General features: G+C 36.2%; 54 protein-coding genes and 1 tRNA gene. 17 read left to right on the top strand and 38 right to left on the bottom strand.

Annotated features, from left to right (window positions below):
• Positions 1-22 precede the first annotated feature (22 nt).
• Together AVJ19_RS12095 and AVJ19_RS12090 are read right to left on the bottom strand one after the other, a co-directional pair.
• Positions 23-98, bottom strand: a tRNA-Val gene (locus tag AVJ19_RS12095).
• A 358-nt stretch (positions 99-456) separates the two neighbouring features.
• Positions 457-831, bottom strand: coding sequence for a YbaN family protein (locus AVJ19_RS12090; protein WP_111859947.1), 375 nt, complete (start codon positions 829-831; stop codon positions 457-459).
• A gap of 92 nt (positions 832-923) precedes the next feature.
• Here AVJ19_RS12090 and AVJ19_RS12085 point away from each other — a divergent pair, with 92 nt between their 5' ends.
• The 3 genes from AVJ19_RS12085 to dapE all read left to right on the top strand — a co-directional run bounded on the left by AVJ19_RS12085 (position 924) and on the right by dapE (position 3,315).
• Positions 924-1,778 (top strand): DUF1853 family protein, encoded by an 855-nt coding sequence (locus tag AVJ19_RS12085; protein WP_111859952.1) that lies wholly within the window; start codon positions 924-926, stop codon positions 1,776-1,778.
• Between the two features lie 116 nt (positions 1,779-1,894).
• Positions 1,895-2,035 carry an entericidin A/B family lipoprotein gene (locus AVJ19_RS12080; protein ID WP_111859946.1) on the top strand — a complete coding sequence of 47 codons (141 nt, stop codon included), beginning with the start codon at positions 1,895-1,897 and terminating at the stop codon, positions 2,033-2,035.
• A gap of 146 nt (positions 2,036-2,181) precedes the next feature.
• Positions 2,182-3,315 carry a succinyl-diaminopimelate desuccinylase gene (gene dapE, locus AVJ19_RS12075; protein WP_111859945.1) on the top strand — a complete coding sequence of 378 codons (1,134 nt, stop codon included), beginning with the start codon at positions 2,182-2,184 and terminating at the stop codon, positions 3,313-3,315.
• A 36-nt stretch (positions 3,316-3,351) separates the two neighbouring features.
• Here dapE and AVJ19_RS12070 read toward each other — a convergent pair whose 3' ends face one another.
• The 6 genes from AVJ19_RS12070 to pilG all read right to left on the bottom strand — a co-directional run bounded on the left by AVJ19_RS12070 (position 3,352) and on the right by pilG (position 11,939).
• Positions 3,352-3,816 (bottom strand): hypothetical protein, encoded by a 465-nt coding sequence (locus tag AVJ19_RS12070; RefSeq protein ID WP_416240581.1) that lies wholly within the window; start codon positions 3,814-3,816, stop codon positions 3,352-3,354.
• A gap of 6 nt (positions 3,817-3,822) precedes the next feature.
• Entirely contained in the window at positions 3,823-8,373 is a 4,551-nt protein-coding gene (locus AVJ19_RS12065) for an Hpt domain-containing protein (RefSeq protein ID WP_111859943.1), read from the bottom strand.
• Between the two features lie 137 nt (positions 8,374-8,510).
• Entirely contained in the window at positions 8,511-10,583 is a 2,073-nt protein-coding gene (locus AVJ19_RS12060; protein WP_111859942.1) for a methyl-accepting chemotaxis protein, read from the bottom strand.
• A gap of 47 nt (positions 10,584-10,630) precedes the next feature.
• Positions 10,631-11,164 (bottom strand): chemotaxis protein CheW, encoded by a 534-nt coding sequence (locus AVJ19_RS12055; RefSeq protein WP_111859941.1) that lies wholly within the window; start codon positions 11,162-11,164, stop codon positions 10,631-10,633.
• Between the two features lie 2 nt (positions 11,165-11,166).
• Positions 11,167-11,535: a twitching motility response regulator PilH gene (gene pilH / locus AVJ19_RS12050; RefSeq protein ID WP_111859940.1), complete on the bottom strand. Its 369-nt coding sequence runs from the start codon at positions 11,533-11,535 to the stop codon at positions 11,167-11,169.
• Positions 11,536-11,561: 26 nt separating this feature from the next.
• Entirely contained in the window at positions 11,562-11,939 is a 378-nt protein-coding gene (pilG, locus tag AVJ19_RS12045; RefSeq protein ID WP_111859939.1) for a twitching motility response regulator PilG, read from the bottom strand.
• A gap of 370 nt (positions 11,940-12,309) precedes the next feature.
• Here pilG and AVJ19_RS12040 point away from each other — a divergent pair, with 370 nt between their 5' ends.
• Both AVJ19_RS12040 and AVJ19_RS12035 read left to right on the top strand, forming a co-directional pair.
• Complete coding sequence (locus tag AVJ19_RS12040) at positions 12,310-12,867, top strand: hypothetical protein (RefSeq protein ID WP_416240582.1); 558 nt, start codon at positions 12,310-12,312, stop codon at positions 12,865-12,867.
• 183 nt (positions 12,868-13,050) lie between these two features.
• Positions 13,051-14,766, top strand: a complete 1,716-nt coding sequence (locus tag AVJ19_RS12035; RefSeq protein WP_111859937.1) for a proline--tRNA ligase — start codon at positions 13,051-13,053, stop codon at positions 14,764-14,766.
• A 62-nt stretch (positions 14,767-14,828) separates the two neighbouring features.
• Here AVJ19_RS12035 and AVJ19_RS12030 read toward each other — a convergent pair whose 3' ends face one another.
• From AVJ19_RS12030 to AVJ19_RS11995, 8 genes are all read right to left on the bottom strand, one after another.
• Positions 14,829-15,935 carry a hypothetical protein gene (locus AVJ19_RS12030; protein WP_228203357.1) on the bottom strand — a complete coding sequence of 369 codons (1,107 nt, stop codon included), beginning with the start codon at positions 15,933-15,935 and terminating at the stop codon, positions 14,829-14,831.
• Between the two features lie 182 nt (positions 15,936-16,117).
• Entirely contained in the window at positions 16,118-17,503 is a 1,386-nt protein-coding gene (locus AVJ19_RS12025; protein ID WP_213067223.1) for a hypothetical protein, read from the bottom strand.
• A 214-nt stretch (positions 17,504-17,717) separates the two neighbouring features.
• Positions 17,718-19,097 carry a hypothetical protein gene (locus AVJ19_RS12020; protein WP_213067221.1) on the bottom strand — a complete coding sequence of 460 codons (1,380 nt, stop codon included), beginning with the start codon at positions 19,095-19,097 and terminating at the stop codon, positions 17,718-17,720.
• A 385-nt stretch (positions 19,098-19,482) separates the two neighbouring features.
• Positions 19,483-21,801: a DUF6160 family protein gene (locus tag AVJ19_RS12015; RefSeq protein ID WP_111859936.1), complete on the bottom strand. Its 2,319-nt coding sequence runs from the start codon at positions 21,799-21,801 to the stop codon at positions 19,483-19,485.
• 51 nt (positions 21,802-21,852) lie between these two features.
• Positions 21,853-22,515 (bottom strand): hypothetical protein, encoded by a 663-nt coding sequence (locus AVJ19_RS12010; protein ID WP_111859935.1) that lies wholly within the window; start codon positions 22,513-22,515, stop codon positions 21,853-21,855.
• Positions 22,516-22,526: 11 nt separating this feature from the next.
• Entirely contained in the window at positions 22,527-23,945 is a 1,419-nt protein-coding gene (locus AVJ19_RS12005) for a hypothetical protein (protein ID WP_111859934.1), read from the bottom strand.
• A 347-nt stretch (positions 23,946-24,292) separates the two neighbouring features.
• Complete coding sequence (gene dcd / locus AVJ19_RS12000; RefSeq protein ID WP_111859933.1) at positions 24,293-24,862, bottom strand: dCTP deaminase; 570 nt, start codon at positions 24,860-24,862, stop codon at positions 24,293-24,295.
• 114 nt (positions 24,863-24,976) lie between these two features.
• Positions 24,977-25,570, bottom strand: coding sequence for a LysE family translocator (locus AVJ19_RS11995; RefSeq protein ID WP_111859932.1), 594 nt, complete (start codon positions 25,568-25,570; stop codon positions 24,977-24,979).
• A 354-nt stretch (positions 25,571-25,924) separates the two neighbouring features.
• On the opposite strand from AVJ19_RS11995, the gene AVJ19_RS11990 reads away from it, so the two are divergent.
• Positions 25,925-26,464, top strand: coding sequence for a DUF2062 domain-containing protein (locus AVJ19_RS11990; protein ID WP_111859948.1), 540 nt, complete (start codon positions 25,925-25,927; stop codon positions 26,462-26,464).
• Between the two features lie 141 nt (positions 26,465-26,605).
• Here the strand turns inward: AVJ19_RS11990 and AVJ19_RS11985 are convergent, their stop codons facing one another.
• From AVJ19_RS11985 to AVJ19_RS11975, 3 genes are all read right to left on the bottom strand, one after another.
• Positions 26,606-26,962, bottom strand: coding sequence for a hypothetical protein (locus tag AVJ19_RS11985; RefSeq protein ID WP_111859931.1), 357 nt, complete (start codon positions 26,960-26,962; stop codon positions 26,606-26,608).
• Positions 26,963-27,031: 69 nt separating this feature from the next.
• Entirely contained in the window at positions 27,032-28,309 is a 1,278-nt protein-coding gene (gene apbC, locus AVJ19_RS11980; protein ID WP_111859930.1) for an iron-sulfur cluster carrier protein ApbC, read from the bottom strand.
• A 244-nt stretch (positions 28,310-28,553) separates the two neighbouring features.
• Positions 28,554-29,084, bottom strand: a complete 531-nt coding sequence (locus tag AVJ19_RS11975) for a hypothetical protein (protein WP_111859929.1) — start codon at positions 29,082-29,084, stop codon at positions 28,554-28,556.
• A 248-nt stretch (positions 29,085-29,332) separates the two neighbouring features.
• On the opposite strand from AVJ19_RS11975, the gene AVJ19_RS11970 reads away from it, so the two are divergent.
• Entirely contained in the window at positions 29,333-29,557 is a 225-nt protein-coding gene (locus tag AVJ19_RS11970; RefSeq protein ID WP_111859928.1) for a DUF6500 family protein, read from the top strand.
• A complete protein-coding gene (locus AVJ19_RS11965) occupies positions 29,547-29,885 on the top strand; it encodes a hypothetical protein (protein WP_111859927.1) in 339 nt (112 codons plus the stop codon). Before AVJ19_RS11970 ends, AVJ19_RS11965 begins: the two co-directional genes overlap by 11 nt.
• A 10-nt stretch (positions 29,886-29,895) precedes the next feature.
• Here AVJ19_RS11965 and AVJ19_RS11960 read toward each other — a convergent pair whose 3' ends face one another.
• The 5 genes from AVJ19_RS11960 to AVJ19_RS11935 all read right to left on the bottom strand — a co-directional run bounded on the left by AVJ19_RS11960 (position 29,896) and on the right by AVJ19_RS11935 (position 33,403).
• Entirely contained in the window at positions 29,896-30,195 is a 300-nt protein-coding gene (locus tag AVJ19_RS11960; RefSeq protein ID WP_111859926.1) for a putative quinol monooxygenase, read from the bottom strand.
• Positions 30,196-30,249: 54 nt separating this feature from the next.
• Positions 30,250-30,765 carry a hypothetical protein gene (locus AVJ19_RS11955; RefSeq protein ID WP_111859925.1) on the bottom strand — a complete coding sequence of 172 codons (516 nt, stop codon included), beginning with the start codon at positions 30,763-30,765 and terminating at the stop codon, positions 30,250-30,252.
• 546 nt (positions 30,766-31,311) lie between these two features.
• Positions 31,312-31,779, bottom strand: a complete 468-nt coding sequence (locus AVJ19_RS11945; RefSeq protein ID WP_111859923.1) for a hypothetical protein — start codon at positions 31,777-31,779, stop codon at positions 31,312-31,314.
• An 86-nt stretch (positions 31,780-31,865) separates the two neighbouring features.
• A complete protein-coding gene (locus tag AVJ19_RS11940; RefSeq protein WP_162626596.1) occupies positions 31,866-32,504 on the bottom strand; it encodes a hypothetical protein in 639 nt (212 codons plus the stop codon).
• 98 nt (positions 32,505-32,602) lie between these two features.
• The gene (locus AVJ19_RS11935; RefSeq protein ID WP_111859921.1) at positions 32,603-33,403 is read right to left on the bottom strand and encodes a hypothetical protein; all 801 of its coding nucleotides are present in this window, start codon (positions 33,401-33,403) and stop codon (positions 32,603-32,605) included.
• A gap of 336 nt (positions 33,404-33,739) precedes the next feature.
• Between AVJ19_RS11935 and AVJ19_RS22030 the strand changes: the two genes are divergently transcribed.
• From AVJ19_RS22030 to AVJ19_RS11915, 4 genes are all read left to right on the top strand, one after another.
• On the top strand, positions 33,740-33,961 hold the full coding sequence (locus AVJ19_RS22030) for a hypothetical protein (protein WP_162626595.1): 222 nt from the start codon (positions 33,740-33,742) through the stop codon (positions 33,959-33,961).
• 128 nt (positions 33,962-34,089) lie between these two features.
• Positions 34,090-36,147 (top strand): methionine--tRNA ligase, encoded by a 2,058-nt coding sequence (metG, locus tag AVJ19_RS11925; protein WP_111859919.1) that lies wholly within the window; start codon positions 34,090-34,092, stop codon positions 36,145-36,147.
• Between the two features lie 128 nt (positions 36,148-36,275).
• Positions 36,276-36,632: a hypothetical protein gene (locus tag AVJ19_RS11920; RefSeq protein WP_111859918.1), complete on the top strand. Its 357-nt coding sequence runs from the start codon at positions 36,276-36,278 to the stop codon at positions 36,630-36,632.
• Positions 36,633-36,741: 109 nt separating this feature from the next.
• Positions 36,742-37,719: an MBL fold metallo-hydrolase gene (locus AVJ19_RS11915; RefSeq protein WP_111859917.1), complete on the top strand. Its 978-nt coding sequence runs from the start codon at positions 36,742-36,744 to the stop codon at positions 37,717-37,719.
• 38 nt (positions 37,720-37,757) lie between these two features.
• Here AVJ19_RS11915 and AVJ19_RS11910 read toward each other — a convergent pair whose 3' ends face one another.
• Genes AVJ19_RS11910 through AVJ19_RS11900 form a run of 3 tightly spaced genes read right to left on the bottom strand, consistent with a single transcriptional unit; the run spans position 37,758 to position 39,432 of the window.
• Positions 37,758-38,486, bottom strand: coding sequence for a hypothetical protein (locus AVJ19_RS11910; protein WP_162626594.1), 729 nt, complete (start codon positions 38,484-38,486; stop codon positions 37,758-37,760).
• Entirely contained in the window at positions 38,458-38,811 is a 354-nt protein-coding gene (locus tag AVJ19_RS11905; RefSeq protein ID WP_111859915.1) for a hypothetical protein, read from the bottom strand. The genes AVJ19_RS11910 and AVJ19_RS11905 overlap by 29 nt, the downstream gene beginning before the upstream one ends.
• A 39-nt stretch (positions 38,812-38,850) precedes the next feature.
• Positions 38,851-39,432, bottom strand: coding sequence for a LysE family translocator (locus AVJ19_RS11900; protein ID WP_171334205.1), 582 nt, complete (start codon positions 39,430-39,432; stop codon positions 38,851-38,853).
• A gap of 156 nt (positions 39,433-39,588) precedes the next feature.
• Between AVJ19_RS11900 and AVJ19_RS11895 the strand changes: the two genes are divergently transcribed.
• Entirely contained in the window at positions 39,589-40,050 is a 462-nt protein-coding gene (locus AVJ19_RS11895; RefSeq protein ID WP_111859913.1) for a hypothetical protein, read from the top strand.
• Positions 40,051-40,071: 21 nt separating this feature from the next.
• Here AVJ19_RS11895 and AVJ19_RS22235 read toward each other — a convergent pair whose 3' ends face one another.
• From AVJ19_RS22235 to AVJ19_RS11880, 4 genes are all read right to left on the bottom strand, one after another.
• On the bottom strand, positions 40,072-40,236 hold the full coding sequence (locus AVJ19_RS22235; protein ID WP_171334204.1) for an NF038215 family lipoprotein: 165 nt from the start codon (positions 40,234-40,236) through the stop codon (positions 40,072-40,074).
• A 109-nt stretch (positions 40,237-40,345) separates the two neighbouring features.
• Entirely contained in the window at positions 40,346-40,993 is a 648-nt protein-coding gene (locus tag AVJ19_RS11890) for a hypothetical protein (protein ID WP_111859912.1), read from the bottom strand.
• A gap of 24 nt (positions 40,994-41,017) precedes the next feature.
• A complete protein-coding gene (locus tag AVJ19_RS11885) occupies positions 41,018-41,680 on the bottom strand; it encodes a D-Ala-D-Ala carboxypeptidase family metallohydrolase (RefSeq protein WP_171334203.1) in 663 nt (220 codons plus the stop codon).
• A gap of 12 nt (positions 41,681-41,692) precedes the next feature.
• The gene (locus AVJ19_RS11880; protein ID WP_111859910.1) at positions 41,693-42,175 is read right to left on the bottom strand and encodes a hypothetical protein; all 483 of its coding nucleotides are present in this window, start codon (positions 42,173-42,175) and stop codon (positions 41,693-41,695) included.
• Positions 42,176-42,214: 39 nt separating this feature from the next.
• Between AVJ19_RS11880 and AVJ19_RS11875 the strand changes: the two genes are divergently transcribed.
• The gene (locus AVJ19_RS11875; protein ID WP_111859909.1) at positions 42,215-43,117 is read left to right on the top strand and encodes a 1-aminocyclopropane-1-carboxylate deaminase/D-cysteine desulfhydrase; all 903 of its coding nucleotides are present in this window, start codon (positions 42,215-42,217) and stop codon (positions 43,115-43,117) included.
• A gap of 8 nt (positions 43,118-43,125) precedes the next feature.
• On the opposite strand, the gene AVJ19_RS11870 is transcribed toward AVJ19_RS11875, so the two are convergent.
• Positions 43,126-43,470 (bottom strand): DUF4870 family protein, encoded by a 345-nt coding sequence (locus tag AVJ19_RS11870; RefSeq protein ID WP_111859908.1) that lies wholly within the window; start codon positions 43,468-43,470, stop codon positions 43,126-43,128.
• A 192-nt stretch (positions 43,471-43,662) separates the two neighbouring features.
• Between AVJ19_RS11870 and AVJ19_RS11865 the strand changes: the two genes are divergently transcribed.
• Entirely contained in the window at positions 43,663-44,862 is a 1,200-nt protein-coding gene (locus tag AVJ19_RS11865) for an NAD(P)/FAD-dependent oxidoreductase (RefSeq protein WP_111859907.1), read from the top strand.
• Between the two features lie 113 nt (positions 44,863-44,975).
• Here AVJ19_RS11865 and AVJ19_RS22025 read toward each other — a convergent pair whose 3' ends face one another.
• The 4 genes from AVJ19_RS22025 to AVJ19_RS22225 form a co-directional block, all read right to left on the bottom strand.
• A complete protein-coding gene (locus tag AVJ19_RS22025) occupies positions 44,976-45,128 on the bottom strand; it encodes a hypothetical protein (RefSeq protein WP_162626593.1) in 153 nt (50 codons plus the stop codon).
• A 164-nt stretch (positions 45,129-45,292) separates the two neighbouring features.
• Positions 45,293-45,463 (bottom strand): hypothetical protein, encoded by a 171-nt coding sequence (locus AVJ19_RS22230; protein WP_171334202.1) that lies wholly within the window; start codon positions 45,461-45,463, stop codon positions 45,293-45,295.
• Between the two features lie 85 nt (positions 45,464-45,548).
• Complete coding sequence (locus tag AVJ19_RS11860; protein ID WP_111859906.1) at positions 45,549-47,180, bottom strand: mechanosensitive ion channel; 1,632 nt, start codon at positions 47,178-47,180, stop codon at positions 45,549-45,551.
• A gap of 247 nt (positions 47,181-47,427) precedes the next feature.
• Positions 47,428-47,571, bottom strand: coding sequence for a hypothetical protein (locus AVJ19_RS22225; RefSeq protein WP_171334201.1), 144 nt, complete (start codon positions 47,569-47,571; stop codon positions 47,428-47,430).
• A 155-nt stretch (positions 47,572-47,726) separates the two neighbouring features.
• Here AVJ19_RS22225 and AVJ19_RS11855 point away from each other — a divergent pair, with 155 nt between their 5' ends.
• On the top strand, positions 47,727-48,149 hold the full coding sequence (locus tag AVJ19_RS11855; protein WP_111859905.1) for a hypothetical protein: 423 nt from the start codon (positions 47,727-47,729) through the stop codon (positions 48,147-48,149).
• A gap of 74 nt (positions 48,150-48,223) precedes the next feature.
• Here AVJ19_RS11855 and AVJ19_RS11850 read toward each other — a convergent pair whose 3' ends face one another.
• The gene (locus AVJ19_RS11850; protein WP_111859904.1) at positions 48,224-48,985 is read right to left on the bottom strand and encodes a ferredoxin--NADP reductase; all 762 of its coding nucleotides are present in this window, start codon (positions 48,983-48,985) and stop codon (positions 48,224-48,226) included.
• Between the two features lie 163 nt (positions 48,986-49,148).
• On the opposite strand from AVJ19_RS11850, the gene gigC reads away from it, so the two are divergent.
• Positions 49,149-50,039 (top strand): LysR family transcriptional regulator GigC, encoded by an 891-nt coding sequence (gene gigC / locus AVJ19_RS11845; protein ID WP_111859903.1) that lies wholly within the window; start codon positions 49,149-49,151, stop codon positions 50,037-50,039.
• Between the two features lie 63 nt (positions 50,040-50,102).
• Here gigC and AVJ19_RS11840 read toward each other — a convergent pair.
• The coding region (locus AVJ19_RS11840; RefSeq protein WP_213067219.1) for a hypothetical protein at positions 50,103-51,399 on the bottom strand (1,297 nt) is incomplete at its 5' end.

Here is a 51,399-nt window from a genome sequence, read left to right as displayed (position 1 = left end):
CTCTAAATTCAACATTAAAGCTTGGTGGGCGCTGACGGGATCGAACCGCCGACATTCTGCTTGTAAGGCAGACGCTCTACCAACTGAGCTAAGCGCCCTAACGACTTCATCGTTTGTGAGGTGCATTATAGAGAAACTTCACAGCGTGTCAAACGCTTTTCTCAATGATTTTCACTTTTTGCGTTTGAGTGATTAAAAAATAGATCATTTTGATATATTTTAAGCTTTTTTGTTTATTATTTATCTATTTATCATCATTTAAAATAAATCTATTCGGAATTATTTTAGGGCTGTTTTTCATTTCTGCTGACTTTTCACTCACACTTTGTATTCAAATATGATTTAGATATTTTCTGAATCTTTATTTTTAACCTTACTTTTAAATCAATTGACTTTAATATTTGAAAAAGCTGTGGATATTTTACGCAAACTTACTTTGCTTTCTGCATTTATTTCTTAATTGTCTATTTTATTTTGAACTTCTGGTCGTGTCCAAAGCCAGATCGCAACAATAAACATGGTTAAATTCGTAAAAATTTTGACTGCTAATGGTGCATTGGTAAAAAGCATGAGTATCGCACTTCCTGTCATCATAATGCTTGCTAACCATTTTGCTTTACGAGGTACAGTTCCATTTTCACGCCATGCTCTCAGTGTTGCGCCATATTTAGGATGATTCAACAACCAATCATGGACTTGCGGCCAACCTTTCGATGCTGCCCACAAGGCTAAAATCAGAAAAACTGTTGTTGGCATACCTGGTAATATTGCCCCGATAAAACCCAGTACAATAAAAATCACCACAAGGCTACGCCAAAACAAAATTCGCATACATCAACTCAATTTTTCGAACTTCATTAGTATATATGTTTTATGATTGAACACCGTATTTTCTTTCTCATCGGATGATTACTTTGAATGCCATGAGTCATATTACTTATTTTGAACCTTGGTTAAATTTTAAAACCTCCATCGTTCGACAGCTCGCTTTTGTTGTGGCAAGTCCAAATATTATTGCGCAAGTCCCAACAGATTTAACAATCAAGCATGCTTTTCAATTACATCCTGATCATTTTTGGCAACAGCTATATCTGCAATATGAGCCACGCTTACAGCAATTAGATCAAGATCCAAGTGAACTCATTCATTTTCTTACTCAGCTTAAAAGTACACGTTTGGGTTTACGCTTTGAATATTTAATGTGGTTTTGGTTGAAAGATCATACATTTCATCATTTAAAATTACTGGGTCATAGTATTCAAATATTTCAAGGACAACAAACTTTAGGGGAAATAGATTTTCTTATTTTGAATCAGCACACCTCACAAATCGAGCATTGGGAAGTTGCTTTAAAGTATTATTTGGCTGAAGCTAATTTTCAACTACAACATTGGTATGGTTTAAACCGACAAGATACATTACTTAGAAAACTAACCCATTTCACAGAAAAACAATTTCAATTTAAATCTGTACAATCGCATGAAATTCAACAACGTTTTACTATCTTAAAAGGACAACTCTATTATCCTACTGCGCGCTTTCCAACTCAAACCCACTCTTGGGTCAACCATTTCCGCCGTCTTGGTCGGTGGGGACGAGTTATTCCACAACAAAATTATCATGCACTAACACGTCAAGAATGGATCTGTCCTGATCTTTTACAAAGCACATGTACGACAAAATGGTGGACAAATGGGCTGTATAAACAAGAAAATCAGCAAGAATTTTACATGTATCGTCAACCGAATATGCTCGATATTCCTGTGAGAAAAATGTAAAAATCAACCAAAAAATATACAAAATATAACCAAGCTCTCTTAAAATTCTTGTATTCAATAAGCAATAATCTTCTTACTCTATTTAAGCATGAAAAGAATTTTAATGGAGATAAACGATGAAAAAAGTTTTAGCTGCTTCACTACTATTAACATTTGTTTTAACGGGTTGTAACACGATTAAAGGTGCAGGTCAGGACGTATCTAAAGCAGGTGATGCTGTTACAAATACAGCTGAAAAAGTTGAAAATAAACTTTAAATTCTCACACTCAATTAAGCCTTATCTTTGATAAGGTTTTTTTGTAACTGTAATACGGCACTAAAGATAATTTGCACAGATTAGGTTTTCATTCAAAAACTTCTTCTCTATTATATTCTTCTCATTTCATATTTTATTTTACAGCCATGAACGCCTCAGAAACTTTAGATCTTAGCCTAACACTTTTACGTCAACCCTCCGTTACACCCGTCGATCATACATGCCAAAACATTATGGCGGAGCGTTTGGCTGCTGTTGGTTTTAACATTGAAAATATGCGCTTTGAAGATGTAGACAATCTGTGGGCACGTCGTGGTACAGAAGCACCTGTATTTTGTTTTGCAGGGCATACTGATGTCGTTCCAACAGGTCATTTAGATGCTTGGGAATCTGATCCATTTTTACCAGAAATCCGTGATGGTAAGCTATATGGTCGTGGCAGTGCTGACATGAAAACAGCATTAGCAGCAATGGTTGTAGCATCTGAGCGTTTTGTAAAAAAACATCCTGATCATAAAGGCTCAATTGCATTTTTAATCACTTCTGATGAAGAAGGCCCATCCGTTAATGGTACAGTAAAAGTGATTGAAACACTTGAGGCACGTCATGAGAAAATGACTTGGTGTTTGGTGGGTGAACCTTCAAGCACTTCAACATTAGGAGATATTATTAAAAATGGTCGTCGTGGCTCTTTAAACTGTGTACTCACTGTGAAAGGCAAACAAGGTCATGTCGCTTATCCACATTTAGCGGTTAATCCAATTCATACTGCATCAAAAGCATTAGCAGAAATGTGTGAAACAGTATGGGACAACGGTAATGAATACTTCCCAGCTACAACATTTCAAATCTCCAATATCCAAGCAGGTACAGGTGCAACCAATGTTGTTCCAGGTACAATGACAGTAACTTTTAATTTCCGTTATTCAACTGAAGTCACAGCAGAACAATTAAAAGTACGTGTTTTAGAGATTTTAGATCGCCACCAAGTTGATTATGACGCACAATGGACATTATCAGGTTTACCATTTTTAACGCCTGTGGGTGAATTAGTTAATGCAGCAACAACTGCTATTAAAAATGTTACAGGGACAGATGCTGAGCTTTCAACGAGTGGAGGCACTTCTGATGGACGTTTTATCGCACCAACAGGTGCACAAGTCCTTGAACTTGGAGTATTAAACGCAACAATTCATCAAATTAACGAACATGTAAACATCGAGGAATTAGATCCTTTAACCGATATTTATGAGCAAATTTTAGAGCAGTTATTGACCTAAAATATATTAAAAAGGAATGCAAATGCATTCCTTTTTTTAAGTAATTAAACCCAAATCTTTTTGGATCTTGGCTAAGTTAGGTATATGAAAATGTTCTTCTCCAACCTTAACCCAGTATAGAATCGTTTCATCTTTGGATTGCTGCTCTTCATCTACAACCTCCGAGATCCGTAGACGAATAGAACGTGGCATTTCATTACATAATAATGCAAAACGCTCTTCACTAGACTCACCCTCGATCACCAAAGCCACGCCCAATGTGGTTTGTGGATCACTCACACGAAATGCAGGTAACTTGCGCTCATGCCACTCTACTGTTTTCACTTGAGTTGGACTATCCAATGCTGAAATTACAATATTTTGTGGTAATAGCATTGCTGCTTTACCATAACAATCAATAATATAAGCATCAATAAAACCCGTTGACACCGTAATAAGATGCTGGAGCTCCTGTGTATTGGTTTGATCTAAAATCGATCCTTTGCCATTTTGCGACATCATCACTCCTTATTGTGCAACCAATAAATTCTGAATATTTTCCAATAACTCAGCTTCTTGGAATGGTTTACCCATATAGTTCGTCACACCTAAACTAAATGCACGTTCACGATGTTTCTCGCCCGTTCTTGAGGTAATCATAATGATTGGTAACTCATGATGAAGTTCATGATGACGAATCCAATTGGTCACCTCAAAACCATCCATGCGTGGCATTTCAATATCAAGTAACATTAAGTCTGGCTTAACATTTTCCAATTGCTCAATCGCATCAACACCGTCTTTAGCAGTAATGACATCAAAGTTATGACGCTCAAGTAAACGTGAAGTCACTTTACGTACTGTGACTGAGTCATCCACAATCATAATCAAATGACGCTGATCACGATTACGGCTTAATTCTCGTTGATCACTTGTGACTTGACGTTTATTACTCAGCGTTTGACGTGCAATATTTTGTGCATCTAAAATCAAACAGACTTGACCATCACCGAGAATTGTTGCTCCCGCCACAGCACCAATCGACATAAATTGCTTACCGATTGGTTTCACAACAATTTGTGAACGAGAACCAATGAGCTGATCTACCAATAATGCTGTATTTTTACCGCTATTATTTTTAATTAATAAGACCGGTAAAGAGTGTGCAATGCCTGTAAAACGAGGTATAGGTTGATGTGCTACAAACTCTGCCAAATAACGCAAGTTATAAGGTTGCTGATCAATCACAAAGTCTTGTTTCTTACTATGGAAATACTCTTCCAAGGTACTCGGTGCAATACGTACAATACGATCAATTTGTGATAAAGGTACAGCAAATTGCTGATCTCCCACTTTCACCATTAAGGCATCACTTACGGCTACAGTCGTTGGTACACGAATAGTAAATATCGAACCCTGACCAAGCGTCGAAGCTACTGTGACTTGCCCACCTAATAGTTTAATCTCACTCTGTACAACATCTAGCCCAACACCACGTCCAGAAATTTGCGTGACTTGCTGTGCAGTACTGAAACCATGATGGAAAATATATTGTAATATCTCTTCATCAGAAAGACTTTGATCCGCTTGAATCAAGCCATTTTGTAAGGCTTTGGCTCTGATAATCTTTGGATCAATACCTTTACCATCATCTTTAAACTCAACTAGAACATCTGTACCTTGACGACTAATATTTAGCTCAATTTGCCCAGTAGATGGTTTATTTAACCGTTCACGTACTGAAGTTTCTTCAATACCATGGTCAATCGCGTTACGTAGCATATGCTCTAATGGCGACATCAACTTTTCAAGAATATTCCGATCCAATTCACCTTCTGTATTATGTACAATCAGCTCAGTTGGTCGATTTAAAGTAGACGCTGTTTGACGTACCAAACGCTGCAATCGTGGTAATAAACGTGTAAATGGTACTAAACGAGTACGCATCAAACCTTCTTGAATTTCAGCTTGAATACGTGCTTGCTGTAACAGCAAACCCTCTGTATCTCGAATTTTTTCAGCCAAAGTACTCTTAAAATCCACCAAATCCGATGCAGACTCAGCGAGTGATTTCGATAACTGATTTAATGATGAATACTGATCCATCTCTAATGGGTCAAAATCTGCATAACGAGAGTTTGAATCACCATGTTTAGCAATAATTTGTGATTCTAATTCACCTTCCATTCGGCGTAACTGGTCAGCCAAACGCTGAATTGCCAATTCCATTTCCGATAATGTATTTCCAAATTGACCTAAGTCCATCTCGATACGTGAACGGTTAATTGAATTTTCACCCGACAAATCAATCATTTTCTCAATCAGATCTGCCGAGATACGAATCATCTCATTATTATTTTCAGCTTGCTCAACTTGCCCCCATTCACCCAACATTGATGGTGGTTCTGCACCATCACCTTGAATAAATTCAACAGCTTGATTATCCCAAAGCACATCACTACTGGTAATTTTTTCAGGAAGTTGCGCTGAAACATCTACATATTGAATATTTCTCAGACCATTTCGTATCGAATCAAAATGTTCATATTTATCCAATAAAATAGCATTTTTTAACCAATCAAATGCTTTACTCAGTAGATGATCATATGCATTTGAGTTAAAGCTATGCAAACCAAAACGTTCAAATGTATTTTCTAGCTCATATGCAATGTCAGAAACTTGTGAATTATTAACCATCTTCGCCCCACCTTTTAAGGTATGGGCTATACGTTGTAATTGTAATAACAAACTACGACTACTACGTTCTTCAAACCATTTTTCTAAAATATCATGCGCATTGAGTAATAATTCTTCCGATTCCTCAGCAAAAGCATCTTGAGCAATATTCTCAGTTAACTGTTCATCAGATACAGTGTCCGAGCCAACACTTTGCTCATCAGCAATAGCCTGTGCCTCAACGGCTTCAACTGTCGACACTTGCTCTTTTTCAACAAATGACTCGACAAGGTTTGACCCAACATTTGTTGTAGTAGAAAGTGGTATAGGCTGCTGCTTTTCAATAGCCTGTAAAATCTCTAAAAGGTTAATAGCAGGATAATCTATACCTTGTTCACGAATTACTTGAATACGTTCAGCAATCTCATCCTGAACCATACGAATTGTCTGCATCAAAGCTGTATTGACAGTAATTTGCTGCTTAATAATTCGCTCATAAATCGATTCTAAGTGATGGGCAATCAAACCAATATGTTCAGCTTGCACCATATTTGCACCACCCTTTAAGGTATGCAAATAACGCATTAGATTATTTAGAGAGGTTAGATTTTGTGGTTCTGCAAACCATACGGTTAAGTCCTCATCAATTCCCACTAAAAGCTCATCAGCTTCTTCAAGGAAAATATCCAAGACCTCTTCATCAAAATCTTTAAAACTATCTGCTGAATGTAGATATTGTTGATCTTTGGCAATTAAGTTAAAGAGTTGATTACTATTAAATTCAGACGATGAAACTGGTTCAGATACTGCAACTGCTTCAATCTGTTGAACAACAGGTTCATCTTCTAAAGTCGTAGGCTCAAGCTCAACACTAGATTCTGTTTCAACTTCAAGTTGCTCAATGTCTTGTGTTACATAATCATGTAACTGTTCTAAAACACTTTGACTACTTTCATTTAAAACAACACGTTGTCCTGATGCCAACGCATCAAATAAATGAATAAACTCTTGGTGAGCCTGATTAAACAGTTCAAAAGCATAATCAGTATTCAGCAAACTTTTTTCTGCTAAAACATGCTCATAAGCAACTTTTAACGCCAAACTAATATCATGAATACCTTGCGCTGCACGATTGTCTGTATGCTCAATCAATACATTCGCTTCATGCAGTAAGCTTTCAAAATATGTTGGATAATCTACTTTTGCCCTTTGATCAAAATCAAATTCAGCATCAAGTAAATGTTCAATATCCAACTCAACCAGTTGTGAAACTAAGTCTTGTTGATGCTCATTACTCTCAAAATATTCTGTTTGGAAATCATAGCGTTCCCAAGCTTCATTAAACTTTTGGTAAATAATACTCTGCTGTTCAGACGCATTATCTTGCCCTAATGTATGTAAATAATCTCGAACAAACTCAGTATAATGCGTTAATAATGCATTTTCGTTCGTACTATGCTGTGTATCATCCTTTAACAAGATTTTAAACAACTGTTCAACTTTACTACTGGCTTGAAATACATCATCCACATGCGCCATAGCGGAGCTACCACGCAAGGTATGTAGCGCACGAATTAGGCGGTTATAGTGATCTGAAGTATGTTTTTCTATGCTTAAGAACGTGTCAATTGACGCCAGATGTTCTTCAGACTCTTCAATAAAGATTGCAATAGTCTCGGCCAGAAATCGACGATCCTCAGCTTCGTCAACCCCCTCCTTGTGATTCTCAAGGGAAGCTGTTGCAGGTGCAATCACTTCAGGTTGAACTGGTGTAGTCACAGGGCTTTCTGTTACGACAGGTGCTGTAATCTCTTCTTCAGCTACTTGAACAACTGGTTCTTCTGCAACAACTACTGGTGCATCTTCAGTATCCACTGAATCCTCTAAACCTGTAAGTATGCTTGAACTGTTTAAACGTGCTGAAAGTGTCAGTAATTCTTCAAGTGCAGGTTCAATACTTGTATTTTGTTGAATTTGCTGCCCAAGTAAAACCAAAGGTCTTAAATCTAATTGGTGTGTTTGTGCTTTAGCAAAATCATCATACAATTTAAATTTGTAAATATTAAACACTGTACTTACATATTGTTGTACAGGTTCTGACAAACTGATTGTTTTTGCGATCACACGATTTAATGTATCTTCAACGGTCCAAGCCAACTCACCTGATGACTTTGCCCCAACCATACGACCAGACCCTTTCAGAGTATGGAAATTACGGCGAATCACAGTCAAAAGCTCAGCATTTGATGGGTCGCTTAACCATTGATCCAATAATGGTTGAACATTCTCGATGATCTCTTCGATTTCCTCCACAAAGATTTCTAAAATTTCTGGATCTTGATCCACAAACTCATCTTTGGGAAGATTTATATTTTCAACTAAATCTTTTAATATTTTTTTCATAGCTCAGGCTTCTATCATAGTTCCTTACAGGGACTAAAACCTATCAACACTTTAATTTTATTAAATCCAAATTAAGTGATCTAAGCGTGATTAATATTCCAAAAATGTTTCAATAAAACATTTTTGGAATTGCTAAATTATTGCTCTGGTAATTTAAAGTCAGATACAGATTGACGTAATGAGTCTGCCATACTTGCCAACTCAGAAACTGAACGTGCTGTATCAAATGTCGCTGTAGTCGTTTGCGAAGTAATTTCTTGTACAATATTCATTGTATTTGCAATATGACCTGCTGACGCTGACTGTAATTTCGCTGAATCAGAAATGTTTTCAATCAATTTCGCCAAGCTATTTGATACGCTTTGAATTTCATCCAAAGCAACCCCCGCATCTTTCGCCAAGTGAGCACCACGAACAACTTCCGATGTCGTTTGCTCCATTGAGATTACGGCTTCGTTGGTATCTGTTTGAATGGTTTTTACCAGTGTTTCAATCTGTTTTGTTGCAGATGCTGAACGTTCCGCAAGACGCTGTACCTCATCGGCTACGACCGCAAAGCCTCGACCAGCTTCACCTGCCATCGATGCTTGAATTGCAGCATTCAATGCCAAGATGTTCGTTTGATCGGCAATATCGTTAATCAACGAGACAATATTACCAATCTCTTGTGAAGACTCACCCAAACGTTTAATACGTTTAGAGGTTTCTTGAATCTGCTCACGGATCGTATCCATACCTTCAATTGAACGGTTTACCACTTCAGCACCATTTGATGCGATTTGTACTGAACGTTGTGCTACGTCTGCTGATTCGGTTGCGTTCGCAGATACGTGTTCAATAGATTGGGCAATTTCATTAATCGCTGTCGATGCACCCGCAATTTCTTGCGCCTGATGCTCAGATGCCTCAGCTAACTGGTTAGTAATCGACTGCGTATTTTGAGTATAAGTTGCAACTTCTTGTGAAGTTTCATTGATTCGAGATACAAGATCACGTAATTGGTCGATAGCGAAGTTAATCGAATCGGCAATTGCACCTGTAAAGTCCTCAGATACCGTTGCATACGAACTCAAGTCACCATCTGCTAAATCGGCAATCTCATCAAGTAAACGTAAAATTGCGTTTTGGTTACGGTCATATTCATCCTGTAAACGTGTTACACGAACCTTATCCGCATCTGTACGTAAAGTTAAAAGTTTAAATACCGCAAATAAGAAAATACCTAAAACTAAAACTAAAACTACACCTGGGACAACTGTCGTCAACCAAGAACTACTACTCAAATTATTCAAATCTTTTAATAATTGATCTGATTTGGCAAAAATATTGGTAGATGCTTGACGTACTTTTACAATTTTTGAAGAGTTATTCAAAATATTAGTCGAAGCTGTTTTTAGAACATCATTATAGTCTGCTTGAATACTTTGTAATGACTCACGCATAGATGGTTGGTCAATACGAACAACACCAAGCTCCGTACTTCCTTTTAATTGCGCATCAAGATAAGCACCAAAAGTTTCTGTATCTGCACTAAAATCATCTGCTGACGCACGAGCATTTTCAGATCCACTGAGTACAGATGAGATAGAACGTAAAATACGTTCAGCAATAAACACTTGGTTTTTCGCCAGTACAACCTGAGAACTTGGCATATTTTCACGTGCCATCTGGTTAACCATCAAGTTATATTCAGCCTGAATACCAGGAATAACATCACTCATTGTGACGTTAGTATCATAGAGTTGATTAATTACTTTTTGCTCAGACTCAATCAAACTAATATCTTTTGAGACCTCTGACCACAGCGTTTCAACTTTTTTCATTTCGGCATTTGATGAGTGAATATCTTTTACGATTTCTAAGTTTTCATCAAATTTCTTTTGTGAAGCAACCAGATCTTTGATCGCATCTTCTTTACCTGAAGCGGTTGCCTCTGTTGCCTGACGAGACATGGTTTGCGAAAGTAATTTTAATTCACCGATACTACGTGTTAAGTCATTGTTTCGTGGAACATTATACAATAATGCAAGCAAACAAATTACTGCAACAATGATGCTAGACAAAGCCATAATCAGATATGGTTTGGATTTACCACTGTCACCGAATAACTTTGAAAATTGATCCAATTGCGTTTGCAGTTTAGATGCAGCAACTGGATTATTTTTCTGCGTATTTTCAGATGTATTTTTCTTTTTTAGCTTAAAGCCCATTCAGCTTCTCCCCGAAACGCTTAACCTACTTGAGCGTAGAAGCTCGTTTATTTAAATTTTTCCGATGCATTCATGTATTTAGGATCACTCAGCAACTGGCTAAACAAAAATATATTCCACGCACGATTATGCTGTTGAAAATATCCTTGGCAGTATGTATTTAGCTTTTTTTCTAAATTTTTATTTTCCGAAAAAAAACTTTTTTTATTAAAATGCTGAATTCCTAAAACTTGATCTACAATCAAACCGACATAATGATCATTATGGCTGATGCATAAAACTTTTTGTGTGGGTGTAAACTGACTTCGTTGTCCAGAAATAAACTGTGTTAAATCTGATACTGACAGTAAACGTCCCCGAATATTGGCTAATCCTTTCACCCAGTTTTGTACATTTGGAACTGTTGTACATTTTGGTGGATAGATAACTTCGGTGACTTCACCTAATGGAGCAACAAAATATTGCCCCATCATTTCAAATGCAATGCCTGACCATCTATTTACTTCACTTTCTTTATCAACGTAGTTTTGGTTACCACGTTTTGACAGTCGAAGTAATTCGATAAATCCATTTGCTGCCATAATTATCCCGCAGTGAGATGTTGTTTAATCACATTGATTAAGACGTTCTCATCAATTGGTTTAGTTAAATAATCACATGCACCTTGGCGTTTTCCCCAAACACGATCGGTGTCTTGATCTTTTGTACTGACAATCACTACAGGGATATGCTTGGTTGTTGCACCACGTGCGATTTGGCGTGTTGCTTGAAAGCCATTCACACCGGGCATAACTACATCCATCAAAACCAAATCAGGCTGCTCAGCTTGTGCTAATGTGACCCCATCAGCACCATTGTTGGCTTCTAAAACGTCATAACCATGCTTACTTAAAATTTCTTTAAATCGATACATCTCTGTAGGAGAGTCATCAACTATTAAAATTCGCGCCATCTCATTCTCCCATTCAGAATTAAAAATTAAACATGCTTCCGAATAGCATTTAATAGTTCATCTTTACTAAATGGTTTGGTTAAATATTCATCAGAACCAACAACTTTTCCTTTCGCTTGATCAAACAAGCCATCTTTACTTGACAGCATGATCACAGGAATATTTTGATAATTCTGAGAGTTTTTAATGAGAGCACAAGTTTGGTAACCATCTAAGCGTGGCATCATAATATCAACAAAAACAATATCAGGATTTGCATCAGCAATTTTTGAAAGTGCTTCAAACCCATCTACAGCAGTGATGACCTCACATCCTTCACGTTGTAACAATGTTTCAGCCGTTCGACGAATCGTCTTAGAATCATCAATAACCATGACTTTTAAATTTTGGAATTTTTCTTCCATTTAATGCCCTTCCCCATAAATCCAGAATTTTGATGTTCTGAATACATTTATTTTTTGAAATTTATCAGCCTTATTTAACATGCATTTGCTCACTTTATCAATCAAGATTTCGAAGAAACTTGGGAATCGCGATTAAAAGCTCTATAAAACATCGTTAAATGTAGATTTACAGTTGATTAAGGAACTTATATATTCTTAAAATAGGTCACAATTTATAGTCTACTATTGACGTAATTAAAAATAATTATTGAGTCATGTTTTGCTTCAATTTGGGGAATTAACAATGCTACAGGCGGTTTCTTGGCATGTGTCGTATAAAAAGTACATCAAAGTACTTTCTTTCGCACTTGTTATAGGAGTTTTAAATATCATGATCCTTGTACAGTCTTTCGCTGCAGATGCGCAGCCTAAAGCTGTTTGGTATCGTTATTATGATAAAGGTGTCGCAAATATCAGCAGCACAGTCACGCCTGCGCATATTCGTCATGGCTATGAAGCACTTGATGCCAACATGCAAATCATTCGCCGTAATCGCCCATATAGTGCCGAAAAAGATGCACAACAGTCCACCGCTCGTGCAGCACAAGCAAAACAAAATGAACAGAATGCCCGCCTCAAGCGTGCTTATGGCAATAGTTCAGTTGCCATTAATAAGCGTAATGAGCAATTGGCGAGCATTAAAAAACAGATTTCTTTACAACAGACTCAAGTCAAACAGTTACAAAATGATCGTATCTTACTCAAAAGACAAGAAATGGAGCATTTTCGTAAGGGATCAACTGTACCTATTGAGCTCAAACAATCTATTCAATACAACAGTGATCGTATTAACCAGACCAAAAAGAATATTGAAGTTTTGCAAAATAATTATCAAAAAACACAGGACTCTTATAACAGTATTATCCAGCGCTTAAAAGCAATGGAATAATATTGAATTTGGTCATCATTCTTTTCATTGCATAAACCATAATTTTGATATCAGTCTCTCGGTTTATTTGTCATTCTGACAACGATAAAGATTATTTGCAGCAAAAGAACATTATCAAATGTTCCCATCTCGGTTTTATCGTATAATCTCCATTTTAATGCTTAAATTTTTAGGACAGTTTCCATGCGCGCGAGTCGCTTTTTATTTGCAACGTTAAGAGAAACCCCAAATGATGCGGAAGTGATTTCACATCAGTTGATGCTACGTGCGGGGATGATTCGTAAATTGGCTTCAGGTTTGTACTCTTGGTTGCCGATGGGTGTACGTGTGCTCAATAAAGTTGAAGCGATTGTACGTGAAGAAATGGATCGTGCTGGCTCTCTACAAGTGCTTATGCCCGTAACACAACCTGCTTCTCTATGGGAAGAATCAGGTCGTTATGTCCAATATGGTCCTGAACTTTTACGTTTTAAAGACCGCCATAACAATGACTTTGTACTTGGTCCAACACATGAAGAGGTCATTACTGACTTAGCACGTAATGAGCTTAAAAGTTATAAACAACTTCCTGCAAATTTCTACCAAGTACAAACCAAGTTTCGTGACGAAATTCGTCCACGTTTTGGTGTAATGCGTTCACGTGAATTTGTGATGAAAGACGCTTACTCTTTTCACGTTGACCAAGCATCTTTACAAGAAACTTATGATGTGATGTACGATGCATACTGCAAAATTTTCACACGCCTAGGTTTAAACTTCCGCCCTGTTCAAGCGGATACAGGTTCTATTGGTGGCTCAGGCTCTCATGAATTCCATGTGTTGGCTTCAAGTGGTGAAGATGATATTGCGTTCTCAACTGAATCTGACTATGCAGCCAATGTTGAAATGGCTGAAGCTGTGCTTGTCGGTGAACGTGCTGCACCAACTCAAGAATTAAAAATTGTTGATACACCTGAGCAAAAAACCATTGCAGATGTTTCAGCATTTTTAGGTACTGATCCTGCACATTCAGTCAAAGCATTATTGGTTCAAGGTATTGCAGATGAAAAAGGTCATGTGCCTGTGGTTGCATTATTCTTACGTGGTGATCACGAACTTAATGAAATCAAAGCTGAAAAACATGCTCTAATCGCTGCACCATTGACCTTTGCAACTGAAACTCAATTGCAAGAAAATGGCTTAACCGCAGGTTTCTGTGGTCCACAAGGTCTCGTTGAAAAAGGCTTAACAGTCATCATTGACCGTGCAGCTTCTGTTCTTTCTGACTTTGTTGCAGGTGCAAACATTGTTGACAAACATGCGACGGGTTTAAACTGGGAACGTGATGCCAAATTTACCGAAGTTTATGACTTACGTAATGTGGTTGAAGGTGATCCATCTCCAGATGGCAAAGGTACAATTCTGATCAAACGTGGTATCGAAGTCGGTCATATTTTCCAACTCGGTAAAAAATACTCTGAAGCACTTGGCTGTAAAGTTTTAGGTGAAGATGGTAAGCCAATGGTTGTGACAATGGGTTGTTATGGCATTGGTGTAACTCGTGTTGTTGCTTCTGCCATTGAGCAGAACTATGACGAAAAAGGCATCATTTGGCCTGCTGCAATTGCACCTTTTGAAGTCGCAATCGTACCGATGAATGCCCACAAATCACCTCGTACTTTAGAGGCAGCAGAAGCATTGTATGCTGAGCTGCAAGCTGCGGGTTATGATGTGTTGTTGGATGATCGTAACGAACGCCCAGGGGTGAAATTCTCTGATTTAGAGCTGACAGGGATTCCACATCGCATCGTGATCGGTGAGAAAGGTTTGGATGCGGATACTTTTGAGTACAAAGGTCGCCGTGATGCTGAATCTGTCAATATTTCCAAAGAAGAACTTTTGGTAAAAATTGCAAAATAATTTTTAAGTTAAAATGAAAATCCCGCTGAATGCGGGATTTTTTCTGTCTGCATAATTAAAAGTTAGCAGAATTTAAGAGAGCCATAGCAGTTATGTACTGGTCGCTGCCCTAAATCTATAGCAGGAAATTGGATAGTACTACCTAAAATCCCCCCAGCTGCCTCAGACACTTTTATTCTAACTTGTGAACCATCAACATTTAGATTATCAAAACTAACTTGTGGAATAGACATCCACCATCCTTTTTTCGCTGCAACTGAATTTAATTGACCCGTTTCAACATTCATCCACGTAATATCTTTACTTTGCAATGATAGATATGCACCACTGGTCGCTGAGCCATCAGCATTAGCAACTTTTAAACGATGAATCGTTGCAAAAGGAATATTGTTCAAATTTGCATTCAACTTTAGACCTAAAGGTAAGTCAAGTACTCCAAGCAAATAAATTGAATCTGTCACAGCAGTAAGCCCAATAAGAGATAGCGTTGGCGATCGATCAAATACCAATCTTTTATTATAGGGATCAATTGTTGCATCAATAGTTGCTAATTGTGTTCCCAAAATATCCCCTACAATCTTTACACCTCTAATTTTTGCATTACTCACCCCAACACCAATATCCGCACTAATACTATTAATCCCTTTATCATCATCTAAGGTATCTGTACGATCATTCTCACCAAAACTCATCATACCTAGAGCTTTTAATGCGCCAAGTCTAAAACCTGAGATTGAACGTGTTGAAGCTTTATCCGCATCTGTAATCGCAAATTCAATAAATGGGTTTGTCAATTTAAAATCCGTTGGTACCCCAGCACTCCCACCGATTACTTCTGTAATTCCGGTCAATGCGACATTATCAATATCAATATCACAACCTGAACCTTTTGAGCCTCCACAGCCAAGTTGTAACTTTTTAATATTGGCATTGATATCAATATTTGCTTCCATTCCTAAACGATAAAAACTTAAACCTTGATTAGAATCATTTGTCCTCGTCAAATTATACAATGCTTGCCCTTGAGTTGCGGACAACTCTTCATCCGTCATTTGTACCAAATGCGTATTGGCTGAATTACTCACTTCAGATACAGCATCTAAAGTTGTTGAATTTGCATAAGCGAATGATGTCATGATCGACAGTATCGCTATAGATAAACTTTTCATCAGTTCACCATTCCTTAAATTTTTGTTTTTCTTGTTGATCTCAACCATGAGACAACTGTTTATTTTTTACTCCCTTATAAATTAGCATAACTTTATGATAATGAATTAGCATAAATATACTTTCTGATATATGGCACAATAAAAAAGCGCCAATCATGGCGCTTATCACATTTTTTAAAAATTTAGCAGAACGTCAAACTACCATAACAATTTCGATAAGAGGACTGGAGCATGGTAATATTACCATTACGTGCATCAGGTTGACTGGCAATATTATTAACTAAATTACTCAATTTATCATTGATATTTAAGGTAAAAGCATTTTGTAAATACATACTCCAACCTCTATTCACTGATGATGCATAACCAGGATACTTGATCGCTTGTTTTGATAAGGCAATACCAAAACTTTTTGAATCTACATCAAGCTGATGAACATTATTTAAATTAAATGGTAACTGATAAGCCTGTAACCAATTATGAATATCAGTAGATGAACTTCCACTCATATTTGTCCCTGACAAGCCATTTGCAAGGTCTAGTTTAATTTTATTGGTCACTTGTGTTCTTAAAATATTTAAAATAGCACCTTTTACACTATCTAGTGACCCACTTCCCAATGTAATATCAGTACATAAAATCAGAGCACATACATTTACATTTACATCAGCAAGTGCAAGACTCTGCATCACTTCATCTACAATACCACCAAACTGTAAACCACTGATTTTTGCTTGTTTGATTCTGTTCCCAGTTACTACAACATCCAAGTTATTTCGTGAGATTCCGCCATAGTTTGCACTAACATCTCGATACTTCACAGTACCTCGCCCAAGAATGACATTAATATCAAGTACTGTACCATCAGATAAACCTAAATAAGCATCCAAACCTTTATATCTTGAAACACTTTCCGAAGTTACACCTACTTGATTTTGAGCTTGTGTTACCAAGTTGGCTTTACCTGTTAAATAACCACTAAACGAGCTTAAATCTCCAAAACTCAAAGGTCCTTTTGCCTCCGCAGCGCCAATACGCACACCAAGCACTTCACGGGTTGAAGCTTTATCTGCATCTTTAATCGCAAACTGAAAAAATGGATTGGTTAAATTAAAGTCTTTCATTTGTGACTGAGTAGGTTGGACACCAGATGCAGTTTCTTGCACCGTACCATTGGGCTGTCGACTATTGGTTTTAGGCAGTGTAATACACGTCCCTGATCCATTTGCAATACAGCCAAATGACACATTACTGGCATCAATATCACAGCTTCCTGCACCATTTATACCGCCACAGCCAAGTTGCAAACTTTTAATATTCGCATTTAAGGCAATATTCGCTTCCATGCTTAATGTATAAAAAGATAAACCATCTTGTTCTTGACGACCCAATGAATACAAAGCCTGACCTTGTACTTCGGATAATTCTTCATCTGTCATTGCAGACATTTTAGACTGCTGTACAACTTGATCTGTAATAGGTTCTAAAGAGGGTTCAATCGGTAACAATTCATTGGCATAAAGGGCTGAACTCAAAATAGATAAAATAAAAATATAAAAGTAATTCACATCAAAAGCCCCATTTTTTGTATTAATACTTTAAACATTGCACAAACAATCACAATTTATGGCAAATATTAACATAGTTGTTACTTTATGTTAATTGAATCACATTTAATACATGTGACTTTATGGTTCAAAGTCGTCTTTTTTAATTTTTAGGTATACACAAAGTACAGATACAAAAAAAGCGCCGAGTGTGGCGCTTAAAATTTTAAAAATATTAGCAAAATGTCAGTGTTCCATAGCAGTTACGGTATGGGGCTGCTAATTGTGTAATATTACCATCACGAGCAAAACTATTGCTTGCAATATTTGATACTAAAGAACTGGTTTTTTCATTAATATTTAAGGAAAATCCATTAGGAATGTACATACTCCAACCTGTACTTACAGCGGCGTTATAACCAGGATACTGTATATTTTGCTTAGAAAACGCCAAGCCAAATGCATTAGAATTTACATATAACTGGTGAACATTGTTTAAATTAAAAGGTAATTGATAGGTGCTTAATCCACTTACTGTCGTCCCTAGTCCAGTAGCTAATTGCTGTTTAACATAACCCAATGCAGAAGGCTTTACGATTCCTAAAATTGCATCTTTAATTCCCTGACTCCATCCACTGATATTGGTTGAATCAATTCCACCACAAATAAATAAAGCACATATTCCCGCTGTGCCTTGATTAAGGGATAAATTCGTCCCAATATCATCTACCACCGCTGATAAATTCAATCCTTGAATTTTTGCTTGAGTGACTCGATTCCCATTGACCAACACGTTTAACCCACTACGACTTACTGTGCCATAGTTAATTGTTAAATGTGTAAAGTTTGTTCTTGCTCCTGCAACAGGAGGTCCCAAAACATCTACTGCTTGTGGGCTTAGCCCCATATAAGCACTAGCATTTTGCCAATAACTATTTGCTTTGGATGTCATACCAACATTTGTTTCACCCTGCATCGTTAAATTTGCAACTCCACTCAAATACCCGCTAAAAGTATTTAATGCTCCAAAACTCATTGGTCCACTTACATTCGCCCCTCCCAATCGAACACCCACAATTTCACGTGTTGAAGGGCTATCAGCATTTTTAATTGCAAATTGGAAAAATGGATTTTTAATCACAAAATCTAAAAGCTGACTTTGGGTAATATCCCCTACAGCAGGGCTATTTGTTTTATCACCATTTAATATTGAAGTAGGAATGTTTGTTGAAGCCTCTTGCGAAGTTACGAGTTGGTTTTGACTGTTAACATATTGTCCATTCGGTTGACTTGCATATGATTTTGGTAATGTAATACAAATACCTGCTGCATTTGCTACACAACCTAATGAAAAATTTTGAATATCAAGATCACATCCATTTGCACCATTAATACCACCACAACCTACTTGCAATGACTTAATATTTGCATTTAACCCAACTTCCGCTTCCATACTTAAAGTATAAAATGACAACCCGCCCTGATCTTGTCTATTTAATGAATATAACGCCTGCCCTTGAACTTCCGACAGTTCTTCATCTGTCATCGCTAACATTGGACTCTGTGCTATTTGATGCTCATCAACATCATTTAAAGATAATTCACTTGATACCACTTCACTTGCATAAACCAATGAACTTGAAATACAGAACACAAAAATGTAAAAAAACCTTAGCATCCCTGACCACCCCATCTTTTTTGTATTAATACGGATTTTTTGTGTAATTCACTATATTACTCACAGGAATACTACCATAGCTACAAAAAACAAAATAAATTTAAAAAAACTTAACAATAAAATATATTAATTAATTTCAATTACTTATATTAAAATCTATTTATTACCATTCATCTATTTTATTACAACAACAAGAAATAATATTTATTTATATAAAAATATCTCCACTTTAAAAGACAAAAATAACCATACTTTTACTTTAATAAACCTCAGGTATAAAAAAAGCGCCAATCATGGCGCTTCTTATACTTTTAAAATGAAATCAGCGTGGTGTAATTCCAAAATTACTGCGGATATTCCCACCTGTAAATACAATCTCACCTAATTTCTGTGGTGTTGTAATATTCGTAGGATATAAATTAACATCTGCACGTAAAACATTTTCTGGCGCTTTAGCTTTGATTGCTGAACTTGCATCATTTCTTGCACTATTTAAATTCACGGTATTTGCAAAAGTTATTGTATTGGCATTCATACCTATTTTACTATCTAAACTCATTTGCCCAGAAAGATTATCCAAACCGAGTTGTGGTGCAGAAGTTGCTGCTACAGATTTATCACTTATTCTTAAATAACTGCTCGTTGCTTTAGTATTTGAACCCAAAGTCATATCACCTTTGATTCCCAAACTACCATCACCTGTAGCTGAACTTGGAATCAAGGTAAGATTTGCTGAGCCTACAAGACGAGCCATGATACCAAATAAAACATCAGTATTTTTAGTAAAACTATCACTTGCTATAAAGCAGTTACTTGCAGTAGAGCTTGCACATCCTGATGTCACTATACGAGAACCTGGTAATTGACCAATCGCTAATTCACCATCTAAACCGATCAGGAACTGAGGTAATGCAATTTTAAGTCCATCATCTTCAAGGCTTAAAGAACCTGTCAAGTCTGCAAGCAAATTAATATTTCTTAAGCCTGCATAATAGTTCACTGTATCACTTGTACCTGCAATTGGTGCACCATCAATCAACAACATAGATGTAGTTTTTGAACCTGCAGCATCTCGTCCTGTTGTGCTCATCGTAATACCAAAACCAATGCTCTGTTTTTTGGTAGTTGCATCATTAATTCCATATAATCCAACATTTGAGTTAAGATTATAAATCGGTAGCCCTAAGCCCCATGTACTATTTGGTGTAGTTGCAACAGCATTCGCACTATTATCTGCAACAAGCTGACCTTGACGTGCAATGGCTTGGAAGTCCATCCCACGTATAGCCACAATCAATGCATTTGCAGGTGTAGCACTTGGTGAGTTATATAAAGCTGTTTTTATGGTTGAACTCGATAAATTTCCACTATAAATTTTATTTAATACATCACTTAATGGAAAATTCACTGTATTTGTTTGAGCTGCATTAACATATACATGACCAAAATTAATATACGCTGAATCAGGATTCAAAGCTGAGCTTGTTGCTGCATTTTTACGAACCTGTAATGGTGTCAAATTACCATAACGTAAAGCATAGGCATTTTTTCCAGACATTCCTAGATCTAAATAGGTTTTTTGAGTCGCTGCAGGATCTGAGTCTTTAACAAAATCAGCTTTCATTTGCAAATGCAAACCACCCTTGCCTACCAAATTTCCAGTGCCTGTATTTGTAGTACCTGAAGTTGTAGGACCTAAAGGTATATCTTGTGTTCCATTGACCTTAATATACGCATTTTTTAACGTACCCGATGCACCAAGTCGACCAAAACTATAAATATCAGTATCTACCCCTGTCGCGGTATAAGCTGTATATACATTTTTTACATCTTTTTTATAGCGTAGATCTACATTTAAACCTGGCTGCTTTTGCCCACTAAAATCAGGATCATCTACATCCGCAAGCACCACAGTATTTGTGCTTGAAGCTCCACCTTTCTGATTTGTAGATAAGACCAAACCTTCTGCAGGATCTAGATACAAATACCCTTTACCTGAAAAATTAAAATTAAAATCCTTTAAAATAAATTGGTTATACTTACCACCATTATTTAATGTATAAAAAAGATTAGCATTCTTTAAACCAAAGCCTAGAGTCGCAGGGCTACCACCATTAAATAAGCCACTGCCTGTCTCTAAAGAAAAAGTTAAATCTTTTCGATTCTGGAAAGTTAATGCCCCTAGAGATTGACTTGCCGTGCCAGTACAATTTGCAGTAATACCCGTACCATTCGGACATATAGCCAAACTACCAATATGCATCGTTGCAGGTCCGAAAACTGCACTCAAGCTTAATCCATTCGATGCTGTTGCACTTGCCCCAGCTTTTCCACCCACATCCGCAGTAAATTTTGCACTCAAACCACTAGAAGAACCATAAGGTGTAGTTTCATAAGGTGTAGTTTCTACATTGCGCATACTAACATTTAGTACACTGTCCGCACCGGCTGTTGTTTGCGTACTATCTTTCCAGTTTACTTCTCCGATCTGAACTTTATTTGCTTCGATCTGTAAACTAATACCATCTTGACCTGCTATTTGACTAAGAGAACTATCTTCCAACTCTTGTAATGCAAAACTCTGTTGAGCACATAAGATACTCAACGTTAAAATATTCAACTGTATTATTTTTTTTCTCATCACTCATCCCTACCTGTGATATTCATTTGCGCTTAAACATGAATAAGCAACTTAGCAACGACCATTAGACCCATTACAACCAAACACTTTAACTGTTCCTGCAATTGCTAAATTTCCGTGAATATTTAAACCTGTAAAACCTGTTTCCTTACCTTGATCAAAAACGGAGCTTGTTTTTACAGTATTAGCATCATCAACACCACCATAAACTTTTTTATTCAAATATCCCTTATTTGCAGGAGATGCTGCTGTTGTAGTCGTTGCACCTGAATCTTTTTCAATTTGCAATGCTGAATAACCAAAGTTACGTATTTTTAAAGGCTGTAAATAATTTCCTTTATCATCTATACCAAATCGTAACTGCAAAGCAGTACGTGTACCATCACCTATACTCACACCATCCAACTGAAACTTCTCTAACTGTAATGTGCCTTGTAATTGCTTAAAAACCAACCAATACATGTTCCCACTTGCATCTTTTCGATTATTCGGTGAAATCGCCAAACGACAATACTCTGTACTAGCACCAGAGCAATTATCATATTCTCGTGAAAGTGAGCCATCGGTCGTTATTTTATGATTCAAAGACAATGTCCAACTTAAATCCGCCCCACCTTGACCATTTATTTCACCCAACTCTTGATTGTCTAAACCTACCAAACCAGCATGTGCTGTTGAAACTAAAAGTAATAAAGAACTCAATAGTATTTTCATTCTTAAGCTCCTTATAAACCTGTAGTGGTCATTTTAAAATGCTGAATGAGTAAGCCATCTATGACAGCAGATCCAAGATTTACATCAGCACCTGTTCCCCTCATTACGATACCCGAAGTTGTTGATGCTTTATCAGCATTCATGATTCTATCATTGTTTGAAAAAGCGACCTTACCTATAGAAATACTACTATGTGTTGCTGCGGTTCCTTGATAATTAACCCCCCCAAAACTTTCTGTCTTACCACAATAACGTACATTACAAGTAGAACCTGTATACGTTGTACTATCTAGGTTTCCATAATCAGTATAAATTTTATTATAGACAGCAGCTTGATTTGGAATACGAGTTACTTCGAGTGTTAAGTTTTTCCCATCTGGTGTATCAATAATTAAAGGCTGATAAATACTTCCCAATACTAAGTTGATATTTGGACTATAAATATATAAACCCTCAGTGCCATCAAAGCTTGCAGCTGCTCCACCATCAATTGCAGGAGTTTTTAAATCTTTGGCTGTACCCGCTGTTTCCCTCGTACTAATACGCAATACTTTATCAGCCCAAGTTCCACCATCTCCATTATGATGTGTATTTAAACGTAATAATAATCCTGCACCCAAAGTATTATTATAGGTTGATGAAAGCCCTCCCGTACCCGTTACTGCCCCATCTAGGGTTTGAAACAATCGGATCTGAGAACCTTCCAATAACAAGCCATTCGCAATCATTTGCACACGAAGTTTTTCCTCTAAACCCTTTGCATCTGTTGGGGCACCTGTAATAGGATTTACAGTAGATATTGACCCTGCTGTTGCCTCATTACGTGCAAAAATATCTCCCCATAAACCAAGTTTGATAGTTGAACTATTTGGAGGTTGATAATTAACTCTAGCTAAAGGTGCTTCTAATTGTAAATAACTTAAACTTTTTGGCGTTCCTGCAAAGTTTGAAACACTTTTAGTATCTACACTCAACACCCAAGGATTAGTTTCTGTTCCAGAACTCACACCAACATTACTAAATCGACTATTTATATCTGCAATGTTAGTACCATCTACATTTTTAGACATAGTATTAGATAAGGCTAAACCATAGATAAAAATATCTGCTTTCTTAGCCCCTGCAGCTGTTGCGACAGGAGTAAGAGGACCGACTGGAATGATTCGAATCAACCCTGTATCCAAACTACGATCAGCCCAATTAGCTATTAATTTTGTTTGACTCTTTGACTCTAGCGTCAATGCATCATCAGCTTTTTGGAATACCATTTTGAAATTTTCAGGTAAAAAAGCCACACCTTCACCTGTTGCTTCACTCAGGCTTTCATCAGTCAAGGCTTCCAAGGCGAAACATGACTGCGCTAACCCAAGTCCTAGCAGTGAAGCCAGTACCGTTTTTTTAAACTTTACCGTATAACCGAGCTTAGTCATCTTGACCTTCCTATGTATACGATGCTCCGCACCATATTTTATTTTTCTAAAATTTCTTTGCTTTGAACAAATGACCGTCAATATTGTTCAAAATGTGGCAATAATCCAAAACTGCCAACCTTTTCTCATTTTCTATTATGCTTAAAAAACTAGCAAATGCAAAAAAAATACAACTTCTTATACACTTTTCCGACAAATGTATATTTTAAAATAAAAATCAATATTTAAATCAAATATTTAAATTTAAGCTTAATTATTCGATCACGACAAAGCGAATATATTTTCATCAAAGTTATATACAAAAAAAGCAAGTGATTTACACTTGCTTTTTAAAACAGAGCTCAGCTTTAAGCTTTTGGTAAAGTTACACCTGTTTGACCTTGGTATTTACCCCCACGGTCTTTATAAGATGTTTCACATACTTCATCAGACTCAAAAAATAGCATTTGAGCAACACCTTCACCTGCATAAATTCGTGCAGGTAGATTTGTTGTGTTGGAAAACTCTAAGGTAACATGCCCTTCCCACTCTGGCTCTAACGGCGTAACGTTGACGATAATACCGCAACGTGCATAAGTCGATTTACCTAAACATACAGTCAAAACATTACGTGGAATGCGGAAGTACTCAACTGTACGAGCTAAAGCAAATGAGTTTGGTGGAATGATACACACATCTGATTCGATATCGATAAAGCTTCGATCATCAAAGTTTTTTGGATCAACAATTGCAGAATGCACATTGGTAAATACTTTAAACTCACGTGCACAACGAACATCATAACCGTAGCTAGATACACCGTATGAAATCAGCTTTTCACCATTTTCATCTAAACGAACTTGGTTCTCAGCATACGGTTCGATCATGCCGTGTTTTTCGCTCATTTCACGAATCCAACGATCAGACTTAATTGCCATGTATATTTCCCAAATTGTTTAACTGAATAACTGAGCGTACTTTAACTGAAAATGCGTTTGATTGAAATGTTCAACGCCTTAAAATACAAGATTGTGCTGTATTCCCACAGCCATCTATAAACTTAAAAATGCTGAATAACCAATAGGTACAGAAAAACCGACCAAGATTAAAGAAGCTGTGCGCTGCATGTTGAATGGGTTTAGCCAAGAAATTTTATTTGAAGTTAATTTCTTACCTATAAATATCCAAAAAAATGCAATCGGAATAATTAAAATCAAAAAAGCCAACATGTGCGACACATACGCAGCAAAATTATGCCAAACAAAGCTTGGGAAAATTGCTGATGCGAACAATAAAGCTTTAGGGTTTAACAGTGTTGCACAAAATAATGCTTTTGCGCTAATCGTTGCCTGATCATAATCTTGTTGCGGTTGTGCTTTATGCCAAAGTTTAAATGCCAAATAAATAATAAATACAGCACTAAATAATTTTAAAATCACAGGAATCATCGGAAATTGCTTGGCTAAACTGCCAATCAAAGCCCCCCAAATCGTGATCGAAACAAAATAGCCCAGTGCTTCTGCAGGAATCAAACTCAAAGACTTACGTACACCCACTTGGATGCCAGAAGATGCCAACAAAGTGTTGGTTGGACCTGGTGTCAATAAAATGGTGACAATCAGCCCAATAAAAAACCATGAAATCATTAAATGACCTCACTAAATCATTGAACGCAGATTAAATCAGTTCAATTCAGTTATCAAAAAAATAATTGTAAGTAGAGATATAACTTTTGGTTATTTAAATAAAATATAATGATTAATTAATAAGTTACAATAAAAAACATTTTCATACTTAAAAGTCATTTATTTGCAACAATTCATATAAACACTTAATTTTGAATATTTTTTACACAAAAATCATGATTACCAGTCTCTATTTAAGTTTTTATTCAGGAGAAATTGCTAATTTTATCGCCTATATTTATTCATGTGCTTATTTTGCTGTTGTTTTTCTACACATTCATGCAAAATGATCTTCTACTTGTTAATCTTCTTATTATGGCAAAACATTTTTTCCAAGCATGGCTCCCATCTCCTGAAAAAATCAACAACATGAAAATCATGCGGATTTTTGGTCAACGTGTTTTAACGCCTCAACTTTGGTATATCAATCGAAAATCTATTTCCAAAGCCATGTTTATTGGTACATTTTGGGGAATTTTACCCATTCCATTACATAGTGCATTGATTATTTTGACGATACTGATTTTTGAAGCAAATTTACCCATTGGTTTACTCATGGCATGGATTATGAATCCTTTGACCATTGTGCCAATTTTATTTTTTGCTTTTTGGATTGGCTCTAAAATTTATGGTGTACACATGATTAACAAAGATATGTTACTTGGTGTTTTTCATCAAATTGTGCATTGGATCGAAAATTTTGGACATGGGCATATTGACCTGAGTTTGGCTAAAATTTTAGCCACAGGCTTATTACTCGAAGCATTATTATTTGCTTTTTTGTTCTTTGTATTTACCCGTTTATATTGGCGTTGGAGTGTGGTGAAAAAATGGCGCAGTCGGCAAATGAAGTAATTATGTTTGCAATGAATCATCATTCATCTGATCATCTATCAAAGTTATCTAAGATTAATGATAAATACTGGATCGCTGTGCTATATCAACAACACAGCCAAATCATATTGATAAGTCAAAAATAAAAATGCACATCATCTTTTAGTTTAAAACGACTTCTATCAACTCCGAATGCCCTGTCGACAAATCACCATTTAGCCATTGCCAATTTTCAACCAGTTTAATCACATCATTTTCCAATAATTCAATTTTGGTTTGACATTGTCCAGTGCGTAATTCACCTGTCACGGTTAAATGCTGATAGCAAATTTCAAAACTGTCTTCTGTCAGCATTTGCCCAACGATTGAGCCGACTTCAACAACTCCACCTTCATATTTTGCGGTAATCACTTTACCCTTTTGGGTGTAATAAAAACGTGTTGCGCCGTTTACATCACCATTGGCAGTATTGGCGAGGCTCATGAATACTTTGTTATTCAGTAAATTTAAATTTTTCATTATATGATCCATTCTTCATTGTTTTCCAAAGCCCCTCTAGACATCCTGAGAGGCAATTGTATGACAATATCAGAAAATTCTCTGTGGGTCTTTTTCGACTTTGGTCAGAGATTGTGCGAGTTTTTCAGCGATTGCAATATAGCTTGCTGCTGCATCATCGCCCGCAACTACAGAGGGTTTACCTGCATCGACATTTTCACGAATTTGTACATTTAAAGGTAAACGTCCAAGCAATGGAATATCATATTGCTTGGACAATTGATCACCACCACCTTGTCCAAATATTTGTTCTTCATGACCACAATTCGAGCAAATGTGTGTAGACATATTTTCTACAACCCCCATCACAGGTATTTGCGCTTTATTAAACAATTCAATACCTTTGATCGCATCCATTAAGGCAACATTTTGTGGTGTAGTCACGATTACTGCACCTGTCACAGGGATACGTTGTGCCATCGTCAGTTGAATATCGCCTGTACCCGGTGGCATATCAATCATCAATACATCTAGATCAGGCCATAATGTCTGGTTAAAGAGCTGCATCAAAGCACCTGTTGCCTTTGGACCACGCCATGCGACAGGCGTATTTTCTTTGCCAATCAAATGCCCAATTGAAAGTACAGCCATGCCATATGCTTCAAGCGGGACAAAGTTTTCCGCTTCGATCATTGGCGTTTGTCCTGAATTTCCCAGCATGGTTGGTATACTTGGACCATAGATATCAGCATCCAACACGCCAACTTTTAGACCTAGCTTTTGTAATGCCAAGGCCAAATTGACAGTCGTTGTAGATTTGCCCACACCACCTTTACCTGAAGACACCAAAATCACATTTTGAATGCGTGGGTGTTTCGGTACATCACGTTGCTGTGGTGCAGCCTTTTGAATCGGTGGATTATTCGGATCTTGTTCCGCTTTAGCTTGTGGTGATGCATCAAGCACTGGTGGCAATTTTTGGTTTTTATTTTGCTGCTGAGCTTTAGCCTTGGGTTGAGATGAACAACTATGCCCATCTTTGCCATGCTCGTGACTTGAACAGCTATGACCAGCATGATCGTGCTGAATTTTTTGTTGGATCACATGCATGTTCAATTCTTGGATACCACATTTTTCTAAAGCATCCGCCAAATCATCATGAATTTTTTGTAAATGATCAGCTTCTTCAGGAAATGTATTAATCGTGATTTGTAAAACTCGCCCTTGTACATTGACCTGTGTAATGCGGTCTTTTAAGGCGTTGTTTGAGTTTGGCAAAATATAATTTTGAAGCACATTTTGGATTTCTTCCTCTTTCACCTCTTGTGCAGGAGAAAAAACCGATTTTAAAGAAGAAAGCCACGACATATATTTTGCTCCAAAAGTGGAAATGCATCTAATCCTATAGTCTAGCGGTAAATTGCACGTAGGTTAAGTCTAGTTGTATCAAGCTTTTTGAATGTGCTTATAAATCTTAGTCATTTAGTTGGTTTTAGCATTGTTTTATGACGCAAATATTTTCATAAATATCGTTACGATAAGATCATTATGTTCATAAAAAATGCGCTTTATGCTGACATAAAGCGCATTTAAATCCTCACAAATCTATAAATTAAACTTGTTGCTCTTTATCTTGTTCATCAGTTTTTGCTGCATCATCTTTTTTAAATGAATTAATTTTTTCTGTTGCAGCTTTCTTTAATTCATCAAATTTTGTCGTTGCTTGCTCTTTCAACTCATCAAATCGTTCAGTGGCTTGTACTTTCAATTCGTCAAGCTTGACTGAAGCCTCTTGTTTCAATTCAGTCGCTTTAACTTTGGCTTCTTCAAATTTATGTGTCGCTTCAGTTTTTAAATGATCGAATTTTTCCTGTGCCTGTTGCTGTGCATCATTCCATTTGGCTTTAGCACCATCCAATCCTGCATGTACAGCCTCAGACTGTTCCGCATGCTCTTCTTTAAGATCATGCTTTAATTCATTCAGTTTTTTCTCGCCTTCTAACTGCGCAGACTTGGCTTCATGTTTCACCTCATCAAGCACTTTTTCACCCGCAAGTTTGGCTTCATCTGCCTTGAGTTTCAAATCATCACCCAATTCAGATACTTTGGCTTTTAAATCGTCAACTTTATTTTCAATCGTCATGTCATCACCCTCTTTGAAATTATCTGGAATCAAATTTAAGCTGAATGAAGCTTGATCATTCAGTTATACACCGATTTTTTATTGATGAATTATCATACTGCAATTTGCAATAAATACCATACTCAATGTTACAAATGATCATTTATGCCAACCTTATTTATAATCTATTTTCAAATACAGTACGAATCATTTATAAAGATGATCTATTTCACTATAATGATAAATTTTGAATTCAAGAGCTTAGTCAAATGTCACCTATGATTATTCAAAAAATACGCCAAGTCTGTAATGAAAAAATCAGCAAAAAAGGTGAAAATGTCGGCTTGTCTTTTTATGCGTTCTTCGCCAACAAAAATGATGATCCTGAAACACTGATGCAAGTGGCGACATGGTGGATTCAAACCCATCAGTTGGATCATTTTGAAAAAGCAGTGAAAATTAAAAATATGATTGAAGATGAATATGGAAAATAAAAAACTGACTCATCTACGGTGGGGAATAGACTTACACAGTGCCGTGGTGACATACGATACGATCTCATGGTTGACAGAAGACGATCGTTTAAGCTCAGAATCTTTTTATGAACTCACTGATGACTTATTACAGATTGAATTTAAAGATAAAAATTTGCTCATTGATGTGGGTTGGTATAATCCGTTTCAAACCAAGCAAGGTTTTTTTCGGATTGAACTTATCCAAAATATGGATTGGGAAAGACCGCTGTTTAAACAAAATTTTAGAAAAATAAATACTTTAAAACGACAAATTTCTCAACTCATAAAATCAATTGAACAACAATAAGTCAGCAGATTCATCTCATCAATGCCTCATAACTTTGTAAATGGGTAAATACGCCATCTTGTCGTTTATGTGCATCAATCAAAGGAACAAGTCTTTGAAAATGCTCAGATTCAACATGTGCATCCAATGCAGCCCGATCTACCCATTCTTCTATAAAGACAAAATGTCCTCGCTGTTTTAAATCATGATAAAGATCGTAGGCGATACAGCCTTGTTCTTGTTTGGTTTTTTCAATCAATTCCTGATACAAAGGCAACACCACCTCTATTTTATCCTCTTGAATAAAATCTTCTGCAATCAATTTCAGCATATGTATTACCTTAAAATTCATTCTTTGCTATCAGTGTTATTTTTAGCATATTTTTTATAGTGGCGGAGTCTGAATCAGCTTATATTTAGCGACCTTTGTGGTGCGTTGATTTGGACTATGCATCGGTAAGAAACATTTTAAATACATGATATTGGCACTGATCAAACCGATCAAAAGTGGAACAGACAAAACGATTAGACTGATAATACCAAAGCCTAAACTTTCCTGAATTTCACCCATTCGACCATCAAGGAACTGGAAGAAAAAAATCAGGAAAAACCACAATATGCCTAATTTCAAAATAAGTTTAAACCACTGTTTCAGTTCAAATATTTTCTGTGGTTGGCTTAGACATCTTAAAATCAACCAAAAACAGATCATGCCCAATAGCATTAAAATCGGGGTGAGATAGAGCATCACTTCTATGCCCCGCTGTGCAGTTCGGTCTGATGCTGCGACAAATAAATCGCCATGATAAAAATTTAAAAACAAACAAAATGGAATCACCAAGCTGGAAACAGCCATCACACTGGCAAAGATTGCCGAGAAAAATAGTGTCCAAGATCGCATTAATATTCTCCTTTTTGATCTTGGATTGAGTGTGCATGGGTGACATGTGATTTAGATGAGCGCAATGTGAAATTTGGGTGAAGTTTTATTTTAATCGTACAGTGCATTACTCCGTTTTAAGCAAAATAATACGATTAAATCACGCACTAAGATTGCGATCACTAGAGGTATCATCATCAATAAAAATGGGATAAAAAGCATTGTAATCGCCTCTAAACCTAATTGAATAATATTCTGAAACTGTAAAAATAAAAAAGTCAAAAAATAGCATAGATACAATATTCCTAGAATTTTGAATATTCTGTTCTTTTCAATTATTTTTTTGGGTAATGTTGTGAAATAATAACTAATTAAGAAGAAAATAGTGTGTACCAAAACCAATATCGGATACATCATAAGCATTGCACCTATAGCACGAATATAACCATCGCTGATTTCATCGGGTGATGAAAAACCGATATCTATCCATGCTAAAAGTAAAATAATGGTTGAGCAATAACACCTGAAACTATTGCTCCAACTAACCAACACCAAAACCCTAAATATTCACCTTGAAAATTTTTCATCGTTATAATCTTTTCTTTTATTGATAAACCAATACATAGACTGTCCACCTAAAAAACCAATAAAGATTGGTGCTATAAAAAATATGTACAACATTGTCATTATTTTAAAAAACTCATACATAGATAAAAAATCCTTAAAACTACTTGCAGCACTGTCCAACGCAAGAGGAGCTAAAAAAGCTAACCAAAAAAAGCCAATAATTTTGATTGTTTTTTTTAATTCAATTATTTTTTCGGGCTTTTGCAATATTGCAAATAAAATTAAAAAGCATATGAAATTATAAATTAATGCAACAGGGGTGAAAAATATTATCATTTCAATACCACTGGTAAACATATGCTTACTAAAATTAGCGAAAGATAAAAACAAATAAATTTCTAAATCTGCAAAGAATACTGTAATCACACTGGCAAAGATTGCCGAGAAAAACAGTGTCCAAGATCGCATTAATATTCTCCTTTTTGATCTTGGATTCAGTGTGCATGGGTGACATGTGATTTAGATGAGCACAATGTGAAATTTGAGTGAAGTTTTTAATTGTGGTTTTCTTTTACATAATTCACCATCAGGATTTTTTGTTCGATATTCAGCAGCACATGCGCTTGCTTGAAGCTGGATTGCTTCAAGTGAAGCGTTGTCGTGATAAATAAATCATCTCGACAAAATTTCTCAACTTCCTCAAGGTGTTGATCTGATTCATATACTAAAAATGATTGGTAATCCTCTAAATAGTCGTTGGGTTGCGCAACATAATGCCGTGTAATCCGTGGCAGCAACCATTTGTGTCTGATGCTGGGGGCAATACAATAATTTTCAGGCATTGGAGCCATCTGTGCATGATGTTGTTGTAAATATTTTTCTGCCTGTGTGCTTTGTTGCGCAGTTAATTGATAGAAAAGTACATAATAATCCTCTTCATACTCTTTCTTTCTTACCTTTAAAATTGGCGCTTGCTCAGTGGGCATAAACGGTACAACTTTTTCAATTTTTTGTTCGGCATGCTGAAATTGACTGGCTAGATATTTTGTTTCCTGATAAACATCTTCTATATAAAACACCATAAGAATCAAAACAATAATTCCAATAAATGTACCAAGCATCGCCATAAAAAACAGCAACATAGTCCCCATGAGCTGTCTGAATAATTTGAAGTAATTTTTACTTTGCTGCATATCAAACCCCATTCAGAAATTGATATGCTAATTTGGTCATTTGAAATTGCTGTGTTTAAACGATGATTTTTAGATGAAATATGCGCTGATCAAGCCAATTACGATTTCACAGTCACCATAAAATTTACAGCACTCAACAACCAAATCCAAAGTACAAAACAACGTCCTTGATTAAAATGATTCAGTTCTGTGCCATGTAAAATATTATGCCGAGTTGCTGTCACAGTCGAACTATTATCCATTTTATAAGCTGCAAGTTCTGAAAAATATGGATTCAACTCATGTGCAATTTTGGCTTTATGCCACAAACTTTTAATTTCATGACCTTTTAAACCTGGGACGATTTTATAAACATCAACAAACTTGGTGTCTTGTTGTTTTAAATAGCCATGCTGAATCAAGACATCGGTAAGTAATCCTTCCAATTGTGCATATAAAATTGGCGTACAACCTGCATAAAAACCCAATTCATACAGTTTAAATGCTTCTTCAATCACACTCTTGCGTAATGCTTTATTTTCACCAATTTCAAGTGCATCAAAAGCTTCAAAAAATTCAGTTTGAAAATGTTGACCATTCACCACATTCAGAAGATTAAAACTTTTTAAATCTTCAACTTCATGAATCTCTTGCCAAAAATTCAGTAAATACAAAGCATCATTAGCCACTTTGGCATCCAATTCCTGATTGAGCTCATCCGCAAGTACATTGAAATAAGGCTCTTGCTCAGCCAATTGATGCAAGGTTTTCTGTAAATAAACATGCTCATCTTCAGCAATATCTTCAAGGTAGATTTGTGCTTCTTTTAAAATATTTTTTCCAAGTAGTTGCTGACTGCCTTTATTTTGCGGAATACGGGTGACAGGTTGGTCGAAATCAAAATCGTCATCATCAATCATTTTCTGCTTTCTCTTAAAAACTCAATAAAAAATAAAATATTTAATCCTAAGTCATCACATACAGGAAAATATTACTTACAAAATCGAGAACTTTTTATCACATGTAGATTAACATACTTATTTTCATTAAAATGCTTTTGATTCAGGTATAATAAAGACTAAGCAATTATGTTAATTAATAAACTTTTTAACGAGTTATCTGAGTTTTATTTAGATATAAAAGAAAGTATTAAAAATTGGAGGAACGGATATGGATTTGTTCCCACTTCATATTATTCTGACCCCAAAAGAGCTATTTCCTCAAAAATACTCCCAATTTTGAAATCATATAGAAATATGATTATTAAACGGAAAAATTGGTCTAGACCAACATGGGTTGTAACCGAAACAGATCTTGATAACTTCAATGATGATCAACTACGTGAGATTTGGTTGGAATATTTAAACAAAATGATTCGTTCTTTCGAACTGACAGAAATTGGTTGTTACGAACCTGAAGCAGAGATTAAAGAAGGTCTAGAATTATTTACGATCTATTATCAACATTTATGGGACTAAGCACACTGAGTGTATTTTTCATCATGAATATTCACAAAAATTAATCTATTAAATCTCTCAAGCAACTTTTCACCATTTACGCTAAAATTATTCATCTTGTATTAACTTTGAGAAAGAGAGTTATATCCGTGCGAAATATCTTAGTCACTAACGCCCTTCCATACGCAAATGGTCCTATTCACATGGGTCATTTACTCGGTTACATCCAAGCAGATATCTGGGTTCGTGCCATGCGTGCAATGGGTCATAACGTGACTTATGTCTGCGCGGATGATGCACACGGTACAGCGATCATGCTTCGTGCTGAAGCGAATGACATTAGCCCTGAAGCGCAAATCGCCAATGTTCAAAAAGAACATATCCGTGATTTTGATGGTTTTAATGTCATTTTTGATCATTATGATTCTACGCATAGCGAAGAAAATAAAAATCGCTCATCTGAGATTTATATCAAAAACCGTGAAGCAGGCAATATTGCAATTCGCCCAGTGACACAGTTATTTGACCCTGAAAAACAAATGTTTCTGTCTGACCGTTTCATCAAAGGCACATGTCCGAAATGTAAAGCGGAAGATCAGTATGGCGACTCATGCGAAGTTTGCGGTACAACATACAACGCAACTGAATTACTCAATCCAAAATCAACTTTGAGTGGTTCAACGCCTGTTGAAAAATCATCAGATCATTACTTCTTTAAACTACCTAACTTTGCAGAATATTTGCAGAAATGGACACGTGACGAAGGTCGTCTCCCTGTTTCTATCGCCAATAAGTTGGATGAATGGTTTGAAAATGGCTTGAATGATTGGGATATTTCCCGTGATGCGCCTTATTTCGGCTTTGAAATCCCTGATGCGCCAAACAAATATTTCTATGTTTGGGTTGATGCGCCAATTGGTTATATGTCGAGTTTCGAGAACTACGTTAAAACCAAACGTCCTGATCTAAGCTTTGACGATTATTGGAAGAAAGATTCTAAAAATGAAGTTTATCACTTCATTGGTAAAGACATCGTTTACTTCCATGCGCTGTTCTGGCCTGCAATGCTTGAAGGTGCAAACTACCGTACCCCTACAGGTTTGTTTGTGAATGGCTTCCTGACAGTCAATGGTCAGAAAATGTCGAAATCACGTGGGACATTCATCAAAGCTGAAACCTATCTCAACCATTTAAATCCTGAATATTTACGTTATTACTTTGCATCTAAACTTTCAGATAAAGTTGAAGATTCTGATTTGAATTTAGATGACTTCGTGCAAAAAGTGAATTCAGACTTGGTCGGTAAAGTGGTGAATATTGCAAGCCGTTGTGCAAAATTCATTAACACCAAATTTGACAATAAATTATCTGCAACCTGTGCAGAACCTGAACTGGTTCAAAGCTTTATTGATGCTGGTGATTCAATTGCCAAATCTTATGAAGCACGTGAATTCTCTACTGCAATCCGTGAAATCATGGCGCTTGCAGATAAAGCCAATCAATATATTGATGAGAAAAAGCCTTGGGCTTTAGCTAAAATTGAAGGTGAAGAGCAACAAGTTCATGATGTATGTTCTGTAGGGATTAACCTATTCCGTCAATTGGCTGTGTACCTTGCGCCTGTACTTCCTACACTTGCACAGCAAGTCCAAGATTTCTTAAAACTTGAATCTTTCGACTTTGTATCGAGTAAAACTGTATTGGTTGATCATGAAATTGCATTGTTCCAACCTTTAATGCAACGTGTAGATCCTAAGGCTGTGGCTGCAATGGTGGATGCTTCTAAAGATTCTTTAGCTGCTGCTGCCGAAGCTCCAAAAGTTGAGAAGAAGAAAGAAAAAGCTAAAGAGAAAAAGCCTGAACCTAAAGTCGGTGAAGCTGAAATTATCGGTATCGAAGATTTTATGAAAATTGATCTTCGTGTGGCAGAAGTTTTAGATGCTGCAACAGTTGAAGGTTCTGACAAACTTCTTCAACTGACTTTAAATGTCGGTGAAGCTGAACCACGTAATGTATTCAGTGGTATTCGTGAGTTTTACCAACCTGAAGACTTAAAAGGCAAATTAGTCGTGATGGTGGCGAACCTTGCACCTCGTAAGATGCGCTTTGGTATTTCTAACGGTATGGTTTTAGCTGCGGGCAATGGCGAAGGTGTTTGGGTAATTTCACCTGAAACTGGTGCGAAAGCAGGTGATAAGGTTTCTTAAAACTTAGTTATTTTAAAGAGAGCCTCTACTGATGTAGGGGCTTTTTTGCTTGTTATTTTTTGTTGATTTTTCACGTATTTTTATTAAAATATTCCCGCTTTATAATTTTAATTACCCGTGGGTTTATCATGAAAAATTTCATTGTTGTAGCTTTAGCTGTTAGTACATTAGCAACCAGTGGTTGTGCTATCAGAATGGCTGATATGACTGTAGCATCAACAAAAAATTATAATTTAAATTCTAATCAATTTGTTAAAGGTCAACGTGTAACCGGCGAAGATAAAGTACCTGTAGTTTTATTTCCTTTAGGAGTTCCAAACTTTAAAACAGCTATTGATAAAGCAATTGAAAAAGATCGTTGCACTGTTGCCCTTTCTGATGTTGTAATTACTCAACTGAATCAAGCATTTATTGTAGGGCAAATTGGCTATCGTGTTGAAGGAACACAAGTGATTGATCGTTCACAACCTGAATGTCAAAAATAATCTATAACAAATCCGCTTGCTTCAGCGGATTTTTTTTCATCAATAAAAAGCCCAAACAAAACCAAATCCATGTTAAAAAACAAACAACAATAATTCCCTTTGAACGATCATGAAAAAATCTATTTTAGCCATTACAGCCTCTATCGCACTTTTCAGCTCATTTTCGACTGTAGCGGAAACAACTAAAACCCTCCCGATTATTGAACAACAGACCCAAGTCGCAGGTTACTATCAACATCAAGTCGGCAATGCCCAAATCACAGCCCTCCTCGATGGCACAAATTTTATGTCACCGACTTTATTTAAAGATATTTCCCAAGACCAAGTCCATGAGATTTTAAAGAAATATCATGCAGATCAAGCCAAAGGTGTACAAACCTCAATTAATGCCTTTTTGGTCAATACAGGAAATTCTCTCGTATTGGTTGACAGTGGAACAGCCGATTGCTTTGGCGCACATCTAGGCTCTGTGCTGAAGAATCTCAAAGCCTCAGGCTATCAACCCGAACAAGTGGATACCATTTTGCTCACACATTTACACCCTGACCATTCTTGTGGTGTGAGTAAAGACGGCGTGGCAAATTATCCCAACGCCACAATTTATGTCTCTGAAGATGAAGCCAATTATTGGTTAGACCCAAAACAGCTCAATAAAATTCCAAAAGATAAAAAAGACGGCTACACAGGTACAGTTGAGAAAATTAAAGCAGCTCTTGCGCCGTATCAAGCTAAACAGCAATTTAAAACCTTTAAACTCGGTGACAACATCAAAAGCTTTGAAGTGATCAATACCGCAGGTCACACCCCTGGGCACTTTAGTTATAAGCTTAAAACAACAGGCGAAGATGTGATTTTTATTGGAGATATTGTACATTCTCATACCGTACAATTTGATAAACCTGAAACAGCGATTGAATATGATATTGATCCGAAAAAAGCGGTTCAAACTCGTTTAAAACAATTTGCTGGTTATGCTAAATATGGACAAACCATTGCAGCACCACATTTGCCATTTCCGGGCATTGGGCATATTTATTCAGTAGATGGGAAAAGCTATCAGTGGATTCCTGTACATTTTAAAGATTGATTTAAAATCGAAAGAAGCTCTTTTGAAAGAAGGGCTTCTTAATAATATAAAGCACCTTCCACCTGATTCACCTCTGTTTGATTTTGGTTTATTGGTATCAGTTTATTTGTTGATATTAAAAAATTGCTAATAAATTTAGTTTGCTTTTCATTTAGAATCATTCTACAAATATAACATTCGTAATTTTCCCAAATCCAATTATTTACAAAATAAAGTAAAAATGCACTCCCTCTTTTTTTAAAGAAAAGTTCATATGTAATATATTCATCGTGTAAACTCAGATAAAGATTATCATTCCAACTAAAATACTGAATAGAAGAATCCATTAAATTATTAAAATAACCTACGAACGAGTTATTCATACTCGGCTGAATACTTGGTAAACAATCCTGTAGTTTATTCACAGCCAAAATTTTTGCAATGAACTTACCCTCATATTGCTTTGAAAATTCGTTTACTAGACAATCACCTTTATCAAGTATTGCTTTAATTACATAAGATTTTTCAATTTCAGTAGATCTCTCATCAAACCCATTCAGTTCAGAGTGCGGTGGTAGCCAAAGTAAATAATGAATACCATTTTGGGTATGATCAGCTTCAGAACCTAGCAAAGTAATCTCATAACTTTCACCGACTTTCGGTAAAAGTTCATTTAAATCAATAACAGGTTGCCAACTTAAATCCCAGTTAGTTTTTGACCAATTCGCAGAAGCGAGTAGTTCAATTTTTTCCTCCAACTTAATAATTCCCTTTTTCCAACGCAACAAAAAAATTATAAGCTTGGTCATAGCCTAATGTACTTTCATTGAGTTTGAAATATTCTAATGTGAAGTTATGCTCAGACATCCACTGTTTCACCATTTCCATGAAATCCTGATATGCCTGACTGTCTTTAATTATTTGAAAATGTTGCTTTGTACTATATGCATCACAAAAATATAAAGCATAGAAATCGCTTGAGTTTTCTTCACTTTTTGTATGCTGATATTGCAAAGTGACGTAAAAATCCTGATCATCCTCAGTGAGCCAACTCGCTTCTAAAGATCCACCATCCGGAAAAATAACAGCATCTTTCAATTTTTTGAGTTTCATTTTCCTATTATTTATCCCAATCAGTTGGGATCAAGCCGATTACTTCATCCCAAAAATTAACTTTAACCCAAGCAAAGTCATGACTCCACCCGCAACACGATCAAATACTTTTTTAAATTTTAAATACACACGGCGTGGCTTTTCCGCAGACAGTGCAACCGCAACCAAAGAATACCAACCTGCATCAATAAAAAAACACAGCATCGGTAAAACCACATAAAAATAACTCGGAATTTCTTTCGGTAAAAGTGCAGTAAAAATACTGGCTAAAACAATCGCAATTTTCGGGTTACTCATTTGTGTGATCAAACCTAAACGATAGGCTTGTTTATAGCTCATCACTTGAGTTGTACCATCCGCCTGTTCCATGGGCTCTTTGGCATGTTTAATAATTTTATACGCCAAATAAAGTAGATACAGACCACCACAGATTTTCAAGGCTAAATAGGCTGATGGTACAGCCAATAGAATCGCTTGTAAGCCCATGACTGCCAACAAACCAAAAATCGCTGCACCTGTGCCTGTCCCCAAAGCAGTAAATAGACCATGTTTACGTGAAATCGCAATCGAATTTTTTGCTACATAAATAAATGTAGGACCGGGACTAATTGCACCGAGCATCAAAGCGATAGCAATCGAGCCTAAAACAATTAAAGATTCCACAAAATCTACCCAAACAAATTTTGAAGTATTTTAACCGATTGTAAAAATAAATAACGAACTTATTTACATTTTCTTGTTATTGTAAATCATTCAAATAAAAATGACTAAAACACAATGAAAAATATTAATTTAGGAAATCAGTTCACCATTTTTGGTTTCGCAATTGCAACCACAATTATCGTATTCGTTGGACATGCTCTCGCATATCAAGACCGACCGATGGAATTCTTTTCAGGTTTAATCGATCCTGCCACGATGTTGATGATGCTCATCCTCTTTCTCATTTCTTTAGTTGTAGGATGCTTTATAGGCGTGATCCCAACATTCATCACAGGACTTTGTTTTAAATACTTTTTTGAAAATAAATTTGAAAATGCCAACTATTTAAAAACTGGATTTTATGGCTTTTTAGTGAGCTTCATTTGGCTGCCAATGGTCCTTTTATTCTACTTCATTCATTCACCAACGTTTGACATGTTACTTATATTTTGGGCAATCGTCATTCTGCCCACCTGTATCATTTGTGCAATGTTGGAAAAAAGACAGTTAAATAAACTGCAACACGCTCAAAAATGAAATGCAGAATCAACTCACTGTTTAATTTTGTGCAAGTAAGCGATAGTCCTTGTCATGTACAGGCACACCACCAATAATCATCGTGCGGGAGTGTTGCTGTGCTTTGCTTGTTGTGGATTCTTGTGTGCTACAACCCACTATAATTACAGTGAATAATAAACTGAATATGGTTGATATTTTTTTCATGACATATCCCCTGTCATTTTCTTATCTATATCAGCATATCATTTCTGGCTAAAAATACAGCAAAACAATTCACAATAAAGTGTTTTTATTTTATACAAAAGTAGAAAATCTAATCCATCACAATGCGATAATTTGCCTGACAAGGATTTTGAATGATCACATCCTGCTGTCCATCTTCACCCGATTTGCCATTATCAAAGTTAAATGAAAAATCACCATTGTCCTCAAAATATGCAGTTAATGGATAGCTAAAACCCTTAAATTGAGGCACTTTATCATTTAAAACCAAACGTACTCTAAAATCAGGCACACTATAGAATACCAATGAATCAGGCATATTTTTTAAGCCTCGCTCATGTGTCACCATACAATTTTGTGCATCATTCATCGCCTTGAAATCAGCATATTGTTTCTGTTGGTTTTGATCATTGATCACAGTCAATATATGTCCCGAACCTGTTGCCCCAAACAAAAATCCCATTAATTTTGGGCTAAATTGGTAAACATTGGCAGTTCTTGACCAATCTTCAATTAAAATCTGTCTTTGCCCTTTGCCATCATATAAAACATAGTCACAATCATAGCCATCTGTATTGCAAAACTCTCGCTGAATTTTAACTTGACCTACCTGTCCTAACACTTCCGCTTTAACATCAACTTCATAAGCCGCAGGTTTTACTGAGTTTTTTGCTAAAGTGACATGACTATTCATCAAAATAAATGATGCAAAAAATGTTTTATAGATCCATTGAGACATGTATGCTCCTTGTTATCAATCACATCAATGCTTTAAGCAAGGTGATGTTTTAGCAGAGTAATCTTTTCCCCATGTCCGATAGGATTGGGTATCAATATGAAAGCGATTATTACCATATACGCCAAAGCCCATTCTATATTGCTTTCCCTCTTTACGCCAAAAATCACATAATTTCTGTTCTAATCTTTCACTATCTGTCTTGTGTGTTTCTTTCGGGTTTAAAATATGAAAATCGACTGCAAAATTTTGTATATGTTTGCTTTTTTTAGCTCCATCTACACAAGTATTTAACTCAGGATTACGATAAGTTGCAGTAATCGTATAGCTTTTAAAATATTCATTTTGATGTAATTTTTCTAGTAACAATAAACTTGACTTGAGATTATTCCAATATTTTTTGGGTGGAATGCTAAAGCGTTTATATTCACAATTTTTCGGTACAAAGTTTCGATTGGTCACCAGTTCCATGAGTGGTGGTGGCGCTTTCATAAAACTCGCAAAAAATTGCTGATATTCTTTTAATAGTTTAGGATCTTGCTTAACTTTCCATTCATCATATTGTTCTTTTAGTGCTGATTTTTCTTTTCCTTGTTGTGTATTTTTCTGTTCAGAATTAGGCTGTTTTGAACAGCTACTGAGTAAAAATATACTACTCAGTAGAAAAAAATGAATTATTATTTTATTCATCATATGAAAACTCTAGTTATTTTTAATCAACTTTTCTATTTTCCAACCAGACAATGGATGAAACTCCACATACCGTTCATTAGGTAAAAAAGCATGTGCTATTATTATATCCTGCATTTCTAATTCATTTCTTTCATAAAATCGAAGTACTATGTCATGATCAAATATAAAGGAGACACTAGTATTTGTATGGCATAACTCAATTTTAGTTATACAGCAAAGATTAATAACATCTAATTGTTGTTGTAATTCCATTGAGGTATTTTTTAATTTTTTATCTAAAATAATGTTCCCATCTTGCATAATTTCCCAATTTGCAAAGTAAGTACCAATTTCCCACTCCCCATAAAAGGGAGTACACAACCGTTCATTTGAATGATAAATTTTTTCTCCAAATCCTAAATGTAAACTATTCCATTCACCTAAATATTTTCTACAACATTTTTTCCCTATAATTTCTTGTAATATTGCAGGTATTTCTAATTGTTTATTCATTTAAAGCACCTTAAACTTTAGATTTTTTAATCTAACATAATGTTTAGTCACATCGCCCAAGATATTATAGATCAGCGGATTATTGTTGATGCACCGATTCAACTCACGATTCGTCGGCTTGATCAAATTCATCCGCAAATTTCAGGCAATAAGTTTTATAAGCTGAAATATAATTTTTTAGCTGCACAACAGCAAGGCAAAACGACAATCATCACTTTTGGCGGCGCTTATTCCAATCATATCGCTGCAACTGCTTATGCTGCACATCTTTTTGGCTTTCAAAGCATTGGCATCATTCGAGGAGAAGAACTCGCCTCTCAACCACTTAATCCAACCCTCGCTACAGCACAACAATTTGGCATGCAACTCAACTTTATTTCACGTAAACAATATCGCCTAAAAGATGATGCAGGCTATTTAACAACACTTACAACCCAATATTCAAACAGTTATATCATCCCTGAGGGTGGAACAAATCATCTTGCTATTCAAGGTTGTCGTGAAATATTGTCTAAGGATGATTTAAATCATTATGATGTCATTTGCTGTGCCGTTGGTACTGGAGGCACAATCACAGGTTTAATCGAATCCAGTACTTCACTACAACAGATTTTAGGATTTTCCGCTTTAAAAGGAGATTTTCTCAGCGCAGATGTAGCACACATGACGCAAAAAACTAATTGGAAAATTTTAGATGATTATTGTTGTGGTGGTTATGCTAAAACCACGCCTGAACTATTACAATTTATTGAAAATTTTGAAAAAAAATATCAAATTTCACTTGAGCACATTTATACAGGAAAAATGCTTTTTGGTATTTTTGATCTGATTACTCAAAATTATTTTAGGAAAAACAGTCGTATCTTAGTGATTCATAGTGGCGGTTTACAAGGCAAATCTTCACCATTTATAATTGCAAAGCGCCACTCAAAAACTGAATAAAATTAAATCTAATTTTGTACAAGCTTGTTATCATTCAAAGCAATCAAACCTTTGATTAAACGATAAACATCCCAAATAAAGACTGCCAGTAAAATCACAAAACCGACCACAATGATAGCCAAAAGTGCACCCACAATATAACCTGCAAAACTAATCCAAAAGGTTTTGATTTGATAATTCACATGACTTTCCAACCATGTACCACGCATATCATCACGTTTCACATAGTTCATAATAATTGCAATAAGCCATGTAAAACCAACAATATAGCCAGCAAGATATAAAATATACGTAATCTGATTATATTGTTTTAAAGATGCGATTTCTGCATCTGTCTTTGTTAAATTATTCATGAGTTTACCTTGTATTTATGTCTATTCTTTATACTACAAAAATATTTAAAATTGCATTTAAGCTGTCATACAAAAGCATATAATTTGCAACTTTGTTTTGCTTCAAGGCTTTTATTTCATGCTGCGATGACTGAAATTTCGTAGCATTTTGTCTATAATGCCCTGCTTTCCTAGTTCTATTTGAGTGTATTTATGTCTTCCAACGCCTATGATGTTGTTGTCCTTGGTGCAGGTGCGTCAGGCTTAATGCTTGCAGCCAAAGCCGCACAACGAGGTCGCAGAGTTTTAGTCGTTGAAAAAGCCAATAAAATTGGTAAAAAAATCCTCATGTCTGGCGGAGGAAAATGTAACTTTACCAACCTGTATGTCGAACCTGAAAATTTTATTTCACACAATCCTCACTTCGTCATTTCAGCACTGACTCGCTATACCAACTGGGATTTTATTGGCATGGTCTGTGACTATGGCATCGAGTATGAAGAACGTAAGCATGGGCAATTATTTACCTTAAATGGTGCCAAAGAAATTTTAGCCATGTTGTTAAATGAATGTGAAAAAACAGGATTGGTGGAGATCAAAACCAGTTGTGAAGTCAAAGCCGTCACACATGTCACTGCACAAAATTTTCAAGTTGCAACCAATATTGGCTATTTCCAAGCAGAATCAATCGTGATTGCAAGTGGTGGTTTGTCTATTCCAACATTGGGTGGATCAGATATTGGTTATAAAATTGCTCAACAATTTGGACATCATATTTTTCCAACACGTGCAGGTTTAGTCCCATTCACTTTTTCAGATCAATTCAAAGAAGTGACCACACGTTTAAGTGGTAATGCTGTTGAAGCGACATTATCTAATGAATTAAATCATTTTACCGAAGCACTATTATTTACCCATCGTGGACTCAGTGGACCTAGTTCATTGCAATTGTCCAATTATTGGGATGTGGGACAAAGCTTTAAAATTGATTTTTTACCCTCAAAAGAATTATTCGCATTTTTCAAAGCTAAAAAGCAAGCGCAGCCTAAAGTGCTTATTCGTACACTCTTGGTAGATTTGTTACCCAAAAGTGTGGTGCTTGAATTACAAAACTTAATTTGGGCAAAATTTGCAGATACAGCAATTGGGCAACTCAGTGATGAAAAGCTAGAAAATATTGCCAATAAACTACATCAATTTGAGGTTAAGCCTTCAGGCACAGAGGGTTATCGTACTGCCGAAGTGACTTTAGGTGGTGTAGATACCACAGAGATTTCATCAAAAACAATGGAAAGCAAAAAACAAAAAGGTTTATTTTTTATTGGTGAAATCTTAGATGTGACAGGACATTTGGGTGGTTTTAATTTTCAATGGGCTTGGGCTTCAGCACATGCTGCATCGGAATATGTATAATGCTGTATCACTAAAATGTAGCCAATACAACAATTTTTTGCTCTTTTTATCAGTGAATCCTATGAAACTTCGTCCCCAAATATGAAGTTTCATAGGCACTCATAGAGCAATGATTATTCTAAATAATCTGTTCTAAATAACATAATGTGTTGGTTGTCTTCAACACGTTGCATCGCAATATCCATTAACACATATTCTGCATTTTCGGATGCGTGTGCTTTACAAACACGTTGATAAATATGATGTACAAAAGCAATAATTTTCATTGTAATTCCTTTTTAAATTTCATGTTTATTAAAACTTCACATTTAGATTAAATCCAATTTATTTCATAAATATGAATAATTTAAATTTATCCAATAAAAATCAAATTGTCTAGCTTTTGTACAAAAATATTATCTATATACGAAATTAAATATTGTGAAGCTATTCACTGTTTCGGCATTTTTTCTGCTTGCTCTTCCTCTAACTGTGCAACTTCTTCTGCTTTCAGCTTTTTAGGCTTGGCAAAAACAAATTTATAAGCACTCGCTAAAAAGCCCACAGTAACACCCGCAATCACGATAGGAGCAATAAATTTATTGGGTTGTTTTTTTGACATCTAGATTCTCCTCATTCATGTTTTCATTTTTCAAATAAAAAAGACCGACCAGTAATCCTGATCGATCTTCAGTATAAATTACAGGTTAATTCAGGTCATCTTTTAACGGATGATCTGAATTTTCATCTGTTGCAGGCTTTGCTTGTTCCAAACTAGATTGATATTCGGACTCGATCGTAGGAGTATCCGTTGTCACTTGATTCGGTACAGGGCTTGCTGTTGCTGCTTGTTGTGTCAAAGGATTCGGTTGATTACCCTCTTTCTTTGCTTTATCAATCAAATCTGTCAATACTCGCTCCGCAGGTTGACGACCTCCTAAACCAAATGCCAAAGCAAAAGCGACCGCAACTGCACCTAAAGTTAAACCAAATGCAAGATTTACAATCGAATCTGCAATCCCCATTGCACGTAAACCCATTGCGATCACCAGTCCCATGATCAGAATACGCACCAAATTACCTAACCAACGTGAACTGTTATATTCACCACGTTGCACCACATTCGCCACAAGATTTGCTAACCAGAAACCGATCACCAAAATCACAGCACCTAACAGAATATCTGCACCAAATTGGATAAACATGGCAATTAAGCCACTGATTTGTTCGAAACCTAAACGGTTTGCAGCTTCTGATACCGCAAACAGCATAGTGAAAAATACAATCAGATAACCAACCACGCATGAAATTTTAGTTTGACCTAAAAAGCGTTGGATATCTAATTTTGCAGGAATCTCATCAACACCCGTACCTGCGATAATTTCTGCCACCAAACGCCCGACAAAACGAGAGACCACATATGCCACAATTAAGATCAGACCTGCTGCAATAATATGCGGGATGGCATTCATGATTTCAGCCAACATTGCAGTTGCAGGTTGTGAAATCGCTTGAATTCCTAAAGCTTCAAATGCCACGATCAATGAAGTAATCATCACGATGGCAAAAACAAATGAACCTAAAAGCTTTGATAAATTGCCATTTTTAAATAAACCAATTTTTTCAGCTTGCGTTTGTAGGTTTAGACTATTACTCAATCCCTCTACGATACCGCGTACAATTTTCGCCAAGATATAACCGACAAAAACGACCACGCCTGCAATGAAAATATTTGGTAAATAAGAAACTGCTTCATTCACCATATTTTGTATAGGAATCAACAAGCCTTGTAGACCTAAAATCGACAGTACAATTGGTAGAAAAAGCAATAAAATCAACCAATACACAATATCTGCAATATTATGACTAATTGGATTTACACCGACTTCCGCACTCAGTTTTTCATCTAACTGTGTACGATCTAATAAGTTTTTTAGCCCAACTTTAACAAGGTTGGCAACAATCCACCCTACAAAACCAATAGCGATTGCCGCAAGTAATTGTGGAATGAACAATAGGAATTGCTGAATCATATTACTGAATGGACTACTGATGCTACTGAGATTTAGCACATTTAATGCACCGATCACGGCAATGACCATCACCACCCAAAAGATCACTCTGGAGACAATATTTTCAATATTAGAGCGATGACCAGTCGCATTGGAAAGTTTTTCGTTTGTACCCAATTTGGTTAGTATTTTTTTTATACCTGCGGCAATAATCAGTGCAAGCACCCAACCCACTAATAAAATCGCAATTGCGGCAATGATCGGTTGGAATTGTTCCCAATAATACATGGCATTGAGTTTATCTCTTGCCTCTAAAAACTCATTCATTTTTATCCCCTTTTTATGCTGAGATTTTAAGCAGCTTAATTTGACTTCGTTTGATCATTTTTAAAGCACACCTTCACATTATCCCTTGTTGTTTTTTTATTCAATTTTTAGCAGCATAAATACAACAAAAACAAGTATAAATGCAAAAACTCTAACAAGCTTAAAGCTGTTAGAGTCTATTGAGCCATATATTCACACTATTTAAAATTTAAAACCACTTAATAAACAATGACTTAAAAATTATATATTACATCCAATCTGCGAGCATATACACAAGCAAAGCAACTAGAAATAAACCCACAAGAATCAGCATATACACAGGTAAACGTTTTTTCTGCGTAATTTCTTCAGCACTTATGGCATGTGATGGTCTAGAAAAGTCATGTTTCATGTCTTATTCTCCTTATCCATGTGTTGCTTTTTTATACTATCAGGCTTTGCTGTTGAGTTGTGTAATTTAATTTAAATGAAAGTAAATGGACGTTTTCATCGCAAGATTTTGAATATGAGCTATACTAACGACCCTCTTATTTGGCTATGGATCATATGGCTTATCAACGGCAAAGTGTCTCTTTAGACTTAGACACAGATGTCACTCATCAATGCTTTTTGCATACCACACGTGATGAACACTCTATTGGGATTATTGAATTTACCAAGCAAAGCTATGTTCTAAAATGGGGAGATTTAGAATATTTTCGCCGCCGTACTGAAGAACTATCAGTCATGCCATTTCCAGATTGTATTAATGCCATGATTATCGACATTCGTAATATCGCACCTTTTTTAGATGCCGAAGTGCCGATTATTCCTTGGCGTCTGATTGAAGAAGAATGCCCGATTCGAATCGTTGTCCCACAAGAACGTTTAGAATTTTATTCTGGTTTTTTTGAACCCACTTGGCTCAATACAGATACAGAGTCTGCCATCCATGAATTACGTGAATTTATGGATATGTTTGTGCATTGAGCATAAAAAAGAGCATTTATATGTGATATAAATGCTCTCATTGTAATATTTATTTTTTCAACAATTACAATAAATTACCAATAATTTTCAACTGCAATATTGCCCTCACCACGTCTATTCATGGTCAAACCACGTGCTTTTAACGCATCTTTAGTATCATCAACCATTTGTGGATTACCACATAACATCACATGTGTGGTGGCGGGATTCAGGGTTAAACCAACTGCTTTTTCCAATTCACCATTTTCAATCAAAATCGGCAAACGATCATGTAAAGCCGCCTGTGGATCACGGGTAATAATTGGCACAAATTTAAAGCCTGTATGCCCCTCACCAAATGTTGCTGCAATCTCTTGAATACGTTCGACATAAGCAAGTTCTGCAGCAGAACGTACACTATAAACTAATGTAATAAATTGATATTTTTGCCAAGTTTCAAAATCTTGCAGCATAGAAATAAAAGGTGCTAAACCTGTTCCTGTTGCCAATAACCATAAATCTTGTGGCAATGGTAACTGATAGCGGGTAAGCGTTAGAAAACCATAAGGAACCTTTTCCAAATATAATTCATCACCAACTTGTAGGTGTTGTAAATTTGAAGTGAATGCACCCTCTGGGACAACGATCGAAAAGAATTCCAAAGTCTCATCAAAGGGAGATGAAACCACAGAATATGCACGTACGACGAGATCATCTGCAACTTTAAGCCCAATCCGAGCGAACTGCCCTGCAGTAAATTTAAAATGGGCAGGTCGTGTCATGGTAAAACTAAATAAAGTATTGGTCCAACGGTGTACAGATAAAACCTTTTCGACGCTAAATTTTTCAATTGACATGATTTGAACGTGGCATGAATGACTACGCTCATGGTAGCATGTCAGCATAATTTATTCGTATTTTTTACATAGACTTCTTTCATAAATCCAGTTTTTGCTCATTAATGACAGATCAAACGGTTTTTAATTCTTATGAAAAACGTCTCAAGTTAAGGCTATTCATATGCGCATGACTTTACGCCAACTGGCTGTTTTCGTAGCAGTTGCTCAAGAAGGTACGGTAACGAAAGCCAGTGATGCTGTTCGGCTAACACAAAGTGCTGCAAGTATGGCACTGGCAGACCTTGAAGATGGTCTAGGCGCACCTTTATTTGATCGTTTGGGTAAAAGACTGCAACTTAATGATTTAGGTCGTTTTTTATTACCACAAGCTTTAGAAATCTTAGGACGTTGTGAGTCTTTTGAGCAAGCTGCTAAAGGTGAACTACAAAGTATTGATCTCAGAATCGGTGCAACACTCACGATCAGTGATTACTTAATGCCTGATTTGATGGCAGATTTTTTACAAATTCGCCCACAAGCTCATTTACAATTACAAGTGGGTAATACCCGTCAGATGATCGAAGCCGTAAATCAATTCCAACTTGATTTAGCCCTCATCGAAGGTTCTTGCCATTTGCCACAGTTGCAATGTATTCCTTGGCAAGATGATGAACTCGCTGTGTGTTGTTCACCTAGCCATCCTTTAGCACAACTTGATCGCCCATTAACACCTGAAGATTTTTATACCGTTGAATGGATTTTACGTGAAGAAGGTTCAGGAACACGTGAAGTTTTTGATAATGCGATTTTACAAGATCTACCCGATGCCAAGATCCGCTTAACTCTCGGTCACAATGAAGCGATTTTAAAAATTGTCGCAGGCGGTTTAGGTATGTCGTGTATTTCAAAATTAGCCATTGAGCCTTTGCTCGATAAACAACAATTGGTGATTTTAGAAACACCTTTTTGGACACTCACTCGCCCACTTTATATGCTTGTACATCGCCAAAAGTATCAAGGTCCTGGCTTGCGTGCATTCTTAAAGTTTTGCGAAGACCAAGTGAACAAATAAGTTTTTGCTTATTTAGAATACATATTTAAATCTAAATAGATCTGCAATTAAAAATGCTGCCAATTATCTCAAGGCAGCATTTTTTTGAGCAGCATTTTTCTTCTCTTGTTCTATTTTATACAGTTTTAATTTGTCCTCTTGTTCTTGCTGATATTTTTTATATTTACCATAACCTAAATAGCCGACATTCCCACCGAGTACTAGAATAACAAGAGCAATCACATAGAGTGGATTAATGTACAATTTCCGCTCTTTTTTCTCTTTAACAGGTTGCCATTTTCCATATAATATTTGTGTTTTCAGGTTTAAATATACTGAATTTTCTTTAAAAATCGACATTTCTTTGATGATTTGTTCCTCAGCAGCTTTAATCTGAGTATCTTTGTTCTCATTATTTATCATCGGAGTTTCTAAAGATTCTGTAGATTTTTGTACCTTAGGCAATGCTTCAGTCGTTTGTTCAGCTCCAAGCTTAGCTTCTGACAAGTTTTCTACTACAGCTTGCTCAGACATCACATTAAGCTGATCTTTTAGACTTTCAACTTCATGTGAATCATCAGATAAATCTAAATGTGATTTAGCTTCAACGATTGGAGAATTTTCAAGTTCCAATAAAGATGGATCGACTTGAATAATTGTATTTTTTTGTACATCCTCATTGCTATGTAATTCAGGTAAAGGTTCATCTACAGGCTGTTCTCGGCTTTCAACTAACTGTGCTGGTGAATTACTTATAATTTCATTGATATGTGAGCTGGTCTGGTGATCTTCATGCTCACTATGCTGTTGTGGATGAGACTCTAATACAAGAGTATCAGCTACAATCTGCTCTTCTTTTTCAGGCGTATTATCTAAAGTAATTTCAGTTGCAGGTGTCATCACTTGTTGATGATCAACCTCCGAATCAGATGTGCCTTGCAGTACATCAAGAGGTGCTTGTTCAACATTTATAGATTCATGATGTAAAACACGTTCAATATCCTCATTTTCTACTATAGCATCTGTAGCTAAAGACTTTATATTCGCTTGTTCTAGATCGCTTTGTGCTATTTCTGTAGCTATGTACGTATCTGATGCATGTGCATCATCAAACTCTGTCATCAATGTTGAATGATCTATTTGCTTATGCTTTCGCAACGGTTTTTCTGGCTCGACCTGTGGTTCAGGCTCAGAAGACAAATAGCCATTGAGTTGCATTTTGGCTTGTGGTGTAAGCTGCTTGATCACCTCTGCCATATTGCTTTGCACTTCAACAGCTTCAACAGCTTCAACAGCTTCAACAGCTTCAACAGCTTCAACAGCTTCAACAGCTTCAACAGCTTCAACAGCTTCAACAGCTTCAACAGCTTCAACAGCTTCA

This window comes from Acinetobacter sp. CFCC 10889, assembly GCF_003268395.1.
GTDB lineage: Bacteria > Pseudomonadota > Gammaproteobacteria > Pseudomonadales > Moraxellaceae > Acinetobacter.
Note: the sequence above shows the minus strand (reverse complement) of the source record. Positions and strands in the feature narration are given on the sequence as shown.

Excerpts from the sequence above, each read along its gene's own strand:
- AVJ19_RS12090 (WP_111859947.1), bottom strand. The coding sequence starts at position 831 with ATGCGAATTTTGTTTTGGCGTAGCCTTGTGGTGATTTTTATTGTACTG.
- AVJ19_RS12085 (WP_111859952.1), top strand. The coding sequence starts at position 924 with ATGAGTCATATTACTTATTTTGAACCTTGGTTAAATTTTAAAACCTCC.
- AVJ19_RS12080 (WP_111859946.1), top strand. The coding sequence starts at position 1,895 with ATGAAAAAAGTTTTAGCTGCTTCACTACTATTAACATTTGTTTTAACG.
- dapE (WP_111859945.1), top strand. The coding sequence starts at position 2,182 with ATGAACGCCTCAGAAACTTTAGATCTTAGCCTAACACTTTTACGTCAA.
- AVJ19_RS12070 (WP_416240581.1), bottom strand. The coding sequence starts at position 3,816 with ATGATGTCGCAAAATGGCAAAGGATCGATTTTAGATCAAACCAATACA.
- AVJ19_RS12065 (WP_111859943.1), bottom strand. The coding sequence starts at position 8,373 with ATGAAAAAAATATTAAAAGATTTAGTTGAAAATATAAATCTTCCCAAA.
- AVJ19_RS12060 (WP_111859942.1), bottom strand. The coding sequence starts at position 10,583 with ATGGGCTTTAAGCTAAAAAAGAAAAATACATCTGAAAATACGCAGAAA.
- AVJ19_RS12055 (WP_111859941.1), bottom strand. The coding sequence starts at position 11,164 with ATGGCAGCAAATGGATTTATCGAATTACTTCGACTGTCAAAACGTGGT.
- pilH (WP_111859940.1), bottom strand. The coding sequence starts at position 11,535 with ATGGCGCGAATTTTAATAGTTGATGACTCTCCTACAGAGATGTATCGA.
- pilG (WP_111859939.1), bottom strand. The coding sequence starts at position 11,939 with ATGGAAGAAAAATTCCAAAATTTAAAAGTCATGGTTATTGATGATTCT.
- AVJ19_RS12040 (WP_416240582.1), top strand. The coding sequence starts at position 12,310 with ATGATCCTTGTACAGTCTTTCGCTGCAGATGCGCAGCCTAAAGCTGTT.
- AVJ19_RS12035 (WP_111859937.1), top strand. The coding sequence starts at position 13,051 with ATGCGCGCGAGTCGCTTTTTATTTGCAACGTTAAGAGAAACCCCAAAT.
- AVJ19_RS12030 (WP_228203357.1), bottom strand. The coding sequence starts at position 15,935 with ATGAAAAGTTTATCTATAGCGATACTGTCGATCATGACATCATTCGCT.
- AVJ19_RS12015 (WP_111859936.1), bottom strand. The coding sequence starts at position 21,801 with ATGAGAAAAAAAATAATACAGTTGAATATTTTAACGTTGAGTATCTTA.
- AVJ19_RS12010 (WP_111859935.1), bottom strand. The coding sequence starts at position 22,515 with ATGAAAATACTATTGAGTTCTTTATTACTTTTAGTTTCAACAGCACAT.
- AVJ19_RS12005 (WP_111859934.1), bottom strand. The coding sequence starts at position 23,945 with ATGACTAAGCTCGGTTATACGGTAAAGTTTAAAAAAACGGTACTGGCT.
- dcd (WP_111859933.1), bottom strand. The coding sequence starts at position 24,862 with ATGGCAATTAAGTCTGATCGTTGGATTCGTGAAATGAGCGAAAAACAC.
- AVJ19_RS11995 (WP_111859932.1), bottom strand. The coding sequence starts at position 25,570 with ATGATTTCATGGTTTTTTATTGGGCTGATTGTCACCATTTTATTGACA.
- AVJ19_RS11990 (WP_111859948.1), top strand. The coding sequence starts at position 25,925 with ATGGCAAAACATTTTTTCCAAGCATGGCTCCCATCTCCTGAAAAAATC.
- AVJ19_RS11985 (WP_111859931.1), bottom strand. The coding sequence starts at position 26,962 with ATGAAAAATTTAAATTTACTGAATAACAAAGTATTCATGAGCCTCGCC.
- apbC (WP_111859930.1), bottom strand. The coding sequence starts at position 28,309 with ATGTCGTGGCTTTCTTCTTTAAAATCGGTTTTTTCTCCTGCACAAGAG.
- AVJ19_RS11975 (WP_111859929.1), bottom strand. The coding sequence starts at position 29,084 with ATGACGATTGAAAATAAAGTTGACGATTTAAAAGCCAAAGTATCTGAA.
- AVJ19_RS11970 (WP_111859928.1), top strand. The coding sequence starts at position 29,333 with ATGTCACCTATGATTATTCAAAAAATACGCCAAGTCTGTAATGAAAAA.
- AVJ19_RS11965 (WP_111859927.1), top strand. The coding sequence starts at position 29,547 with ATGGAAAATAAAAAACTGACTCATCTACGGTGGGGAATAGACTTACAC.
- AVJ19_RS11960 (WP_111859926.1), bottom strand. The coding sequence starts at position 30,195 with ATGCTGAAATTGATTGCAGAAGATTTTATTCAAGAGGATAAAATAGAG.
- AVJ19_RS11955 (WP_111859925.1), bottom strand. The coding sequence starts at position 30,765 with ATGCGATCTTGGACACTATTTTTCTCGGCAATCTTTGCCAGTGTGATG.
- AVJ19_RS11945 (WP_111859923.1), bottom strand. The coding sequence starts at position 31,779 with ATGCGATCTTGGACACTGTTTTTCTCGGCAATCTTTGCCAGTGTGATT.
- AVJ19_RS11940 (WP_162626596.1), bottom strand. The coding sequence starts at position 32,504 with ATGCAGCAAAGTAAAAATTACTTCAAATTATTCAGACAGCTCATGGGG.
- AVJ19_RS11935 (WP_111859921.1), bottom strand. The coding sequence starts at position 33,403 with ATGATTGATGATGACGATTTTGATTTCGACCAACCTGTCACCCGTATT.
- AVJ19_RS22030 (WP_162626595.1), top strand. The coding sequence starts at position 33,740 with ATGATTATTAAACGGAAAAATTGGTCTAGACCAACATGGGTTGTAACC.
- AVJ19_RS11920 (WP_111859918.1), top strand. The coding sequence starts at position 36,276 with ATGAAAAATTTCATTGTTGTAGCTTTAGCTGTTAGTACATTAGCAACC.
- AVJ19_RS11915 (WP_111859917.1), top strand. The coding sequence starts at position 36,742 with ATGAAAAAATCTATTTTAGCCATTACAGCCTCTATCGCACTTTTCAGC.
- AVJ19_RS11905 (WP_111859915.1), bottom strand. The coding sequence starts at position 38,811 with ATGAAACTCAAAAAATTGAAAGATGCTGTTATTTTTCCGGATGGTGGA.
- AVJ19_RS11900 (WP_171334205.1), bottom strand. The coding sequence starts at position 39,432 with ATGCTCGGTGCAATTAGTCCCGGTCCTACATTTATTTATGTAGCAAAA.
- AVJ19_RS11895 (WP_111859913.1), top strand. The coding sequence starts at position 39,589 with ATGAAAAATATTAATTTAGGAAATCAGTTCACCATTTTTGGTTTCGCA.
- AVJ19_RS22235 (WP_171334204.1), bottom strand. The coding sequence starts at position 40,236 with ATGAAAAAAATATCAACCATATTCAGTTTATTATTCACTGTAATTATA.
- AVJ19_RS11890 (WP_111859912.1), bottom strand. The coding sequence starts at position 40,993 with ATGTCTCAATGGATCTATAAAACATTTTTTGCATCATTTATTTTGATG.
- AVJ19_RS11885 (WP_171334203.1), bottom strand. The coding sequence starts at position 41,680 with ATGAATAAAATAATAATTCATTTTTTTCTACTGAGTAGTATATTTTTA.
- AVJ19_RS11880 (WP_111859910.1), bottom strand. The coding sequence starts at position 42,175 with ATGAATAAACAATTAGAAATACCTGCAATATTACAAGAAATTATAGGG.
- AVJ19_RS11875 (WP_111859909.1), top strand. The coding sequence starts at position 42,215 with ATGTTTAGTCACATCGCCCAAGATATTATAGATCAGCGGATTATTGTT.
- AVJ19_RS11870 (WP_111859908.1), bottom strand. The coding sequence starts at position 43,470 with ATGAATAATTTAACAAAGACAGATGCAGAAATCGCATCTTTAAAACAA.
- AVJ19_RS11865 (WP_111859907.1), top strand. The coding sequence starts at position 43,663 with ATGTCTTCCAACGCCTATGATGTTGTTGTCCTTGGTGCAGGTGCGTCA.
- AVJ19_RS22025 (WP_162626593.1), bottom strand. The coding sequence starts at position 45,128 with ATGAAAATTATTGCTTTTGTACATCATATTTATCAACGTGTTTGTAAA.
- AVJ19_RS22230 (WP_171334202.1), bottom strand. The coding sequence starts at position 45,463 with ATGTCAAAAAAACAACCCAATAAATTTATTGCTCCTATCGTGATTGCG.
- AVJ19_RS11860 (WP_111859906.1), bottom strand. The coding sequence starts at position 47,180 with ATGAATGAGTTTTTAGAGGCAAGAGATAAACTCAATGCCATGTATTAT.
- AVJ19_RS22225 (WP_171334201.1), bottom strand. The coding sequence starts at position 47,571 with ATGAAACATGACTTTTCTAGACCATCACATGCCATAAGTGCTGAAGAA.
- AVJ19_RS11855 (WP_111859905.1), top strand. The coding sequence starts at position 47,727 with ATGGCTTATCAACGGCAAAGTGTCTCTTTAGACTTAGACACAGATGTC.
- AVJ19_RS11850 (WP_111859904.1), bottom strand. The coding sequence starts at position 48,985 with ATGTCAATTGAAAAATTTAGCGTCGAAAAGGTTTTATCTGTACACCGT.
- gigC (WP_111859903.1), top strand. The coding sequence starts at position 49,149 with ATGCGCATGACTTTACGCCAACTGGCTGTTTTCGTAGCAGTTGCTCAA.